The 55,723-nt window shown below is 59.2% G+C and carries 58 protein-coding genes, 2 tRNA genes and 1 pseudogene (2 of these 61 cut by a window edge); 28 read left to right on the plus strand and 33 right to left on the minus strand.

Features of this window, described 5'->3' with window-relative positions; genetic code table 11:
• Positions 1–594, minus strand: partial view of a cytochrome c biogenesis CcdA family protein gene (locus Z945_RS0115955; RefSeq protein WP_025053101.1) — the 5' portion only. Its footprint begins 159 nt before the window's first position; the window shows 594 of its 753 coding nt (coding positions 1–594); it begins with the start codon at positions 592–594; the stop codon falls past the left edge of the window.
• A 92-nt stretch (positions 595–686) separates the two neighbouring features.
• Here Z945_RS0115955 and Z945_RS0115960 point away from each other — a divergent pair, with 92 nt between their 5' ends.
• Entirely contained in the window at positions 687–914 is a 228-nt protein-coding gene (locus Z945_RS0115960) for a sulfurtransferase TusA family protein (protein WP_025053102.1), read from the plus strand.
• 63 nt (positions 915–977) lie between these two features.
• Here Z945_RS0115960 and Z945_RS0115965 read toward each other — a convergent pair whose 3' ends face one another.
• Positions 978–3,833, minus strand: a complete 2,856-nt coding sequence (locus Z945_RS0115965; protein ID WP_025053103.1) for an Rne/Rng family ribonuclease — start codon at positions 3,831–3,833, stop codon at positions 978–980.
• Positions 3,834–4,389: 556 nt separating this feature from the next.
• On the opposite strand from Z945_RS0115965, the gene Z945_RS0115970 reads away from it, so the two are divergent.
• Positions 4,390–4,686, plus strand: coding sequence for a hypothetical protein (locus Z945_RS0115970; RefSeq protein ID WP_025053104.1), 297 nt, complete (start codon positions 4,390–4,392; stop codon positions 4,684–4,686).
• Between the two features lie 107 nt (positions 4,687–4,793).
• Here the strand turns inward: Z945_RS0115970 and Z945_RS0115975 are convergent, their stop codons facing one another.
• From Z945_RS0115975 to purC, 5 genes are read right to left on the minus strand one after another with little or no spacing between them, the layout of a single operon-like run.
• A complete protein-coding gene (locus tag Z945_RS0115975; protein ID WP_025053105.1) occupies positions 4,794–6,128 on the minus strand; it encodes a sigma-54-dependent transcriptional regulator in 1,335 nt (444 codons plus the stop codon).
• 6 nt (positions 6,129–6,134) lie between these two features.
• Positions 6,135–7,892, minus strand: a complete 1,758-nt coding sequence (locus Z945_RS0115980) for a sensor histidine kinase (RefSeq protein ID WP_025053106.1) — start codon at positions 7,890–7,892, stop codon at positions 6,135–6,137.
• Between the two features lie 37 nt (positions 7,893–7,929).
• Positions 7,930–8,598, minus strand: a complete 669-nt coding sequence (purQ, locus tag Z945_RS0115985) for a phosphoribosylformylglycinamidine synthase subunit PurQ (protein ID WP_025053107.1) — start codon at positions 8,596–8,598, stop codon at positions 7,930–7,932.
• Positions 8,598–8,828, minus strand: a complete 231-nt coding sequence (gene purS, locus Z945_RS0115990; RefSeq protein WP_025053108.1) for a phosphoribosylformylglycinamidine synthase subunit PurS — start codon at positions 8,826–8,828, stop codon at positions 8,598–8,600. The genes purQ and purS overlap by 1 nt, the downstream gene beginning before the upstream one ends.
• Positions 8,829–8,870: 42 nt before the next feature.
• On the minus strand, positions 8,871–9,632 hold the full coding sequence (gene purC, locus Z945_RS0115995; RefSeq protein ID WP_025053109.1) for a phosphoribosylaminoimidazolesuccinocarboxamide synthase: 762 nt from the start codon (positions 9,630–9,632) through the stop codon (positions 8,871–8,873).
• Positions 9,633–9,793: 161 nt separating this feature from the next.
• Between purC and Z945_RS0116000 the strand changes: the two genes are divergently transcribed.
• The 4 genes from Z945_RS0116000 (at position 9,794) to Z945_RS0116015 (ending at position 14,878) form a co-directional block, all read left to right on the plus strand.
• A complete protein-coding gene (locus tag Z945_RS0116000; RefSeq protein ID WP_025053110.1) occupies positions 9,794–10,111 on the plus strand; it encodes a DUF1476 domain-containing protein in 318 nt (105 codons plus the stop codon).
• A gap of 148 nt (positions 10,112–10,259) precedes the next feature.
• Positions 10,260–12,143 (plus strand): phosphatidylglycerol lysyltransferase domain-containing protein, encoded by a 1,884-nt coding sequence (locus tag Z945_RS0116005; RefSeq protein WP_025053111.1) that lies wholly within the window; start codon positions 10,260–10,262, stop codon positions 12,141–12,143.
• Between the two features lie 42 nt (positions 12,144–12,185).
• On the plus strand, positions 12,186–13,199 hold the full coding sequence (gene bmt / locus Z945_RS0116010; protein ID WP_025053112.1) for a betaine--homocysteine S-methyltransferase: 1,014 nt from the start codon (positions 12,186–12,188) through the stop codon (positions 13,197–13,199).
• Positions 13,200–13,486: 287 nt separating this feature from the next.
• Positions 13,487–14,878 (plus strand): MATE family efflux transporter, encoded by a 1,392-nt coding sequence (locus tag Z945_RS0116015; RefSeq protein WP_025053113.1) that lies wholly within the window; start codon positions 13,487–13,489, stop codon positions 14,876–14,878.
• A gap of 69 nt (positions 14,879–14,947) precedes the next feature.
• On the opposite strand, the gene Z945_RS0116020 is transcribed toward Z945_RS0116015, so the two are convergent.
• Together Z945_RS0116020 and Z945_RS0116025 are read right to left on the minus strand one after the other, a co-directional pair.
• Positions 14,948–16,069 (minus strand): sensor histidine kinase, encoded by a 1,122-nt coding sequence (locus tag Z945_RS0116020; protein ID WP_037971112.1) that lies wholly within the window; start codon positions 16,067–16,069, stop codon positions 14,948–14,950.
• A gap of 226 nt (positions 16,070–16,295) precedes the next feature.
• Positions 16,296–17,372 carry a PA0069 family radical SAM protein gene (locus Z945_RS0116025; RefSeq protein ID WP_025053115.1) on the minus strand — a complete coding sequence of 359 codons (1,077 nt, stop codon included), beginning with the start codon at positions 17,370–17,372 and terminating at the stop codon, positions 16,296–16,298.
• A gap of 202 nt (positions 17,373–17,574) precedes the next feature.
• Here Z945_RS0116025 and Z945_RS0116030 point away from each other — a divergent pair, with 202 nt between their 5' ends.
• The 3 genes from Z945_RS0116030 to Z945_RS0116040 all read left to right on the plus strand — a co-directional run bounded on the left by Z945_RS0116030 (position 17,575) and on the right by Z945_RS0116040 (position 19,162).
• A complete protein-coding gene (locus Z945_RS0116030; protein ID WP_025053116.1) occupies positions 17,575–18,276 on the plus strand; it encodes a corrinoid protein in 702 nt (233 codons plus the stop codon).
• A gap of 98 nt (positions 18,277–18,374) precedes the next feature.
• Entirely contained in the window at positions 18,375–18,530 is a 156-nt protein-coding gene (locus tag Z945_RS20720; protein WP_169736952.1) for a hypothetical protein, read from the plus strand.
• Positions 18,527–19,162, plus strand: a complete 636-nt coding sequence (locus Z945_RS0116040; RefSeq protein WP_025053117.1) for a DUF1638 domain-containing protein — start codon at positions 18,527–18,529, stop codon at positions 19,160–19,162. Before Z945_RS20720 ends, Z945_RS0116040 begins: the two co-directional genes overlap by 4 nt.
• Positions 19,163–19,319: 157 nt before the next feature.
• Here Z945_RS0116040 and Z945_RS20535 read toward each other — a convergent pair whose 3' ends face one another.
• Positions 19,320–19,775 (minus strand): hypothetical protein, encoded by a 456-nt coding sequence (locus Z945_RS20535; RefSeq protein ID WP_152541140.1) that lies wholly within the window; start codon positions 19,773–19,775, stop codon positions 19,320–19,322.
• 187 nt (positions 19,776–19,962) lie between these two features.
• A complete protein-coding gene (locus Z945_RS0116045) occupies positions 19,963–20,376 on the minus strand; it encodes a SufE family protein (protein ID WP_025053118.1) in 414 nt (137 codons plus the stop codon).
• 126 nt (positions 20,377–20,502) lie between these two features.
• On the opposite strand from Z945_RS0116045, the gene Z945_RS0116050 reads away from it, so the two are divergent.
• Positions 20,503–21,021, plus strand: coding sequence for a hypothetical protein (locus Z945_RS0116050; RefSeq protein ID WP_025053119.1), 519 nt, complete (start codon positions 20,503–20,505; stop codon positions 21,019–21,021).
• A gap of 10 nt (positions 21,022–21,031) precedes the next feature.
• On the opposite strand, the gene Z945_RS0116055 is transcribed toward Z945_RS0116050, so the two are convergent.
• The 4 genes from Z945_RS0116055 to purM form a co-directional block, all read right to left on the minus strand.
• The gene (locus tag Z945_RS0116055; RefSeq protein WP_025053120.1) at positions 21,032–21,379 is read right to left on the minus strand and encodes a RidA family protein; all 348 of its coding nucleotides are present in this window, start codon (positions 21,377–21,379) and stop codon (positions 21,032–21,034) included.
• A 43-nt stretch (positions 21,380–21,422) separates the two neighbouring features.
• A complete protein-coding gene (gene rnd / locus Z945_RS0116060; RefSeq protein WP_025053121.1) occupies positions 21,423–22,580 on the minus strand; it encodes a ribonuclease D in 1,158 nt (385 codons plus the stop codon).
• A gap of 71 nt (positions 22,581–22,651) precedes the next feature.
• Positions 22,652–23,248 carry a phosphoribosylglycinamide formyltransferase gene (gene purN / locus Z945_RS0116065; protein WP_025053122.1) on the minus strand — a complete coding sequence of 199 codons (597 nt, stop codon included), beginning with the start codon at positions 23,246–23,248 and terminating at the stop codon, positions 22,652–22,654.
• Positions 23,245–24,288 (minus strand): phosphoribosylformylglycinamidine cyclo-ligase, encoded by a 1,044-nt coding sequence (gene purM / locus Z945_RS0116070; protein ID WP_037971410.1) that lies wholly within the window; start codon positions 24,286–24,288, stop codon positions 23,245–23,247. The genes purN and purM overlap by 4 nt, the downstream gene beginning before the upstream one ends.
• A 292-nt stretch (positions 24,289–24,580) precedes the next feature.
• On the opposite strand from purM, the gene Z945_RS0116075 reads away from it, so the two are divergent.
• Positions 24,581–24,657, plus strand: a tRNA-Ile gene (locus Z945_RS0116075).
• 189 nt (positions 24,658–24,846) lie between these two features.
• Positions 24,847–25,269, plus strand: a complete 423-nt coding sequence (locus Z945_RS0116080) for a response regulator (protein WP_025053124.1) — start codon at positions 24,847–24,849, stop codon at positions 25,267–25,269.
• A 24-nt stretch (positions 25,270–25,293) separates the two neighbouring features.
• Here the strand turns inward: Z945_RS0116080 and Z945_RS0116085 are convergent, their stop codons facing one another.
• Complete coding sequence (locus tag Z945_RS0116085) at positions 25,294–26,619, minus strand: ATP-binding protein (protein ID WP_025053125.1); 1,326 nt, start codon at positions 26,617–26,619, stop codon at positions 25,294–25,296.
• A 45-nt stretch (positions 26,620–26,664) separates the two neighbouring features.
• Between Z945_RS0116085 and Z945_RS0116090 the strand changes: the two genes are divergently transcribed.
• The 3 genes from Z945_RS0116090 to Z945_RS20725 all read left to right on the plus strand — a co-directional run bounded on the left by Z945_RS0116090 (position 26,665) and on the right by Z945_RS20725 (position 28,150).
• Positions 26,665–27,582 carry an MBL fold metallo-hydrolase gene (locus tag Z945_RS0116090; RefSeq protein WP_025053126.1) on the plus strand — a complete coding sequence of 306 codons (918 nt, stop codon included), beginning with the start codon at positions 26,665–26,667 and terminating at the stop codon, positions 27,580–27,582.
• Between the two features lie 74 nt (positions 27,583–27,656).
• Positions 27,657–27,731: transfer RNA gene (locus Z945_RS0116095), tRNA-Asn, on the plus strand.
• A gap of 161 nt (positions 27,732–27,892) precedes the next feature.
• Positions 27,893–28,150, plus strand: coding sequence for a DUF6538 domain-containing protein (locus Z945_RS20725; RefSeq protein WP_025053127.1), 258 nt, complete (start codon positions 27,893–27,895; stop codon positions 28,148–28,150).
• On the opposite strand, the pseudogene Z945_RS20380 reads toward Z945_RS20725, so the two are convergent.
• The 9 genes and pseudogenes from Z945_RS20380 to Z945_RS20640 all read right to left on the minus strand — a co-directional run.
• Positions 28,124–28,300 (minus strand): annotated as a pseudogene (locus Z945_RS20380) (helix-turn-helix domain-containing protein); the annotation flags it as partial. The gene Z945_RS20725 and the pseudogene Z945_RS20380 sit on opposite strands and share 27 nt — an antisense overlap.
• Positions 28,301–29,058: 758 nt before the next feature.
• The gene (locus Z945_RS0116115) at positions 29,059–30,132 is read right to left on the minus strand and encodes a DUF1513 domain-containing protein (RefSeq protein ID WP_025053129.1); all 1,074 of its coding nucleotides are present in this window, start codon (positions 30,130–30,132) and stop codon (positions 29,059–29,061) included.
• Position 30,133: 1 nt separating this feature from the next.
• Positions 30,134–31,141: an imelysin family protein gene (locus Z945_RS0116120; RefSeq protein WP_025053130.1), complete on the minus strand. Its 1,008-nt coding sequence runs from the start codon at positions 31,139–31,141 to the stop codon at positions 30,134–30,136.
• Positions 31,138–32,691 (minus strand): di-heme oxidoreductase family protein, encoded by a 1,554-nt coding sequence (locus Z945_RS0116125; RefSeq protein WP_241434516.1) that lies wholly within the window; start codon positions 32,689–32,691, stop codon positions 31,138–31,140. The genes Z945_RS0116120 and Z945_RS0116125 overlap by 4 nt, the downstream gene beginning before the upstream one ends.
• Before the next feature lie 250 nt (positions 32,692–32,941).
• Entirely contained in the window at positions 32,942–33,940 is a 999-nt protein-coding gene (locus Z945_RS0116130; protein WP_025053132.1) for a porin, read from the minus strand.
• Between the two features lie 48 nt (positions 33,941–33,988).
• On the minus strand, positions 33,989–35,248 hold the full coding sequence (locus Z945_RS0116135) for an imelysin family protein (RefSeq protein ID WP_025053133.1): 1,260 nt from the start codon (positions 35,246–35,248) through the stop codon (positions 33,989–33,991).
• Between the two features lie 11 nt (positions 35,249–35,259).
• Positions 35,260–35,745 (minus strand): hypothetical protein, encoded by a 486-nt coding sequence (locus Z945_RS0116140; protein ID WP_025053134.1) that lies wholly within the window; start codon positions 35,743–35,745, stop codon positions 35,260–35,262.
• Positions 35,742–35,906 (minus strand): hemin uptake protein HemP, encoded by a 165-nt coding sequence (gene hemP / locus Z945_RS20385; RefSeq protein WP_081781014.1) that lies wholly within the window; start codon positions 35,904–35,906, stop codon positions 35,742–35,744. Before hemP ends, Z945_RS0116140 begins: the two co-directional genes overlap by 4 nt.
• A complete protein-coding gene (locus Z945_RS20640; protein ID WP_161634100.1) occupies positions 35,903–36,079 on the minus strand; it encodes a hypothetical protein in 177 nt (58 codons plus the stop codon). Before Z945_RS20640 ends, hemP begins: the two co-directional genes overlap by 4 nt.
• A gap of 498 nt (positions 36,080–36,577) precedes the next feature.
• On the opposite strand from Z945_RS20640, the gene Z945_RS0116160 reads away from it, so the two are divergent.
• Positions 36,578–36,997: a DUF4112 domain-containing protein gene (locus tag Z945_RS0116160; RefSeq protein ID WP_025053135.1), complete on the plus strand. Its 420-nt coding sequence runs from the start codon at positions 36,578–36,580 to the stop codon at positions 36,995–36,997.
• Positions 36,998–37,007: 10 nt separating this feature from the next.
• Here the strand turns inward: Z945_RS0116160 and ndk are convergent, their stop codons facing one another.
• The gene (gene ndk, locus Z945_RS0116165; RefSeq protein WP_025053136.1) at positions 37,008–37,430 is read right to left on the minus strand and encodes a nucleoside-diphosphate kinase; all 423 of its coding nucleotides are present in this window, start codon (positions 37,428–37,430) and stop codon (positions 37,008–37,010) included.
• Positions 37,431–37,605: 175 nt separating this feature from the next.
• Here ndk and Z945_RS0116170 point away from each other — a divergent pair, with 175 nt between their 5' ends.
• The 4 genes from Z945_RS0116170 (at position 37,606) to Z945_RS0116185 (ending at position 41,363) form a co-directional block, all read left to right on the plus strand.
• Positions 37,606–38,022: a hypothetical protein gene (locus Z945_RS0116170; protein WP_025053137.1), complete on the plus strand. Its 417-nt coding sequence runs from the start codon at positions 37,606–37,608 to the stop codon at positions 38,020–38,022.
• 75 nt (positions 38,023–38,097) lie between these two features.
• The gene (locus Z945_RS0116175) at positions 38,098–39,957 is read left to right on the plus strand and encodes an ABC-F family ATP-binding cassette domain-containing protein (protein WP_025053138.1); all 1,860 of its coding nucleotides are present in this window, start codon (positions 38,098–38,100) and stop codon (positions 39,955–39,957) included.
• Between the two features lie 135 nt (positions 39,958–40,092).
• Complete coding sequence (locus tag Z945_RS0116180; protein WP_037971113.1) at positions 40,093–40,731, plus strand: MarC family protein; 639 nt, start codon at positions 40,093–40,095, stop codon at positions 40,729–40,731.
• Positions 40,732–40,781: 50 nt separating this feature from the next.
• On the plus strand, positions 40,782–41,363 hold the full coding sequence (locus Z945_RS0116185; protein ID WP_025053140.1) for a retropepsin-like aspartic protease family protein: 582 nt from the start codon (positions 40,782–40,784) through the stop codon (positions 41,361–41,363).
• 22 nt (positions 41,364–41,385) lie between these two features.
• On the opposite strand, the gene Z945_RS0116190 is transcribed toward Z945_RS0116185, so the two are convergent.
• The gene (locus Z945_RS0116190; protein WP_025053141.1) at positions 41,386–41,844 is read right to left on the minus strand and encodes a DNA polymerase III subunit chi; all 459 of its coding nucleotides are present in this window, start codon (positions 41,842–41,844) and stop codon (positions 41,386–41,388) included.
• Between the two features lie 6 nt (positions 41,845–41,850).
• Entirely contained in the window at positions 41,851–43,323 is a 1,473-nt protein-coding gene (locus Z945_RS0116195) for a leucyl aminopeptidase (protein WP_025053142.1), read from the minus strand.
• 137 nt (positions 43,324–43,460) lie between these two features.
• Between Z945_RS0116195 and lptF the strand changes: the two genes are divergently transcribed.
• The 7 genes from lptF to Z945_RS0116230 are packed head-to-tail and all read left to right on the plus strand — an operon-like array spanning position 43,461 to position 51,461.
• Positions 43,461–44,591 (plus strand): LPS export ABC transporter permease LptF, encoded by a 1,131-nt coding sequence (lptF, locus tag Z945_RS0116200; RefSeq protein WP_025053143.1) that lies wholly within the window; start codon positions 43,461–43,463, stop codon positions 44,589–44,591.
• A complete protein-coding gene (gene lptG, locus Z945_RS0116205) occupies positions 44,588–45,685 on the plus strand; it encodes an LPS export ABC transporter permease LptG (RefSeq protein ID WP_025053144.1) in 1,098 nt (365 codons plus the stop codon). Before lptF ends, lptG begins: the two co-directional genes overlap by 4 nt.
• Entirely contained in the window at positions 45,685–47,838 is a 2,154-nt protein-coding gene (locus Z945_RS0116210) for an LPS-assembly protein LptD (RefSeq protein ID WP_025053145.1), read from the plus strand. Before lptG ends, Z945_RS0116210 begins: the two co-directional genes overlap by 1 nt.
• Before the next feature lie 5 nt (positions 47,839–47,843).
• The gene (locus Z945_RS0116215) at positions 47,844–49,067 is read left to right on the plus strand and encodes a peptidylprolyl isomerase (RefSeq protein WP_081781016.1); all 1,224 of its coding nucleotides are present in this window, start codon (positions 47,844–47,846) and stop codon (positions 49,065–49,067) included.
• Entirely contained in the window at positions 49,064–50,038 is a 975-nt protein-coding gene (gene pdxA / locus Z945_RS0116220) for a 4-hydroxythreonine-4-phosphate dehydrogenase PdxA (RefSeq protein WP_025053147.1), read from the plus strand. The genes Z945_RS0116215 and pdxA overlap by 4 nt, the downstream gene beginning before the upstream one ends.
• Complete coding sequence (gene rsmA, locus Z945_RS0116225) at positions 50,035–50,877, plus strand: 16S rRNA (adenine(1518)-N(6)/adenine(1519)-N(6))-dimethyltransferase RsmA (protein WP_025053148.1); 843 nt, start codon at positions 50,035–50,037, stop codon at positions 50,875–50,877. The genes pdxA and rsmA overlap by 4 nt, the downstream gene beginning before the upstream one ends.
• Positions 50,874–51,461, plus strand: a complete 588-nt coding sequence (locus Z945_RS0116230) for a hypothetical protein (RefSeq protein ID WP_025053149.1) — start codon at positions 50,874–50,876, stop codon at positions 51,459–51,461. Before rsmA ends, Z945_RS0116230 begins: the two co-directional genes overlap by 4 nt.
• 37 nt (positions 51,462–51,498) lie before the next feature.
• On the opposite strand, the gene Z945_RS0116235 is transcribed toward Z945_RS0116230, so the two are convergent.
• From Z945_RS0116235 to prfA, 3 genes are all read right to left on the minus strand, one after another.
• A complete protein-coding gene (locus Z945_RS0116235) occupies positions 51,499–52,152 on the minus strand; it encodes a DUF4167 domain-containing protein (RefSeq protein ID WP_025053150.1) in 654 nt (217 codons plus the stop codon).
• A gap of 211 nt (positions 52,153–52,363) precedes the next feature.
• A complete protein-coding gene (prmC, locus tag Z945_RS0116240; protein WP_025053151.1) occupies positions 52,364–53,179 on the minus strand; it encodes a peptide chain release factor N(5)-glutamine methyltransferase in 816 nt (271 codons plus the stop codon).
• A 17-nt stretch (positions 53,180–53,196) separates the two neighbouring features.
• The gene (gene prfA / locus Z945_RS0116245; protein ID WP_025053152.1) at positions 53,197–54,252 is read right to left on the minus strand and encodes a peptide chain release factor 1; all 1,056 of its coding nucleotides are present in this window, start codon (positions 54,250–54,252) and stop codon (positions 53,197–53,199) included.
• A 61-nt stretch (positions 54,253–54,313) separates the two neighbouring features.
• On the opposite strand from prfA, the gene Z945_RS20390 reads away from it, so the two are divergent.
• Positions 54,314–54,601, plus strand: coding sequence for a hypothetical protein (locus Z945_RS20390; RefSeq protein ID WP_081781017.1), 288 nt, complete (start codon positions 54,314–54,316; stop codon positions 54,599–54,601).
• Here the strand turns inward: Z945_RS20390 and Z945_RS0116250 are convergent.
• Complete coding sequence (locus Z945_RS0116250) at positions 54,539–54,979, minus strand: DUF1499 domain-containing protein (RefSeq protein ID WP_037971115.1); 441 nt, start codon at positions 54,977–54,979, stop codon at positions 54,539–54,541. The genes Z945_RS20390 and Z945_RS0116250 overlap by 63 nt on opposite strands.
• Before the next feature lie 33 nt (positions 54,980–55,012).
• On the minus strand, positions 55,013–55,723 hold the 3' portion of the coding sequence (speB, locus tag Z945_RS0116255) for an agmatinase (protein ID WP_025053154.1). The gene runs 237 nt beyond the window's last position; only the last 711 of its 948 coding nucleotides appear in the window; its start codon lies beyond the right edge, outside the window; its stop codon occupies positions 55,013–55,015.

Consider the following 55,723-nt stretch of genomic DNA (forward strand, 5'->3'; position numbering starts at 1 on the left):
GGCGCGGGTGATGAACATCGCGACCAGCAGGAACGGGATGCCCAGACCGGCGGCGTAAATGCCGAGCAGCAACGTCCCCTTCGCGACCGATGCCTCTGACGCGGCAATCGACAGGATGGCCCCCAACTGCGGCCCGATACAGGGCGTCCACCCGAAAGCGAAGGCAAGGCCAAGGACGTAAGCCCCAAAGCTGGACCCGCCCTTGTCGCCCGCGTCCAACCGAGCTTCCTGGTCAAGGAAGGGAATGCGGAAGACGCCGAGAAAATGCAGGCCGAAAATAACAATCACAACGCCTGAGACACGGGCGAAAAGCACTTGATTTTGCAAGAAAAACGCGCCGAACGCGGAGGCAGTGAAACCGAGGATCAGGAAGACCGTGCTGAGCCCCATTACAAAGAACAGCGCTGCGATCACTGCCTTGCGACGCGCCGAAGCGACGGAGGACATATCATTCAGGGTGACACCGCTCATATAGGCCAAATAGGGTGGCACGATGGGCAACACGCAGGGCGATAAAAAGCTGATAACGCCTGCTACCAGAGCGATCAACATAGCAGGCATCAGGCCAGCGTCGATGAGTTCAATTCCAAACATGCGGCATACCTAATCCGCTTCGCGTCCCGCGTCACGCGCCCAATAGTCACAAGCCTGTGGACGCGGTGTAACAACTGCCTTATTTGCCGCCTATGACCATTCACGATCTAGATGCCACGGGGCTTCTGTGCCCCCTGCCCGTGCTGAAACTGCGTAAACGGTTGGCCGGGATCGACACCGGTGATTGCATGCGCCTGCGGGCCGATGATCCGGCGGCAATAGTCGATGTGCCGCATTTTTGTACCGAGGCCGGTCACGCGCTGGTCGAGACGTTGGATGAAGGCGATGCCCAGGTCTATCTTGTGCGCAAGGGCGGCTAGGGCTGCAAACGCAAAAGGCAGACCCCGAAGGGCCTGCCTTTGATACCTGACCGATCCTGAACCTTAGCGGCCCAAAGACCACCAGCCCTTTTTCTTGGGCTTCTTGGCCACTTCTTCCTTCACCACGTCTTCGGTTTTGACCGGTGCAGGCTCTTCTGATGCGGCGGCTGGTGCCGGTGTGGGCACCTGCGTTGCTGCCTCAGCGGCCGGGGCCTCTGCAATAGGTGCAGGTGCTTCAGCCTCAGCCTTGGGCGCGGCTTTTGGCTTGCGTGTGGTCTTGGGCTTGGGCTTCGCTTTCGGCTTTTCCTCTGCGGCAACCTCACCCTCAGCCGTCTCCGCCTTCGGCTTTGGCTTGGCCCGACTGCGGGTGGTTTTAGGCTTCTCGGCCTTGGCTTCCTCCGCCTGCGGCGCGGCATCCGCCGGCGCATCATCAGCTTTGGCCTCTTCTGCCTTTTTCGCCTTGGTCGAGCGTGAGCGCGTAGTCTTGGGTTTGGCTTTGGGTGCCTCCTCCTCAACCGCTTCGGTCACAGGCTCTGCCGTCTTGGCATCTGCATCAACGGATGTTTCCGCCTCGACTTTTGCTTTCGACTTCGACGTGCTCGAGCGGCTACGGCTGCGGGTTGTCGGCTTCTTCGGCGCGTCTTCGTCCTTTGCGCCCTCACCAGACTTGGCGTCTACCGGTTCTTTCTCTGCATCAGAAGTGTCATCACCGTTCTGAGCTTCCGAAGACCGGTTTTCGTTGTTCTGGTTATCGTCCCCGTTATCGCCATTGCCGTTGCGGCCACGGCCCCCACGGCTGCGACGCCGACGACGGCGGCGCTTGGGCTTGCCCTCGCCATCCCCGTCATCGTGATTGTCCGACCGGTTGTTGTCGCGCTGCCCGTTGTCATTGTTTTTGGCAGTCTCCGCCTCTTCTGCTGCATTCTCTGCAGCTTCGGCAGCGGCGGCGGCCTGGGCATCATCCTCGTCGATCTTGTCCATCAGCGAGGTGTCTACCGACACCACATGATCGCCTGCCACAGGAACGTTGCGGGTGGCCGTCTTGAACTTCTCCATCGAGAAATCCGGGCTAACCAGATGCGGATCCCCTTCGATGCGCACGGCCATGCCGTAGCGTGCCTCGATCTGGGCCACGTGCTCGCGTTTGGAATTCATCAGGAAGTTGGCGATGCCCACAGGTGCCTTGATCAACACCTCGCGGGTACGGCGGCGGGTGCCTTCTTCTTCCATCTGGCGGATGATCGACAGCGCAAGACTGTCATCGGACCGGATAAGACCCGTACCGTGGCAAGCATGACAGGGCTGCGTTGTCGCCTCGATCATGCCGGGACGCAGACGCTGGCGTGACATTTCCATCAAACCAAAGCCCGAGATGCGGCCTACCTGGATGCGCGCGCGGTCGGTCTTGAGCTTGTCCTTCATCATCTTTTCGACGGCGGTGTTGTTGCGCCGCTCATCCATGTCGATGAAGTCAATCACAATCAGACCCGCAAGGTCGCGCAGGCGCAACTGGCGTGCCACTTCGGCGGCGGCCTCGAGGTTGGTCTTGGTCGCCGTCTGCTCGATGCTGCCTTCCTTGGTCGCCCGGCCCGAGTTCACGTCGATGGCGACCAGTGCTTCGGTCACACCGATCACGATGTAGCCACCCGACGGCAGCTGCACCGTTGGATTAAACATGCCCGCCAGATAACCTTCGACCTGATAGCGCGCAAAGAGCGGCAGGCCTTCTTCATAGCGTTTCACGTTTTTGGCGTGGGACGGCATGATCATTTTCATGAAGTCCTTGGCGATGCGGTAGCCGCGCTCGCCTTCGACAAACACTTCGTCAATCTCGCGGTTATAAAGGTCGCGGATCGAGCGTTTGATCAAATCGCCTTCTTCGTAGATTTTCGCGGGTGCGATCGACTTCAACGTCAGCTCTCGAATCTGCTCCCACAGGCGCTGAAGGTACTCATAGTCGCGCTTGATCTCGGCACGGGTGCGCTTGGCCCCGGCGGTGCGTACGATCAGGCCCGCCCCACGGGGCACGGTGATCTCGTTCGCGATTTCCTTGAGCTTCTTGCGATCGGCGGCATTGGTGATCTTGCGGCTAATGCCACCGCCACGCGCCGTGTTGGGCATCAGGACGCAGTAGCGACCGGCCAGTGACAGATAGGTGGTCAGTGCGGCACCCTTGTTGCCGCGCTCTTCCTTGACGACCTGCACCAGCAGGATCTGGCGGACCTTGATGACTTCTTGAATCTTGTACCGCTTGGGCCGGGGCTTGCGCACCGGGCGGATGTCTTCGCTGTCGTCCTCATCCGCTACGGATTCGATGCTCTCGTCTTTCGAGGTCGCATCGGACCCCTTCTTGTCGCTGTCGTCATCGTTCTCGTCGCCGTCATCGTCTTCACCGGACTGGGGAGTCTCGACCGGTGATTCCGGCACCCGCTCCATCGGAGAGGATGCCTCGTCATCGCGGACTTCAACTTCGTCGTCATCGCCCAGATCAACGGTTTCCATGCCTTCGATGTCAGTGGAGGTCTTGGCGTCATCCGACACGGCATCCTCTGCCTTGGGCTTGGCACGGCTGCGCGAACGCGAGCGTTTCTTGGGCTTGGGCTCTTCATCGTCCTTGGCCTGCTGTTCGGCATAGGCGCGTTCTTCTTCCAGCAGCGCCTGACGGTCGGCCACGGGGATCTGGTAATAATCAGGATGAATTTCCGAGAAAGCGAGGAAACCGTGGCGGTTGCCGCCATAGTCCACAAAGGCCGCCTGCAAGGACGGCTCTACGCGCGTCACTTTGGCGAGGTATATGTTGCCAGCTAGCTGGCGTTTGTTCTCTGATTCAAAATCGAATTCCTCGACCTTGTTTCCGTCAACCACCACAACGCGGGTTTCTTCCGCGTGGGTGGCATCGATAAGCATTTTCTTAGGCATAATTCCACTATGCACAGCGCATGCGCCAGCCTGCGCCCCGGTGGGGCGAGCGACGTTGCGGTGTGACTTGTCAGGGCGATGGGTGACGGCGCAAAAACAGCTTGTAGCAGATCGTGGCCCGGAAGGGCCTGCCGTTTTCTGCTCAATACGTCTGCGCGCGTCATCGCGGTTCTTCTCCGACACGGACCATGCCATCGGCATGCCGCATCCATTATATACTGCATCCTTTTCAGGGGCTTACCCTGTCAGGTGTCAGCGGTTCTCTGGCCGTTTCCGGCCCAATCGGTCTGCCTGCGTGCCCATCGAAGGGGCGGCCACCGGCAGCGAAACTGTCAACAGATGCGCCTTTTACGCCAAAGCGCGGCATCATCCGTACAACCTAGATAAGGGCTTTGGACTGCCAAAGACAATGGTCAATCTGAGTAGACTGCCGCAAAACCGTTACATCTGCTGCTTTACTTGACAAAATCGATCACTTCAGGCTCATCTGGCGCAAATTAAACGTATCGTATGCACCGGCGCGACCAGCCCCGGATCAAGACCCAAAGGACCACATATGAACCACACACTGCGCGCCGCCCTTGCTTTTTCCGTGTTGGCCCTTGCCGCCTGTGACGAGTTGGCCCTCGCCAATGATCCGGTCGCTCTGGCCGATCTGCGCGGTCAGAAAAGCTGTATCGCAGCAGTGGCGGGCGAAACCGGTGCCAGCGGTGTGGCGATCAACACCACCATCCCAGTGGTCGAACTGAACCGGTTTATCGTCGATGTGCCAGGGGCGAAACCCAGCCGCTGGACCTGTGTCACTGATGCCAATGGCAAGGCGACCGAGATCGTGCAGCGCCGCAACGGCTAGTCTCCGGTCTACAGCGACGGGAGGTGCCCGTCGCCGATCTTTCTAGAATGGTTTGTTACGAGGCATTCTTGCGCGGTCATTCGCAACAACTACACCCTCAACAGTCGTTAAAGATAATCGGACCGATGAAGCCCGTACTTCGCCATCTTTTCGTTCAACGTCCGGCGCGGCAGGCATAGCTCGTCCATGACGCTGGCAATCGAGCCTTTGTGACGGCGCATGGTGTTGTCGATCAGCATCCGTTCGAATGCCTCGACATATTCCTTCAAAGGCTTGCCTTCGGTCGTCATCACTGGCTGCATCTCTTCGTGATCAGACATCAACAAAGACGCGATGGTGCCCGAACCGCGCCGCGATTGCAGCACGGCGCGTTCAGCGACATTGATCAACTGACGCACATTGCCGGGCCACGGGGCCTGCAACAATTGCGCGGCTTCCTGTGCGCTGACCTGCGGTGCCTCGCAGCCGTATTCTTCGGCGAATTGATCCGACAAACGCGTGAACAGCGTCAGAATATCCTCACCGCGCTGGCGCAGCGGCGGCACGGTAATGCGCAACGCAGCCAACCGGTAGAAGAGATCGGACCGCAGCGCATCCTCCGACGTGCGACCCGCTTCCTGCAGGTTCGAAATCGCGACAATCCGCGTTTCTGCCGGCGTGCCCTGCTCGTTAATCACGCTCAAGAGACGTGCTTGCAGCGTCTCTGACAACGCTTCGACATCTTCCAGCACCAAGGTCCCGCCACGGGCCTCTTCGATTGCGGGCAACTGCGCATCTTCTGGCTGCATCGGGCCGAACAAACGCTTGCTCAGCGCGTCTTCCTCGAACGCCCCACAGGAGACCAACACAAATTTCTTGCCCGCACGGCTGCCCACGGCGTGCAGCGCATGGGCGACCAATGTCTTGCCGGTGCCGGTTTCCCCGTCGATCAGCACATGACCGTCCGCCTGCCCCAGATCGAGGATATCCTCGCGCAACCGCTCCATCACCGGCGATTGCCCGATCAACTTTTTCATCAGCTGGCCGCCATCGCTCAACTCGCGACGCAGGGCGCGGTTGTCCATCACCAGACGGCGGGCATTGGTGGCCTTTTTCGCCAGCTCGCTCATCCGGTCGGGGTTGAACGGCTTTTCCAGAAAATCAAAGGCACCGACGCGCATAGCCTCAACCGCCATCGGCACATCGCCGTGACCGGTGATCATGATCACTGGCAGGGCGCTGTCATTGCCCATCAGTTTTTTCAGGAATTGCATCCCGTCCATGCCCGGCATCTTGATGTCGGAAATCACGATGCCCGGATAGTCGGGCCCCAGTGTTTTCAACGCGTCCTCGGCCGAGCCGAATGTTTCGGTGTCATACCCCGAGAGGGCCAGCCATTGGCTGATCGACTGACGCATGTCCTGTTCGTCGTCGACAATCGCGATCTTCATTGCCTGAGCCATTGAGGTCTACTCCGCTGCTTCAATCGTGTTCTGTTCGCCCAAGAGAGGCAATTGCATTTCAAATACCGCGCCACCCGCCTGTCCGTTGCGGGCCGTCAGCCGTCCGCCAAGGTCGTTTACGATCCCCGAAGAGATGGCAAGCCCCAAGCCCACCCCGTCACCGGGCTGCTTGGTGGTGTAGAACGGCTCGAACAGCGCATCGAGGTCTTCGATGCCGGGGCCATTGTCGCGCACAGTAAGCGAGGCAATCTCTCCGGCGGTCAGAATGATCTCGACCGTTGGGTTCCGTGTCGATTTGGTGGCATCGAGGGCATTGCGCAAGAGATTGACCATCACTTGTTCGATGCGCATCCGGTCGCCCATAACGATCACAGGCTCATCCGGCAGGATCCGTGCAATCTGGACCTGCCGCTGGCGCAGCTGCGGTTCCATCATCGACAGGCTGGAGGCCAGGGCTGCGCCCATATCTACAGGGGAAAACGCCTCTTGCCCCTTGCGGGCATAGGACTTGAGCTGGCGTGTGATCGCGCCCATCCGCTCAATCAGGTCGTCAATACGGCCAAAGGAGGAGAGCGCCTCGTCAGGGCGGTTGCGACGCAAGAGCAATCGCGCGCCGGCCAGATAGGTTTTCATCGCTGCCAAAGGTTGGTTCAACTCGTGACTGACGGCCGCGGACATCTCGCCCAAAGCGGCCAGTTTGCTGGATTGCTCCAGCGTCTGTTCCGCCACGGCCAGCGTCTCTTGCACGCGCTTGCGTTCAGCGATTTCCCGCTGCAAAGCCTGGTTCAATGCGCGAAGTTTGGCCGACTCCCGCTGGAAGATCGCCAGCCTGCCCGCTGTGCGGCGGCTGAGAAAATAGAATGTCAGGGCCAGCAGAATCGCAAAACCCATCACTTCCAGCGCCAGCACCCCGTTCACCCTTTCGCGCACGGATTCGTAGGTGGTGAAACTCGTCATCCGCCAGCCCCGGAAAGGGATCCGACTTTCCAAGCGCATGACAGCCTCACCTTGCAGATAGGCATCGGGTGGCAGCGCGGTCCAATCGGCTGTCGCCTTGATCGCGCGTTCAATGGCGTTTTGCGGCGGGACATTGGCCAGAGCTTCGACTTCGGTCAGACCCCGCCAGCGTGGCGAGGTGGCCAGAATGATCTCACCAGTGCTGTCCGTGACAATCACCGCGTCCGAAATACCGGCCCAAGCCCGTTCAAACTTTTGCAGGTCTACTTCGACGGCAATCACACCAAGCGTATCACCCCCGCTCACGATGCGGCGCGAATAGGTGAATTTATAGCCGGAGCCATCCAGTTTGATCGTACTGAAAATCGTGGCATTGGCGCGGATAGCATCGACGAAATAGGCTGCCGACCGGTGGGAGGACCCAAGCCTGTTGCGGTCGGTGGCCGCAACCGTGCGCCCATCGGTATCAAACAACATCAGCGAGGCCGCGCCGATTTCCTCGACAAAAGAAATCAACCGCTGTGTGGAAAGGGTATAATCAGCCGACCCCAGCGCCGAGATCAGCGTTGGATCGCGGGCCAAGAGCTGCGGCACAATGGCGTTTTGGCGCAATTCGGAGAGCAGGTTGCCGCTGTACAGCGCGATCCGCAGTTCGGCGCGGTTGCGGGTGCTTTCTGTGAAACGGTCCGTCAGCAGCTTGTTGGTGACCGAAATCACCACCACGGCGACCAGCATCAACACCCCCACGGCAAGGCGCAGACGCCAGGAGTTGTTCAGCCCCGAAGGAAGGTCGCCGGTCTGTGTCATACGCGCGACTCTAGCGGTCGCGGGCAGCGCACTCAAGTCACGCGGTTGTCAGCGCCGCCGCCAATGCGCGGAAGAGCGCCACCCCGTCCGTGCCGCCATGCCCTGCATCCGCTGCGCGTTCGGGATGCGGCATCATGCCCAACACACGGCGGTTGTCAGACAGGATGCCTGCAATGTCATACTGCGCCCCGTTCGGGTTCTCGGTGTAGGTAAAGGCGATGCGATCCTCGTCCTTCAACCGGGCCAGCGTCGCGTCATCTGCAAAGTAGTTGCCGTCATGGTGCGCAATCGGAATATCAATCACATCGCCCGCGTTGTAGCCTTCGGTAAAAGCACTGTTCGATGTCTCGACCCGCAGGCCGACAGTCTTGCAGATGTATTTCAGGCCCGCATTACGCAGCAGCGCTCCGGGCAGGATGCCCGTCTCGGTCAGTACCTGAAACCCGTTGCAGATGCCCAGGACATAGCCGCCCCGATCCGCATGGGCCTTGACCGATTGAACGATGGGCGATTGTGCAGCGATGGCCCCGCAGCGCAGGTAATCGCCATAGGAAAACCCGCCCGGCACCCCAACGATATCAACGCCTTGCGGCAATTCGCTGTCCTTGTGCCATACCATATCGACCTGCATGCCCGCCGCCTTGAAGGCGACAGCAAGATCGCGGTCACAATTGGACCCGGGAAAGACGATGACAGCTGCACGCATCAGGCCATTTCCACCGAATAGGATTCGATCACCGTGTTCGCCAACAGCTTTTCGCACATGGCGGTCACATCGTCTTCCGTTGCGTCCTCGGCCAGATCAAGTTCGATCACCTTGCCCTGCCGGACGCCGTTGACGCCTTCAAACCCAAGCGCGCCCAGCGCGTGGCGCACCGCCTCGCCCTGGGGGTCGAGGACTCCGTTTTTGAGCATCACGTGAACCCGTGCTTTCATGGTAGATTTCCCCGTGTTGGTGCCCCGCCCAAGTGGCAGGCGTCAGTTGATCAAGGTCGGTTTGGTTATCGGCGTCGAGGTCTTGGGCATCACGCCCAGCCGCTTGGCCACTTCGGTATAGGCGTCCGTCAGCGAGCCCAGATCGCGGCGGAACACATCCTTGTCGAGCTTCTGGCCCGTTTCGATGTCCCACAAACGGCAGCTGTCGGGGCTGATCTCGTCCGCGATGATCAGGCGCATGAAATCTCCGTCATAGACACGGCCCACTTCGATCTTGAAGTCGACCAGTTTAATTCCGACGGCCATCATCACGCCCGACAAGAAATCATTCACCCGCAGTGCAAGGCTCAGGATATCATCCATGTCCTGCTGGCTGGCCCAACCAAAGGCGGCGATATGCTCTTCGGTGACCAGCGGGTCACCAAGGCTGTCGTCCTTGTAGCAATATTCGACAATCGGGCGCGGCAGCTGTGTGCCTTCCTCGATCCCGAGCCGTTTGGACATGGTGCCCGCCGCATAATTGCGCACGATCACTTCCAACGGGACAATCTCGACCTGGCGCACCAGCTGTTCGCGCATGTTCAGACGTTTGATGAAATGCGTCGGTACGCCGATCTGATTCAGCCCGCTCATAAAATACTCGGACAGACGGTTGTTCAGCACACCTTTGCCTTCGATCACGTCCTTTTTCTCGGCGTTAAAGGCGGTTGCATCATCCTTGAAGTATTGCACTATCGTGCCCGGTTCGGGGCCTTCATAGAGGATCTTTGCCTTGCCTTCGTAGATTTTCTTGCGCCGTGCCATTGGCTTCCTTTCAGAATGAGGGCTCGGGCGGGCTCCGCAAGCCGGTTGACGGTCTCTTAGTCTATGGTCATGCATGCTGCAAGCGTGGCGCCACATCTTGTTTGGGCGTGGGCGTGTATACATTTAATACACCACAGTAATCACAACCAGAAGGACAAGCCATGAGCACGATGAAAGACCGCGAGAACGCATTCGAGAACAAATTTGCCCATGACGCGGAAATGCAATTCAAAGCCGAGGCGCGGCGCAACAAGCTTTTGGGACTATGGGCCGCTGATCTGATGGGCAAAACGGGCGATGATGCCGCTGACTATGCCAAAGAGGTTGTGAAGTCCGATTTTGAAGAAGCCGGGGACGAGGATGTGTACCGCAAGGTGGCGGGCGATCTGGGCGGCAAGGCGGACGAGGCCACGATCCGCAGCCAGATGGTCGCGCTGATGGCACAGGCCAAAGCGCAGATCATGGAAGAATCGGCCTAACTCCCTTTCCTGCAAACACCGTAAAATTTGATGCGCCTTTCTGTCAGAAGAGAGGCGCATTTGTCGTTCGCAGGCAGCTGCGTTAACGATTTGCAGTGGTTCTTGCATCACCTGTGTGTCCGGGGCGCAAGATTGGGGAAGGTCGGGCATGAAGCAGGTATTGAACGCGCTGTCGTGGACAGCGTGGGGACGGGCGAGCCTGCCCTTCTTGATTATGGGCATTAGCCTTTGGGTCCTGGGTGGCGTTCTGGACGCCGGGGTGGTCGCAACACTCCCCGCCTCGATCCGCTCCTTGCCTGTACCGCTCTTGGTGCTGGCCACCGCGTTTTGCGCAGTCAGCCTTTGGGCCGTCGCCGCCTATGACGGGTTGGCGCATCGTCACTTTCAAACCGGCACCAATTCCAAGCTGGCCCGCACCAGCGGTTTCGCAGCCATTGCGATTGCCCAGACCGTTGGGTTCGGCATCGTAACCGGCGCGGCGGTACGTTGGCGGATGGTGCCCGCTTTGGGGTTGGCAGGTGCCATGCGCATGTCGGTCTTTGTCTCGCTTACCTTCCTCACCGCCCTTGGAGTTCTGACCGCCCTTGCCTGCCTGATACTGCCTGCCCCCGACTGGACCACCCTGCCCGCGCTTGTGTTCCTCGTTGTCCTTCCATTGGCTTTTCTCATCCTCAGCTTTGCCCCGGTCTGCACCGTGATGCGAAACCGCGCTCCGCTCCCCAGCCTTCGCGCGGTTTGCGCGATCCTTGGATGGACGACACTGGACGTCATGGCAGCGGCACTGGCGCTTTTTGTGCTGATCCCGACGCCCGAACTCCATCTGGCGTCGTTCCTACCGGTCTTCTTACTGGCCTTGGGTGCCGCCATGCTCTCGGGTGCGCCGGGCGGTGTTGGCCCGTTTGAGTTGACGTTGATCGGCTTGCTGCCACAGGTGCCCGCAGCCGACCTGATCACCGGCATCGTGGTCTTTCGCACGCTCTACTACGCGGTCCCGGCACTGCTGGCTGTCGCACTGGCGTTCACCGCCCGCAAGCCCGCGCAGCAGCCTGTTTCGACCAACGATCCCACGCCGGACTTTCCCCTGACTGCCGAGCTGGGCATTCTGGCACAAAACAATGGGCATGTGCACACTCACGAGGCAGGCAACTTTGCACTGTGGAACACAAGACAAACCTCGGTGCTGCTGTTTGATCCGGTGACAGGTGGCGCAGTGCCCGCCCTGACCGAGCTTAAAGCGCAAGCCCACAGCCGCGTCCGTACGGCTTGTCTTTACAAGTGCGGGGCACGACAAGCCCTGGCCGCCCGCATGCGAGGCTGGGCCGTGATGCGGATCGCGCAGGACTGTATCGTCGATCTGTCGGCGTATAATGTTTCCCAGCCCGCGTTTTCCGGCTTACGGCGCAAACTGCGTAAAGCGGAAAAGGCGGGTATAACCGTCCATCGCCCTCAATACCTGCCTTTGGATGAAATGACCGCCATCGACGCCGCTTGGCAAGCTGCCCACGGCAGAGCGCGGGGCGGTACCATGGGTCGGTTCTGCCCGGACTATCTGGCCACACAAGACGTGTATCTGGCTTACCGTGCAGATGTGCTCGTTGGCTATGTCAGCCTTCACCGGCATGCGAACAGGCCCTGTCTTGATCTGGTACGCCACCTGCCGGATCTGCCTGATGGCACCATGCATTTGCTGATCCACAGCGCGATCATGGCGGCGCAGGCAGAGGGGGCGACGCATCTCAGCCTCGCTGCCCTACCGTACTTTCCAGACTGGATCGGCCGCTTCGGCAGGCTCAGCCGCCCGTTTCACAACCCCGGCTTGCGGCAGTTCAAATCAAGCTTCGGGCCCGGCCTCCTGCCCCGCTATGCCGCTGCCCCCACCCCCCTAGGACTGGCCATTGCGCTCGCCGATATTGCAAGTGAAGTGCACCATCCGCCGCCCCTTGCCAAACGCCTGCCGATCAGCGGGCCTGTTCGCCACACACGCGGAGTTCATAAACAAGATGAAGAATATGACATTGCTTTGCCCGCCTGAGCATGGAAGGAGAAAATCGACCTTAACCGACAGGCGCATCTCATGAGCAATCCATTCACCGATCTTCTGGCCGAAAAGGGCTTTCTTCTGGCCGATGGCGCGACAGGTACCAATCTGTTCAACATGGGGCTGATGTCAGGCGAGCCACCGGAGTTCTGGAACACGGATGAGCCGCAAAAGATCGTCACCCTGTACAAAGGGGCCGTGAACGCAGGCAGCGACATTTTTCTGACCAACAGTTTCGGGGCCAATGCCTCGCGCCTGAAGCTGCACAATGCTGCCAACCGCGCCAATGAACTGAGCCGCGTCGCCGCCGAGATTGCACGCGAAGTCGCCGATACCGCGGGCCGTCCCGTGATCGTCGCAGGCTCTGTCGGCCCGACCGGAGAGATTATGGAGCCTGTTGGCACCCTGAGCCACGCCACCGCCGTCGAGATGTTTCACGAAACTGCGGATGGGCTGAAAGCGGGTGGTGCCGATATCGGCTGGCTGGAGACGATCAGCGCCCCCGAGGAATACAAAGCCGCCGCCGAAGGCTTTGCACTGGCCGGTCTGCCCTGGTGCGGCACAATGAGTTTCGACACTGCGGGCCGCACGATGATGGGTCTGACATCTGAAGGGATGGTCGATATGGTCGAAGGGCTGGACAATGCGCCCTTGGCCTACGGGGCCAACTGCGGCACCGGCGCGTCGGACCTGTTACGCACGGTACTGGGATTTGCGGGCAAAGGCAGCACGCGCCCCATTATCGCCAAGGGCAATGCCGGCATCCCGAAATACGTCGAAGGCCACATCCACTATGACGGGACGCCCGAACTGATGGCGGAGTATGCGGTGATGGCGCGCAATTGCGGTGCCACGATCATCGGAGGTTGTTGCGGTACAATGCCCAACCATCTTGAAGCCATGCGCGAAGCACTCGACAGCCGGCCGAAAGGTGCACCGCCCGAGCTGGACGAGATCAAAGCCGCGCTGGGCGATTTTTCGTCTGCCAGCGATGGCACAGATGGCGAAGGCCCCGTTCGAGCCCCGCGTCGCGGACGCCGCCGCGGGTAAGAAAGCCGCCTACTGGATCAGCGGAAGGAAAACCGCGGCTTATCGCTTTACCGCGCTTTTGCGGCAACATGAGGGTCAGCACCCACAAGATCGGGGACTATTGCCGACTTGACCGCATAAACTTTTCGGACTAGCCAGTTCGAAGGCTGTAGACGCCCGCCTCCCGCTGACATTTGTCTTGGTTAAGATCTACGAAGATATCTCTACCTACCTCTTTCCGCATATCGCGCGGATGGTAACGCGGGCCCCATCTCGAACTGCGCGATCAGGCAAGAGAGATACGGGATATGACTGATACCCCCACAAATACATTCACCGATGGGCCGCTTGGCACCATCTACCTCAAGACCGCGCTGCCGATCATTTTCGTGATGGGCATGAACGGGTTGCTATCCGTTGCAGATGCGCTATTTCTGGGCATCTACGTTGGCCCTGATGCGCTAGCTGCGGTCACCCTCATGTTCCCGATCTACATGCTGATCGTGGCGCTTTCCACGCTTGTAGCCAACGGCATGTCGAGCCTTCTGGCCCGGTCCCTTGGTGCGGGCGACGTGGACAGCGCGCGTGCGACGTTTGCAGGTGCACACGGGCTAGCCGTTGCATTGGGCGCGGTCCTGATCGTCTTGTTCGTTCTATTGGGCCAACCCGTTGCATTGCTTGCCGCTGGCGGGTCCGAAGCTTTGGCCGAGATGGGACTGATCTATCTACGGATCACGGTATTTTTCTCACCGCTGTTGTTCGTATTGTCAGTCAATTCTGACGCCCTGCGCAACGAAGGGCGCGTAGGCTTTATGGCCGCGATGAGCCTGCTGGTGTCGATTGCGAACATCGGGTTCAATTACCTGCTCATTGCACTCTTGGACATGGGCGTCGCCGGGTCCGCCTATGGGACAGCCGCAGCACAGGCGCTTGCCTTCGGGATCATTCTTGCGTTCCGCTTGTTTGGTGAAACGTCACTGCACCCCGCGACCCTCCTGTCCCATTCCCTGCGCAGCAAATGGGGACGGATCCTCGCGCTGGGCGCACCACAAAGCCTGAACTTTATCGGATTGGCCCTTGGATCAGCGGCGATCATCACGGCGCTGCAGTGGGTTGGCCGACCGGGCTATGCCGATACCATCACGGCATACGGCATCATCACGCGGGTCATCACATTTGCCTTTCTGCCGCTCCTGGGCCTGTCCTTTGCCATGCAGACGATCACAGGCAACAACTACGGTGCAGCCCTTTGGAACAGGTCGGACGCCAGCCTGCGCATCGCGCTTTGGATCGCCTTTGTCTATTGCGCCTTGGTACAGGCGATCGTGCTGAGCATGCCAAGCCGGATCGCCGGTGCATTTGTGGATGATATCGCAGTCATCGACGAGGTCGCTCGTATCCTTCCCATCATGACAAGCGTCTTCTTTATGATGGGGCCGCTGATGATGATGGCGAGCTACTTTCAGGCAATCGGCGCTGCGGGGAAGGCGGCTCTCCTCGGGCTCACAAAACCATATGCCTTTGCGATCCCGCTGACGTTCCTATTGCCGGTCTGGTTGGGAGAGATTGGCATCTGGTTAGCCGGTCCCTTGGCCGAAGTGATGCTGCTGGGTCTGACGTTTTTAGTGCTCAGGGTCGCAGGTCGAGAGCAAAACCTGAAATGGGGCATCTTCCACCCAGAAGGGAGACAAGCGGTATGAACGCACAGCGGAGGTTCGCTACGCACCTCATTGGCCAAGCGTAAAGGTGCCCAAGTCGTTTCGGAATTGTCAGGCGGATGATGCATCCGGTTTTGACGCCATGCTTTCGAACTCGAAAGTCACGTTCAACCCGTTCGATTTGGTATCGACATCAAGCTTGGCATTCAACTCCGCCGAGATCACCGCTGCGATCTGCATGCCCAGCCCCCCGGTGGACAGAGTAGCATTCTCGGACAATCCGACGCCGTTGTCCCGGCAATTGACGCGGATGCGATTGTCATCCGCGTTTCGGGTCACGAGCACATCAATCTGCCCGGTGCGATCATCGGGGAAAGCATGTTTGATGGCGTTCGCTACAAATTCGTTGATCAACGTGCCAACAGCAACGGCCTCATTCGACGACACCTTCGTTTCAATCAATTCGCAGTTGAGGGTCACATTCTCCGGCGCGATCTTTCGGAAATAGGACATCAGGTTTTCGACGTACCGGCCCAGCTCGATAATGCGCCCCGCATCGGTCCGGTAGAGTTCCTGATGCAGCATGGCGACGGCGTCAATCCGCGACCCGATCGTCGCCAGCGCTTCGGTGGTTTCTTCCTCTTTTGCGTTCCGCCCTGCAAGCCGTACAAGCGATCCCAAGGACTGCAGCGAGTTTTTCACCCGGTGATCCACCTCCTTGCGCAACATCTCGGTGTGTTTCAACGTCTTTCGAAGCTCAAGCTGCGCCATAACCTGTCTGGCGAGCACGCGGATCGTGTCGCGTTGCAAGGGTGTCAACGTCTTCGGCTGATGATCAAGCACGCAGAGCGTTCCCAAAGGCAGCCCGTCCGCAGTCTTTAAAAGGGCACCGGCGTAAAACCGCAGTCCTTCATCGCCGCAACACAAAGGGTTGTCTGCCATTCTCGTATCCAGCAGCGTGTCGTGTATTTCGACAAACTCCTCCTCGAGGATGACATGCGAGCAAAGCGAAGTCGCCAAAGGCGTTTCGCGCACGCCAAGGCCGGTTTCAGCCTTGAACCACTGTCGTTCGGCATCAATGAAATTGATCACGGAAATTGCGGTGCCACAGGCAGCAGCGGCCAGCTGTACGATTTCGTCGAATTCAGTCTCCCGCTCGGTTTCGAGGATCTCATAAGCGTAAAGGGCCGACAGGCGTTCTGCTTGCTTAGGATGCAAAGGGGCAATTGGCATTTTCAGGATGCTTCGGTAAGGGACAGACTAGATAAAATATTACATTACAGCGCCATGAAAACAAGCAGATGCGCGCTGTGGCTCATTCCACTGGTATTTGTTCGTTTTTAAATGGCCAGTGGCAACCTTGGCAGCGACCCTGCCCATGAGCAGAAGCGTGGCCGCCGAAAGCCGGCTTATTCTGCATTCATTGCTTTCTCTCCCTCTGAAAGCTGCTTTCTACCTTCTAAAACAAAGACATCTGCGCCCCCGGCAGGACTGGCGGACGAAACAGATCACAGCGCATGGGCGGCGCATTTGTTTTCAGACCCAACCGCTTGATTGCCAGGTTGAACCGCCCTGCCACCATCTCCGCGTAAGGCCCCTCCCCGCGCATCCTGCGGTGCCATGTGGCGTCATATTCCTTGCCTCCGTGCATCTCGCGCAAACGCTGCATGATGCGTTCGGCACGGTCCGGATAATGCTCGGCCAGCCACTCCTGCACCAGCGGAGACACCTCGGCAGGCAGACGCAGCATGATCCAGCTGGCGTGCCGCGCACCGGCATCGCGACCAGAAGACAGGATCGCTTCCAATTCGGGATCTGTCAGCGCCGGGATCATAGGCGATGCCATGATGCGCACCGGAATCCCCGCTTCGGCCAGACGCCGGATCATCTGCAACCGCCGCTTTGGTGCAGGCGCACGGGGTTCCATCAAGCGACTAAGCTTTGCATCCAATGTCGTGACAGAGATACCCACCCGCACCAATCCGCGCCGCGCCATCGGACCCAGAATATCGATGTCGCGTTCAATCAGCGTCCCTTTGGTGACAATTGCCACCGGATGACCCGCATCCGACAAGACCTGCAAACAGGCCCGCATTATTTCGTGATCCCGCTCAATAGGCTGATAGGGATCGGTATTCGTGCCAATGGCAATCGGGGCCACGCGGTACCGCTTGGCCGCCAGCTCGCGGCGCAGCACTTCGGGCGCATTGAGCCGTGCGATCAACTGCGTCTCAAAATCCAGCCCCGGTGACAGACCCAGATAGGCGTGGCTGGGCCGTGCAAAGCAATAGACACAGCCATGTTCGCACCCCCGGTAAGGATTGATCGAACGGTCAAAGGGCATGTCGGGCGAACGGTTATAGGTGATCAGGCTGCGCGCCACCTCTGGCCTCGTGACCGTGCGCAAGACCGGTAGATCGGTTTCCTGCGCCCAACCGTCATCGACCGCCTCGCGCACATGTCGCTCGAACCTGCCCGCATGGTTGCTGCCAGCCGCACGGCCCTTGACGGTGTAATTCCGGTTCTCGATGTCCATACACAAAAATAGAACAAAAAGCGAACAAGCGCAATTCCCCAACTGCACGAAGCCCGTGTCCATGCAAGTAATTCATAATCATCTAGAGAAAAATGCGTCGCTCAATTGGCCGCCGATGTCGCAATTTGCGTACCAATTCCAAGCGGTTCGTGACAAAAAGATGTAACGTACACACCTGCGCCACATGCAGAAGGAATACCTCATGTCCGATGACGACGAAATCATCCTGTCCGAACTCGACGACGAAGAGCTTGTCCAACAGATGTTCGACGACCTCTACGATGGCCTTAAAGAGGAGATCGAAGAGGGTGTTAATATCCTGCTGGAACGTGGCTGGGAACCCTATGATATCCTGACTAAGGCGCTTGTGGGCGGTATGACAATCGTTGGCGCTGACTTCCGCGACGGTATCCTGTTCGTTCCCGAAGTGCTGCTGGCCGCCAATGCGATGAAGGGCGGCATGGCCATCCTCAAGCCGCTTCTGGCAGAAACCGGCGCACCGCGTGTGGGCAAGATGGTCATCGGCACGGTTAAGGGCGACATCCACGACATCGGCAAGAACCTTGTCGGCATGATGATGGAAGGCGCAGGCTTTGAGGTGGTCGACCTTGGTATCAACAACCCGGTTGAGAAATACCTTGAGGCACTGGACGCTGAAGGAGCTGATATTCTTGGCATGTCGGCCCTGCTGACCACCACGATGCCCTATATGAAGGTCGTGATCGACACGATGGTCGAACAGGGTATCCGCGATGATTTCATTGTGTTGGTGGGCGGTGCGCCGTTGAACGAGGAATTCGGCAAGGCCATCGGGGCCGACGCCTATTGCCGCGATGCTGCTGTGGCGGTGGAGACGGCGAAGGAATGGATGTCCCGCAAGCACAACTCGGCTAAATCAGCCTGAGCAGATACCCAGTGTTGCATGACATGAAGGCTCTGCCATGTGGCGGGGCCTTTTTTGTATCCGCTCCGCCCCCTATCTTAGAGGTGAAAGGAGAACGCATGCCCCTAACCTTCTTCGCCTCATTGCTTCTGGCTGTGATCCTCGCCGGTGGCCTAACCGTTTGGCTGATCTCTCTTGGTGGCCCGACCCTCATGGCCTTCGCCCTGCCCGCGCTGCTGATCGCCGCCGTGGTTTTGCACCGTTCAAGCCGGTGATCCCCAGCGATAACACCTTGACCGAACAAGGTCTGCCACTGGCCGCAAGCAAGGGCCGGGTTTTGCTGATCGCCTGCGGCGCACTTGCGCGGGAGATCCTCGATCTCAAGGCGATGAACCGCTGGACGCATCTCGACCTGACCTGCCTGCCCGCCAAACTGCATCTCTACCCCGAAAAGATCACCGCCGAAGTCCGCGCCGCCGTCGCCAAGGACAAGGATGCCTACGATGATATTTTCATCGTCTATGCAGACTGCGGCACCGGTGGATTGCTACAGGCAGCCTGCGACGAGATGGGCGTCCAGATGATCGCCGGGCCGCATTGCTACAGCTTCTTCGAAGGCAACGCCGCCTTTGCCGCCAAAGCCGAGGACGAGTTCACCAGCTTCTATCTCACCGATTTTCTGGTCCGTCAGTTCGACGCATTCGTCTGGAAACCCATGGGATTAGACCGCCATCCTGATCTACGTGATATGTATTTCGGCAACTATGAAAAGCTGATCTATCAGGCCCAGACGGATGATCCAGCGCTGACGGCTAAGGCCGAAGCTTGCGCCGCACGGCTGGGATTGGCGTTCGAGCGACGGTTTACGGGGTACGGGGATTTAGGGACTGTTCTTGGGTCTATTTGATGGGCGCTTTGGCAATTTAATGGAGGGCCGCAACGCGGACTTACCAAACCTTCACTGTGACTGCGACAATGGCCTGTTTGGCGAACCATTCTTCAAACGGCCGTATTAAAATGTTTTTCACATGGACATGGTGCCTGCACATGTGGAAAAAGTGCTTTTATTTCACTGTAATACGAACAGAATCGCCGTGAATTTTAACGGTTTCTTTCCCCGGTCTATCTGCCACAAATATTGTCTCGTAAACTGGGGTCCAACCTTTGCAGCTACTACTTCTCCTCACCCCTGGTTTGCCAAAGGCGATATGGCCTGTTTCTAATGTTAGATCTAAATTTCTCTTACTTTTCGCAAGATGAGCCTTGCTGGGTAATTGACCGCATTCTCCACGGGCACCATGCACTATAGCGGCTTGACCAACTTTTAGCGTAATACTTTTTCTAAACTTCACTTTGTTTGATTTATCCGCCTGCGCAACTGGAGCGAAGGCCAGGGTCGAAATACCAAAAAATAATGCAACTGATGCATTTTTTAAAAAAGTCATAGAAACCAATCCCTTATGATTACGCTCTAACAATACACAAGAAACGGCGACAATATATAAAAAAATGCGTTTCACCAAACGCGTCAAGAAAGATCATATTTGCACGACCGCATGACACTTCGCCGGATGCCCGACAAACCCCGTTTCAAAACCAGATGTGTTGTTGAAGGTTTTGCTACAAACATAATAGCGACATTAGCCGCGATGCAGAAAACACGGTGACTTCGGGCTCAAACCGGCCATTCACCTGTCACGCGACCCGTCACCCCACCGCCGCCGCCGCGGTTTCGCGCACGCGCTCTATCATTGCGGTCAATCCGTTGGAGCGTTGGGCCGACAGGTGATCATTCAAGCCCAGACGCCCCATCTCGGCGCGGGCGTCCACGGCCAGCACCTCGGCCGGGGTCAACCCGTTGTAAAGCGTGCGCAACACCGCGATCAGGCCCGAGACGATCATCGCATCACTCGCCCCGTCGAAATGCAGCTTACCCTTCTCAAACTGCGCATGCAGCCAGACCTGTGACGCACAGCCATCGACCTTGGTCGCAGGCACGCGCAGCGCCTCTTCCAGCGCGTCCATCGCCTTGCCTTGGTCAATCACATGGCGATACCGGTCCTCCCAGTCCTCCAAAAACTCGAAATCCTCAACAAGCTCTTCAAATGCGGGCGTGGCCATGGCGGTGCGGTCCTTTGTCTGCGTTGCCACTGAGGTAGGAGAGCCATTGCCAAAGGTCCAGCCCCTTCCCAAGTCCGCGACAATAGGCTACTCAAATCCCGAGCAGAAATTCCCAAGGCAGGCCCCATGCGCAAGACACTTCCCCTTCTTCTCGCGGCAACCCTCGCGGTCGGCGCCTGCGCCACGGTGCGCGACAGCCGGGTCAACCCGTTCAACTGGTTCGGGCAAAGCAGGTCCGTGCCGGTGACACAGGCCGCGCCCACCAATCCACTGATCCCGCAGGGTGGCGGGCTTTTTGCAAATCGCAGGGCGGAAGAAGCGGTGTATATCGGGCGCCCGTTCGAGCAGGTGACCGACCTGACCATCGAGCGCATTCCCGGCGGCGCGATCATCCGCGCCACGGGGCTTGCCGCGCGACAGGGCATTTACGAGGTTCAGCTAACGCCAAACAATGAGGCGGAGGAGCCCGAAGACGGTGTTCTGATCTACCGGTTGGAAGGTGTGCGGCCCAGTGGCCCCACAGCCGTAGGTACGGTCCCGACCCGCGAAGTCATTGCAGCGCGCCGGGTCACTGACCAGCAATTGCGCGGGGTCAGCCGGATCCGTGTCGAAGGTCAGCTGAACGCGCAGGTGGCCCGGCGTTAGGGGCGAGCCGTTAAGCGGCTGCTGTCACAATAATCTCGACAGTCAGGTCCGGTCTGGCCAGTTTAGCCTCACCGCAGGCGCGTGCGGGCGCATGGCCTTCAGCCACCCAGGCATCCCAGACACCGTTCATCTCTTCAAAATCGGCCATGTCCGCCAGCCAGATCACCGCTTGCAGAATACACGTCTTGTCTGACCCGGCCTCGGCCAGAAGTGCATTGATCTTGTCCAGACAATCCTGCGTTTGCTGCGCCACGCTGGCACCTGCTGTGCCCACCTGCCCGGCCAGATAGATCGTGCCGTTGTGGGTCACAATTTGGCTCATGCGCTGGTTCGTATGATGGCGTTTGATCTCGGTCATCGGAAGGTCCTTTTGTTCGATTTGGTACGTGTTTCTGACAGGGTCAGGCATCAACTACGATCACATCATTGCCTTTGACAGTGAGGGCGATTTCACCTTTGCACAGCCGCAGCGCGTCAACACCAAAGACCTCGTGCCGCCAGCCCTGCAGCGCAGGCACATCGCGCAAGCCTGCGGCGATTCCATCAAGATCGGCGGCAGGCGCGATCAGTTTGGCCGCGACGCCGGCCTTTTCCGTTTTGGCCTTCAGAAGCACACGCAGCAGATCGGCCAACGCAGGATTGACCTGAAGCTTTTCGCGGCTGCGGTCGGGTTTTGGCAAATCAGCGGAGGGGCAAGCAATCCCCGCTGCAATCGCCTTGAGAATCCCATCTGCAATCTCGCCTTTGCGCGCTTCGCGCAGGATCAAACGTGCACGGCCCAATTCTTCGTGATTCGAAGGCTTTAGGCTTGCAAGCTCAACCAGTGCATCATCTTTGTAGACACGGTTGCGCGGTACGTTGCGCTCTTGGGCATAGGCCTCGCGGAAAGCTGCCAGCTCGCGCACGATGCCCAGAAACTTCGGCGAGTTCGTGCGCGTCTTGACCCGCTTCCAAGCATCCTGCGGCTGGGTCACATAAGTGTCGGGAGACGTCAGGATCGTCAACTCTTCCTTGACCCAGCGCGCACGCCCGCTTTCTTCCAATTTCTCGGCCAGAAACTCGTAAATCTGGCGCAGATAGGTGACATCGGCCAGCGCGTATTTCTTCTGCGCATCCGACAGCGGCCTGCGCGACCAATCGGTGAACCGCGAGGATTTATCGACACCTGCATTGCAAATCTTGCGCACCAGGGTCTCATAGCCGACCTGTTCGCCAAACCCGCAGACCATCGCCGCGACCTGTGTATCAAACAGCGGCTCGGGAAAGACCTGCGCATCGACAAAGAAGATCTCGAGATCCTGACGTGCAGCATGGAACACCTTAACCACCGACGTATCGCGGAAGAGGTCGTAAAGTGGTTCCAGCGAGATACCATCGGCCAGAGGATCAACCAGAACGCCACTGCTGTCATCGGTGCCGGGCATGGCCAATTGCACCAGGCAAAGCTTTGAATAATAAGTCCGCTCGCGCAAAAACTCTGTGTCTACAGTCACATAAGGATGGTTGGCGGCTTCGGTGCAAAATTCGGCGAGGTCGGCAGTGGTTGTAATCGTTTTCATGGTCTCACTTCGTGCAGACGGGGCGGTCCCTTTGGACATTACAGCTACAGCAGGCAAAGACCTTTGACCAGTCAGCCTTGCAGCATCAGCGGTCGGCGGTCCCCGGCTGCGAAACGACGCAGACAGGCGGGATAGAGCTGGTGTTCGAGTTCGAGCACGCGTGCGGCAAGCGTGTCCGCCGTGTCACCGGGGTCGACAGTCAACTGCGCCTGCCCGAGGATCGGGCCATCGTCCAGCGCTGCGGTCACTTCATGAACCGTGCAGCCGTGCAGTGCATCCCCTTCGTCCAATGCACGCGCATGGGTGTGCAAGCCTTTGTACTTAGGCAGTAATGAGGGGTGGATATTGATCATGCGCCCGGCCCATTGGTCGGTAAAACTGCCTGTCAGCTGCCGCATGAACCCTGCAAGGCAAATGATATCAGGCGCATGGGGTGCCAGCGCGTCCGAGAGAGCAGCCTCGAATGCAGGTCGATCGCCCTTGAACGGGCGGTGATCCACCACTTCGGTGGCAATGCCCTGTTCCCGCGCCCATGCGATCCCCCCGGCCTCTGCCTTGTTTGACAGCACCACTACAGGTCGCGCAGGATGATCCCCCGTCATGTCCTCGACCAAGGCGCGCATATTGGAGCCGCCCCCGGACAGGAAAATCGCGACTCGTTTGGTCAAAGCAGGCTGCCCGAATACTGCACACCTGGCGCGTCGGTGATACGGCCGATCTCTGCCACGGCATGCCCTTCGCCTTCAAAGCATGCACGGACGACTGCGGCCTTGTCTGCAGGCACCACAGCAACCATGCCGATGCCGCAGTTGAAGGTCTTGAGCATTTCGGCCTCGACCAAACCACCTTGCGCCGCGAGCCAGCCAAAGACCGGCGGCAGCTCCCAGCTTTGCAGATCTATGGTGGCACCCAACCCTTCGGGCAGCACGCGCGGCAGGTTCTCTGTCAGTCCGCCACCGGTGATATGGGCCAGCGCATGCACGGCACCCTCCTCCGCAATGGCGGCCACTGCGCCTTTGACATAAAGCGTCGTGGGCGCCAGCAAAGCTGCGCCCAGGGTGCCTTCGTCCCAAGGGCAATCCGCATCCCAGCCCAACCCGCTGACCTCAACAATCTTGCGCACCAGCGAATAACCGTTGGAATGGACACCGTTGCTGGCAATCCCCAAAAGCACATCGCCCTGTGCCACGTCACGCGGCAAAGTTGCGCCACGTTCCATGGCACCCACAGAAAAACCGGCCAGGTCAAAGTCGCCTGCATCATACATACCCGGCATCTCGGCGGTCTCACCACCGATCAACGCGCAGCCCGATTGCGCACAACCTTCTGCGATGCCTTCTATGATACGGGTCGCCTGGTCCAGTTCCAGCTTGCCGGTAGCAAAATAGTCGAGGAAAAACAAAGGCTCCGCCCCTTGGCAGATCAGGTCGTTCACACACATCGCCACCAGATCAATGCCGATGCCATCCACGTTGCCTGTGTCAATCGCGATCCGCAGTTTGGTGCCAACGCCATCTGTCGCCGCCACCAGAACCGGATCGACAAAACCAGCAGCCTTAAGATCAAAAAGCGCACCAAAGCCGCCCAACCCCGACATGGTTCCGGGCCGTGCAGTGCGCTTGGCCGCAGGCTTGATCCGTTCTACAAGCGCATTGCCCGCGTCAATATCGACGCCCGCGTCCGCATAGGTGATGCCGTTTTTTGTCATGGTGTTTTCCGATTGCTGGACTTTGACGCTGCGATACCCGATCAAGCGTGACCTCGCAAGCACCGGTGCTTTGAACCGGTTCGGACCACGGCAGCAAACCGATGTGCCCCTGCGCATTGCGGTCAGGTGAACTATGATCGCAACCAGTCGTTCGAGGGTCATCCGTACCTCAACTCTCGCCGGTTTCCAAGGGACGCCTCAGACACGGCCCGCCCTCGCCAATACGAACAGATCCCTCAAATAGCCTGCCACTTGACGCCAGCGATCCAGCGCCATAATCACCCTGTGTGGCGGGCCTGTAGCTCAACTGGTTAGAGCAGAGCGCTCATAACGCTTTGGTTGCGGGTTCAAGTCCTGCCGGGCCTACCATACCCCCGCCTTTCTCTCTTTGTTGCATAACTTGTTAATCTTTGAGGGCTAGTGCTGGCCGCGGGGCGAATAGCGTGGCTAAAGGGATAGATATGAACATCACAAACAGGAATTGGGTACGAAAACACGACAGGCGGCCCTTGGCCGTCACATACTGCACGTTCAAACCACTACATGGAGAGGCGTGATATGGCCGCTTCAAAGATCTTGATCGTAGATGATTCGACCGTTGACCGCATGATCATGCGTCGCGCCTTCGACAAGGCCGAGATCACCGAGGTTGAACTAGAAGAGGCACCGGATGCGATGGCCGCACTGACATGCCTTTCCGAAACCGACTTTGACGCTGTTTTTCTGGACATCAACATGCCCGGAGAGAACGGTTTTCATGTTTTGCGTTCTGTCCGGGAAAACCGCGAGACCAGTTGGCCACTGGTCTTCATGTATTCATCTTCCGAGCATCCGGATGATGTCGCGCGGGCCTATGCCGAAAATGCAACGGGGTACCTGTGCAAACCAACCGAATTTGAACAGATCAAAAAACAGTTGGTGGATTGTATCGGTCTGCTCAAGAACGTGATGAAACCGGCAGGTGTTGTACAACCCGCCTGATACGGAAAGGGAGGGGCACAAGGTCTAACGCGCGATGACAATGTCAGCGCGCAGCCCCCCCAACCGCGTAGATTCGCCCAAACGCAGAACACCGCCGTGCGCGCGCGCTATGTCTGTGGCGATCGCCAGCCCCAGTCCAACCCCGCCGCCCATATCCTGGTTTCGCGCCGGATCTAGCCGGACAAAGGGCCGCGCCGCATCCACACGACGATCCTCCGGAATGCCCGGACCATCATCCTCCACACGAATGCGCAGCGTTCTGTCGCTGAGCATGACCTCCACCTCGGCCCGCGCACCATACCGCACGGCGTTCGAGATCAGATTGTCTACCGCCCGACGGATGGCCGTGATGCGCAGCAATACCGTGCCACTACCGTCGCCAGCACGGTCCAGCATTTTTATGTTGCGCCCGACGCGCTGCGCCTGCTCCACGAGATCGGAGACCATTTCAAATGGATCGACGGGCTCCGGCGCACCCTCGGCCGCCCCTTTCGCAAAGTCGAGAAACTCATCCAGCATCCGCTGCATATCATCAACGTCCTGACGCAGCGGTTCTGCATCATCTTCGTCTAGCATCGACAAGGACAGACGCATGCGCGTCAGCGGCGTGCGCAGATCATGGCTGACCCCGGACAGCATCAAGGTCCGCTGCTCGATCTGGCGCTCGATCCGGTTGCGCATGTCGATGAAAGCATTGCCCGCGCTGCGCACCTCGGCGGCCCCTGCGGGTGAATAGGGCTCATGTCGTCCCCGACCGAAAGCTTCGGCCACCCGCGCCAAACGGGTGATCGGGCGCAGCTGATTGCGCAAATAGATCGAAGCGATCAGCGTCATGACCACCCCGAAAAAGATCGTATAGACAAAGAGCTGATGCGGATTCTTGGCCGAAATACGCGCCCGGTCAAAGCGAAGCTCGAATAGCCCTTTTTGCGTTTCAAGAAACAACCGAACCCCGATGTCCGACGTCAGATCCAAGGCGCGGAACCCCTCAAGCCGTTGCATGAACCGTTCCCGCGCAACGCGACCTGAATAATCGTACCAGACCATCCGGCTTGTCCGTGGCACCTGCGATGGAGTGACCGGCACGACGGTATATTCAAGCGCCCCCAGCTGATCCGCCACAGCCCGCGGGACAGCGTCACGGCTTGATGCGGCCGCAACGACCTCCTGCACCAGCGCCATTTCCATCGCCGCCGCATCCGTCATCTGCTGGGTCACCCCCTCGAAATGCCGCTGAGCAAAAAGCACCACGACAACCAGTTGCACAAAGACCACCGGCAGAAGCAGGATCAGCGTGGCCCGCCCGTAGATGCCGCGCGGCATATAGTGTTTGAGCCAGAGAAATGACATGAGTAAGACCTTAGCCAGCCCCTGCCCCATGCGAAAGGTCTAACCATGCTGCCGCCAGACGACTTTGATCCCCCCATCGGTACGCCGCAAGAACTGGAACCTGGCCTGCGCCGGATCGTGGCTCCGAACCCCTCGCCGATGACATATCGCGGGACCAACACCTATCTGCTGGGCACCAAAGGTCTGGCCGTCATAGACCCCGGTCCTGAAAGCGCCGCACATCTCGACGCTATCCTCGGCGCGGTTGGCCCGGACCAGCATATTTCGCATATCATTGTGACCCACAGCCATGTTGACCATTCTCCCCTCTCCCGGCCCCTCGCCGCTGCCACAGGCGCGCCTGTACTGGCCTTTGGCGATGCGACGGCGGGACGGTCCGCTGTGATGCAGGAATTAAGCCGGAACGGAGAGATCGGCGGCGGTGAAGGAATCGATCTGGCTTTTGCCCCGGACCAAACCCTCGCAGATGGTGCATGGATCCATGGTGACGGCTGGCAGCTGGAAGCCTTGCATACGCCGGGCCACATCGGCAATCATCTTTGCCTTGCCTGGGGGGACGCATGTCTGACTGCAGACCACGTCATGGGCTGGGCCTCCTCCCTCGTGTCGCCGCCAGATGGTGATCTGACAGATTTCATGGCCTCCTGTGCCAAACTGGCCCAACGCGATTGGCGGGTCTTCTATCCCGGCCATGGCGGTGCGATCGACGCGCCCGCGCAACGCCTCGACTGGTTGATCCAGCACCGGAAAGGCCGCGAATCCGACATCATCGCAGCGCTTCGCCACGGCCCCGCTACCGCCAGCACAATCGCGGCCGGCATCTACACCGAAACACCCGCTGCCCTGCTGGGTGCCGCCACCCGAAACGTGCTCGCCCATCTGGTTGATCTGACAGTAAATTCCCGCGTGCGCGCAGACGGCCCTCTCCACGCCAAAGCCATCTTTGCGCTTGAACCCGACTGACCCAGAAAAACTTCATTTTTCGCCCCAAACCCTCTGGACGCGCCAAAACGCCATTGCTATAGGGTGCGAACCGTTCCGACGTAGCTCAGCGGTAGAGCAGTTGACTGTTAATCAATTGGTCGTAGGTTCGATCCCTACCGTCGGAGCCATTTTACCCTTAAGTGCATGAATTTATTTAAGATAATTGTTTAACTCCGATGGTATTCGGCTGATATGTGCAAAAGTTGCACACGGGGTTACACGGGAAGTTACACAAAGCCTTCTGCCCTTTGTTTTCCAGCGATGATCGTCCCCAAGCCAAGGACGACTCATGGTCCATCCAAAATATCTGTTTAAGAAGGGTGAAAACTTCTACTTCAGACGCCGCATTCCGGGTTTATCAAAAATTCTTTCACCCGTTTTCCTGTCTTTAGTGACGAAAAGCGAATTCTTTGCGCATACATGCTTGTCGAAGCTCACCACGGAATTCGACGATATGCTTGAAGCCTTTGTATTTGCGTTAGATGAACTGCCTAAAGGTTTGATCGCACGGTACATGACCGTCCGCGTAAGGATCCAGCTTGCTTGAACGCTTGGGCGTCCTGAACTGCGGTTCCACCGCACCTTCACGCAGATACTTCTTGATCGTGTTCCGAGACAAACCCGTACGCCGGGCAATCTCCCTAATTGGCATTTTGCCACGTAATGCCCAGCGTCGAATGACACTCAAAAATCCCATGTCGATCACTCCAAATCCCCCCAACCAAAACCGTCGGGGAAGTGTGTTCACATGGGTCAATTCTCAGTGACAATTTATGGGGCTACCAGGTCAGTTCTCAGTGACAATCAACATGACAGCCCCTATAGCGATGCCGAAATTTCCGCCTGCCTTGACCTGCTGAGCGATATTGCAAACAGCCAATACATACGTGAGCAGCCAAAGCCGAATGAGGTCGAGATTTTGCGGCTCATGTCGCAGGGGTACTCATTGGAAGAGATTTCAGTATCGCAGTAGATAGCCATCTCAACCGTGAAAAAACGTTTAAGCAGGGCGTGCGCCACGTTGGGCGCAAGAACATCGGTGCAAGCCGTGGCTGAAGCGGTCCGTCGGCAGGTGATTTAAGTGTGGTTTTCCAACACTCTGATCGCTGTTTTATACTCAAAGGTTATCATCTGAAACGCATTCTCTGCGGTTTCGGAATCTACCGTGCTTGCATCCACTGCTCGCTCTTCAGGCGGCCAATCTCGCATTCTGCGTGGCCCCGCCGGTCAGGGGCGTACACCAACTTTCTGCCGCCTGCGCTTTGCTGACATTCATGACGGGCAGCACTTGGAGAAGGGCATTTTTGCAGCTTGAATGGCGGCTGGCGTTTTTTGCATGACTGAACATGAACGGCGAATGTAGGCAATCAGCCACCTTCACTCAGAACGATGATGCACGGTAGTTTCGTCAGAACATAATCAACTTGCCGGAAACCTGCTCCAGTGCAGACCACCTCAAAGCGGGATGAGATGATTGTCCCAGCTGGCAGATTCGGTCCTGGATACGGTCTGCTGGCCACCGGTCATGAAAGATAGTGCACCTGTGCCAGATGTCAGCAGAATGCCATCTGCCGATGCGGCAGCGCCGCAGACGTCCGGGAGAGGCCGGCTCTTTTTCAACTGGCCTGAACGGGCGTCGTAAAACTGGATGATGCCGCCTCTCGGGGAGGTCACGGCGATGGTGTCATCATGGTCGGCATAGCAGATACTACCAACGTATCCGCGCATATCACGCAAGTGATCAAGAGGTGTGTCGAGCAGGACCATCTCTTGGCCACGTACATGGGTTCCGACCAGCATGGGGGCAGCGCCGTCGCCTTGCCATTGCATGCCAAAGGCCACCTGCCCCTCCGCATTGACCGCAAGATGTCGGATCGAGTTTTTGTGCATCGGCGGCGTTGGTTCAGCCACTTCGACGATTGCGCCGGCCTCGATATAAGTCAGGTTTGGTCGCATCGTCGGGATGTTCAGCGTCGTGCGGCCGGAATCCGGATGCGTGTCAATGCCACCATTGGCGACAACCAGTGTCTCGGTGTTCGGCAAACGCTTTATATCGTGAGGACCAACGCCGCCGCTGTCCCATTCGTCGATGCGGCGGTATCCCGCGCGGGTATCCCAAACGCCGATACGGCCACGGCCGGCCTCAAAATCGTTTTCCGTTGTGAAAAGCAGATGGCCGTCAGAGGAAAACGCGCCATGACCGTAGAAATGCCGCCCGCCGGGCACCTGCAGCAGAGCTGTTTGCGATCCTGTTACGCAGTCGATGACGACAGCGTATGTGCCCGGGCGTCTTGCAAAAGCAACGGCTTCCGGCCGAGATGGATGGGCGGCAGCTGCATGTCCTCGCGCCGGCAGCGAAAGCTGAAACGTGACCTTAAGCGCGGCATCGATCCCGCACAGTACATAAGTGCCATCCACCAGTGCTGCAGCAGATAGAAAAGACGGCGATCCCGCATCAGCCCATGAGGGCTTGGGGACCAGCCCGGTTGCCAGCAAACCCGCGATAAATTGGCGACGGCCAGCTTGCATTTCAGTCCCCGTCCAAGGAATTGAATCCCGCCGCAACACCCAATGTCGGCCCGAGTTCGGTTTGGACCGTTGTGCGAATCGTATCGACGGCCTGTTGCACCACCTCGATTTTCAAACGGGATTGTGGCTTTGCCACGCTGGCAAATACCGGATCATTAACAGCCTCAAGCTTGTCCAGCGCATCGTTAAATTCGCGGGTCAACTGCTCTGCCACTTGAGGATCGGTCACAGCCAGTCTGGACGCCAGATCTTGTAAGGATTCGAGGCTCAGTTTGACGTCCGACGCCGATCGCCCCGATCGCCAGGCCTCTGCCCGCTTTGGTCGGGGCCGATCAAAGGTGCCAAGGGGCCGCCCGAGACGGCTGTCGCTGGTGAATTGCAAGCCTGCTGTCAGCGCTCTCAGCATCTCTTGCAGCACTTCTTCTTCGCTGCGGTAGGTGGCAGTTGGCCCCGGAGACAGCAAAACATCGGCATGTCCGCCTGTCCAATCGTCGTAGATTGCAGTGGCAGTCGCGGCGATGTCACCAGCGACTGTTCGTACCAAAGTGCAATGGTAGTCCGAAGTGCCTTCTTGCATCAGGGTTGCGTCATAGAGCAGGAACTCGAGAGCATAAAAGCCGCGCGCCGCGATGGACACATCGCTGTAAGTTTCGACGTTGGCGGCTATCGGATCTTGATCCGCGATCAGGGTTGCCAAACTGCGCGGCGTGGCCCCGCGGCTGTCTGGCCAAAAGGCCAATGCAAAAGCGCGGTCGTCGACTTCAGTCGGCCCGAACCGCAGATGACTGGCCGAAATCCAGGCGTCGAAAGCAGCACCGTATGCAGCGCGAAGGTCCGTCGAGGTCGGATCGCAGTCCTGCTGGGCCGTCTGTGCCAAATCTTGGGATGTGGACGCCAGGGCGTCGAACCGGGGCAGGATGTGCCCGTCAATGATATCTGACACAGATGGATCTGCAGCAGCTGCCACGGGCGCACAGATCAAGGCGGCGGCAAAGAGATAACGTTTCATAGGCTTTCCAAATATCTGATCAGCGCATCGCGGTCTTCGGTGGGCATCGCCTTGACCGCATCCCGTTGGGCTTCTGCTTCGCCACCATGCCACAAGACCGCCTCAAGAAGCGACCGTGCACGCCCGTCGTGTAGAAAATAGCTGTGGCCACTGACCTGCTCGGTCAGGCCGATCCCCCAAAGCGGCGGTGTGCGCCATTCCTGTCCCGTGGCCCGCGCTTCGGGCCGGTTATCCGCAAGACCCGGCCCCATGTCGTGCAACAGCATATCGGTATAGGGCCAAATCAGCTGAAAGCTCTGCTCAGGCTGGTTTTCAAGGCGGTGGGTGACAAAGCTGGGTGTATGACAAGAGTTGCAGCCGGTCGCATAAAACACCTCCTTGCCACGCAAGACCCGAGGATCATTCACATCGCGGCGCGCCGGAACACCAAGGTTGCGACTGTAAAAAGCGACAAGCTCCATGCCCTCCGCATCTATCTCTGTGAGGCGGGCGTCCTTGTCGCCGTGGATGGCGGCCAGGCAATCGGCCTGAAGGTCCGTGCATTCGCCACTGCCCGCAGTGAACAGGGGGTTCGATATGCCAATGTCGCCGACGAATGCGCTCGCCGATTGCTCCATGATTGTCGGATTGCCTGCTTTAAGGCCAAAGCGGCCCAACATGGGCTTGTCATATTCAACAGACCAGACGATGTTCGGGCGACCGGATATGCCATCATTGTCGCGGTCGTCCGGATCGGCACCTGCGAGAATATCAGCGGCGGGAATGGCTTCGAGCAGCCCAAGACCGATCATCTGGGGGGCCACGCGGGGGGACAACATGGCACCCTCTGCCAAGGGGCCGTAGCTGAGGTTTTCAGCAGTATAGGTTGGCGCGCGCAGCGACACTTCCAAGCCGTCAGCCAAGGTCACGGTTTCCTCGACATAGCTCAGACCAAGGCTGAATTCCGATGCATGGCCCTGCACGGCAAAATCCTGCAACTGCGATCCGTAGGTCGGCTCGGGCACGGTTGCGATGTAGTCGGCAATTTCGGCAATCCTTACGTCATCCGGCATGCCGTCGGGATCCATGACAGACACCCGCATCAGCATAGAGATCGCGTTGTCCTCCGGACCTTCCGGCGGGTGCCCGCGCCCATCCTTGATGTGGCACCGCTGGCAGGATCGTGCGTTGAAAAGCGGCCCCAACCCGTCCGAGGCCAATGTCGACGAGGGGGACGACACCCAAAGCTTGCGGAACAGCCCGTTGCCGAGTTTGAACTCAAGCTCGTCTTCAAACGAGATGTTGGCTGAGGGCTGCGAAAATGCGTCCGCATCACCCCGAGCACGCACGGTTGCCGCACCAGCAGAGCGTTCCTCGAACTTCTGCGCTGCGGTGAAATCTGTGGTCGGGGCGGTGACCTTGGCAATGCGCACTGCTTCCGCGTTGGTGCGGGGCACAACATTCAAATGCGGATCGTCCAGACCGAAGTAAAAGTCTGGGTACGTCGATGCGGTTTGGTCCTGTGTTTCGGCGATGGCAATGGATCCCGCCGCCAGCATGACGATCAACATAAAACCCGGCTTTGTCCATTTTCGACTCATCAAGCAGCGCATATGTTTCTTTACCAAGTTTGTCATCGTCCAGTTGGGGTGCAGGAAAGTCGATACGACCTATTTCACCTCTCAGCCTTGGCTCAGAGGTATTCATCAGTAAAATGCTACCGGCGACAGCACTAAGTCTGCGGGACGCGATACATGGAATATCGCGCCCCAACTTCTGCAACCGGATCGCCTTCGTGACGATCAGGCTGAGGGTGCCGCTTTAAAACGCATAGATGCCAGACAACCCGACGGCTGTGGACTTTTCCCCACCAACGTCGAACCGTGCGACCCCGAAGCTCATGTCGAGATTTTCCGAAATGTTCCGGTCGATGCCAAGCGAGACCAGGCTGTCGGTGGCTGCCGCGTCATTGTCGATGACCGTGCCCGTGGCAGAGAATGTCCAAGCATCGATAACGTAAGATCCGCCGAGCGTGAGATAGGTCGCATCCTCGTCTGTGCCGCCTGCCCCGTCAAAGTGCGCAACCTCGCCGATCATGGCCATGCCGCCACCGAAATCATGGGCCGCGCCAAGCACGATGCCCGTTTCATCCGACGGATCGCCCTGCCCCGCAGACAAGAACCGCGCCCCGACCCATGCAGTCGTATCGCCGAAGGCCTGATCGTACTGCAGCGCGACGTTGTTCAGCTTTCCGGTGTTGCCCGCACCGCCACCGGCGACCGATACCCGACCCCGCTTAGTCCCGATACTGTCACTCAGGGCCGTATCGTCCACGTAGAAGGCCGCGATGGACAGGGTACCGGGGCCAACGGGGGTTTCCACGGACGCCCCGATCATCTCGCTCAGCTCGTAATCCTCTGCAAGAGCGGAGCCATAGAACCCCGGTGCCTCATCCCAGGCCTTAGCAAAGACCGGGCTGATCTTACCAAAGGAGACGGCAGTTTTGCCAAGGCTATAGCGCAACCCGAGTTCGCTGAAATACAGGCCCAGATCGTCAAAGGCTCTATCGTCTTCAGCGTCCAGAACAGATTCCAGAACCAATCCGCCAAAGAACGTCAGGTTCTGCGTGATTGTCGCCTCGAAGGACAGTTCCGCCGAGACAAACCCGTCTGTGATCTCTGCCGCCGGATCGTCGGCGCTGATCGTACTGTCGACCCCGATTTCCACCTCGCCTTCATAGGTGAAACCGGCATCCTGAGCCTGTACCGCATAGGCGCTTGCAACGGACCAGACCGTCGCCAAAAGTATCGTCTTCTTCATTGTTACTGCTCTTTCTGTGATGGTGCCCATACCGGCACGCGCATTTGTTTATTGGAAAACGGCATCAGGATCGTCGAGGCTGTCAGAACCTTCGATCGCGCTTCCGTCTACGCCCAAGACGGTAATGACCCGCTCGATGGAGCGCGTCTGGTCGATCAGACCGTTCACGCCGTCCATGATCAGCGCCTCACCCGCAGCGTTCCCACGCTCCAGCATCTGGTCATAAGCAAAGCCTGCTTCGGCGGCATGTTTGATCCGGCTCAAAGCCATGACGGCAGCGCTCAGCTTGCTTTGCATCTCGGTATCCAGGGCTGTGTCCTGTTCCGCAACCAGATCAGACAAAGATGCGCCCGAAACAAGAGTGCCATCAGTGCGGACATAGGCACCGAGATAGACGTTCTGGATGCCAACGCCGTTGTAGTAGTGATCGTTATGGGTGTTATCGGCAAAGCAGGAATGTTCTTCTTCCGGGTCGTTCAGCATCACGCCAAGGCGCATCCGCTCACCTGCGGTTTCACCATAAGACAGCGAGCCCATGCCTGTCAGAATGGCCGAGATGCCGGCATCCGAATCCTCCATCAACGCGGTGCGTGCGGCACCGTCATCGGCCCAGGCCTCAGCCATGTATTTCAGGTCTGAAATGAGCAGTTCGGTGGCGGCAGTCAGGTATTGCCCGCGCCGGTCACAATTGCCGTTCGTGCAGGCCTCTTCGGTGGCGTAGTCTGTCCAAGGCCGGTCCCCCGCACCCGTGCCATGACCGTTCAGATCCTGCCCCCAAAGGAGAAACTCGATGGCGTGATAACCTGTCGCCACATTGGCCTCGACCCCGTCTGCCTCTTGCAGGGTTTCTTCCAACAACGCCGGGGTGATGGTCGTGGCGTCGATCTCGGTGCCGGACAGGGTGAAGGTCGGGTTTGCAATTACGTTGAGCGCCGCAAATTCGTTTTCGTCGGACGGCCCGCCATAGGACGCATCCACATAGTCGATCAGCCCTTCATCCAGCGGCCAGGCATTCACCTTGCCTTCCCAGTCATCGACGATTGCATTGCCGAAACGAAAGACCTCGGTCTGCTGGTATGGCACGCGGGCCGCCAGCCACGCCGCACGGGCGGCGGTCAAGGTTTCGGCAGAGGGGTTCGTCACCAAGGCGGTGATGGATGTCTGCAGGCGCTGCGCAGTGATCAGGCTGTCGCCATAGTTCGCAGCGGCGATATCGGCATAGGTGTCCAGCACATCTGTCGTCTCGACCGCCAAAGCGGGTGCGGCAAGGCCAAGGGCGACAGCGGTGGAAAGAAGATAGCGTTTCATGGGGTGTCCCTTTAGTGGAGTGTTCTGTGTTTCTGAGCAGGTGAAGCTTCGGCGAGATCTCTGGGGGCCTGAAGACGCATCCGCATGAACGCCAGCCCCACATCAGCCGCTAGAGAAGCAATCAGGGGAGCCATATCGGGCCGCACCAGAAGCGTGGCCATCAGCACCGCATCTTCCCGTTCTCCGGTGGCGGCAGCTGCGATAAAGTTGGCAAAGCAGGATTCGTCCGCCCCCAGACATTTGCAGGCAACCGCGTGGCGCATCAGCGGCCTGCGGCCATGCTGCATGCACATCGCACACAAATCCTCGAAGGATTTCATGGCCGCGCGACCATGCTTGGCACCAAGGCTGCTCGCAAAATCATTCCACATCTGTGCCTGCGCGGCCGGCCCATCGCACCAGAGACGCAGATAGATAACCGACGCAGCTTCGATGCTGTCGAGTTCGGTGATGAAGCCCACGGGTGCGCCGCCGCGGTTGCGTGATTGAAGGCTCATTTGGTCAAGATCAACTTGCCAGCCCGCGTGATCCGCAGGGTGTAGGTTTGATCATCCAGCACGATCTGCGCCAGATCGCCGCCGGCCGTCAGATCGCGGGCCGCATAAGAGGGCAAAGCAGGTGCCGGAGATTGCTTGGGCGGCGCTGAATGAAAGTTCATGCTGGCACCCCTTCTCTTTCACCAAAGCGCTCGGACACCCAAACCGGACAAACGGTATCCGCCTCGGAAGCCGCCTCGAGAAGATCCAGCCGCTCGATCTGCTGGAGGCGCAAAGACAGCCTGCGCGCCTGTGGGTCTTCGATCTGGATCAGGGCGTTTTCAACAGGCTGCATGGGTCAATCCTCGCTTTGTCTGGTGTCCGGCTTCCCTACCTAGACTCGGGTGGCTCGACGTGCGCTAAACCTGAGCGAATGAGTCGGGATAGTCAACCTGACAAATTTAGTCGGAAATAGATTGCACCTCAGCAGCCGTCACAGTTCTGCAACAATTACATGGCGCCTTAATGTTGCCTTATTCCCGCCGCTTCCGCGCCGCCGTTGCCGCGCAGCATTCCGGGATGGCCGCGCGATTGCCACGGCCACCCCTGAACAGGAGCAGCCCGATGGCCCGTCCCGCACCACAGCCCCCGCAAAAGCCGCCCGCCGAGGCGCAAGCGCCAAAACCCGCGCCGCAGGCACCGGTTTTTACGGACTACGCGAGCCTTTAGCTACAAACGAGAGCCGATAGTCTGAATGACCGTCGCTCTAAAAACCAACCGTATGTCCGACGTGACCTCTGTGCTAATATCCGAACATCCGGGAACCTCTACGCGGCACTGGTGTTCTCTTTTCATGAACGCTCAACACACACCCGACCAAACCGCCCATCCGCATCAAGTCGATCTCGCCCGCCTGCGCAAACTGGCGACCCGAATGGACAATGCATATCGCCTGCCGATCGTCGGCGTCAGAATTGGCTGGGATGCGATCCTTGGCCTTGTGCCGGGTATCGGCGACGCTCTGGCGTTGGCCCCTTCCGTTTACATCATCAGCGAAGCGCGCCGCATGGGAACACCGGGGCCTACGCTATTTCGCATGGGCGCAAACGCGGCTGTTGACCTCGTGATTGGTGCGGTGCCGCTGGTGGGTGACTTGTTTGACATCGGCTGGCGATCCAAGACACGCAATGTCGACTTGCTTGAAGCGCATCTGCAACGGCAGGCACCAGACACGAAAAAGGCCGCATCGCTGCGGCCCTTCCCAAAAGCTTGATCGGTCGGGTTTAGCCGACGAGTTCGAGACCGGAGAAGAAATATGCAATCTCTTCTTTCGCAGTCTCTGGCGCGTCTGAGCCGTGAACAGAGTTTTCGCCGACACTTTCGGCAAATTCGGCGCGGATTGTGCCCGCAGCGGCATCCGCAGGGTTTGTAGCACCCATTACTTCGCGGTTCTTGGCAATGGCGTCTTCGCCTTCCAGAACCTGAGCCACGATTGGCGCGGACGCCATGAATTCGCACAATTCGTCATAGAACGGACGCTCAGCGTGCACTTTGTAAAACTCGCCTGCCTGCGCTTTGGTCAGGTGAATGCGCTTTGACGCAACGATGCGCAGACCGGCATCCTCAAATTTCTTGGCAATCGCACCGGTCAGGTTACGCTTGGTTGCATCGGGCTTGATGATCGAAAATGTACGCTCAAGGGCCATGTGGCTTGCTCCTATGGGGTGTTGATTTGCGCGGGCTTTAACATGAGGGTTTGGGGTTGGAAAGGTTGGAATGTTTGCAAACCTCTATCCACTCAATGAATATCTCCGATATGACTAGCCTGCGGTCGGGTGCTACCGATCCGGCTTCGACCTGAGATCTAAGCGAGGCACCTTCATGCACTTTCGGCTGACCAAAAACGACAGCGCTGATATAGGGTTTGCCCTCCATTGCCTGAAAAGTTCAGCCATTCACTTTGGCGAGTTCAAAGAATGGATATACCACGTCATCACAGATGCAGACGATCCTCCGCACTACCTGTTTGATATGCTGGAGGTTGCACAATTGATCGACTTCAAACCGATGCGGATCATGGGGTGGCACAGCAGCTTCACATTAAGCGACGATGAAGCCGCAGCGCTGAGCGGCATCGCCCTTCTGCGCGGAATCTCCACGATGCAGGACAGCATCTCGAAGAAAGAGGCGCTGGAGAGGTTGCAAGACAACGGCGCTTTCTTTGATAGAGTGAAAGCTTTTTTCCCTTTTCTCGATCTTGAACAGGCCGTTGGCCCCGACCCGGATCGAGGCAAATGAGCGTTTGCGACCGATCTACCGCAGCGGTTCAAACCATACATTGACCCCATCCGCCGCTTGGTCCAAACCCCGTCCATGTTACGCATCTCAGAAATCAATTACTCCATCGAAGGCCGTCCTCTGTTCGAGGAAGCCTCTGCTGTCATCCCAGAAGGCCACAAAGTGGGGCTTGTGGGCCGCAACGGCGCGGGAAAGACTACGCTTTTCAAGATCATACGCGGCGAACTTGGTCTGGACGCGGGCGACATTTCGCTCCCCTCACGCGCCAGGATCGGCGGCGTCGCACAGGAAGTGCCCTCCTCTGACACGTCGCTGATAGACACGGTATTGCAGGCTGATACCGAACGCGCGGCCTTGATGCTCGAATCCGAGAGTGCAACCGATCCGGCCCGCATCGCGGACATTCAGGCGCGATTAGCGGATATTGACGCATGGTCCGCCGAAGGCCGCGCTGCTTCGATCCTCAAAGGTCTAGGGTTTGAGGCCGAAGAACAATTGATGCCCTGCTCCGCCTTCTCTGGCGGATGGCGCATGCGTGTAGCGCTGGCGGGTGTGCTCTTTGCCCAACCCGATTTGCTGCTGTTGGACGAACCGACCAACTATCTCGACCTCGAAGGGTCGATCTGGCTGGAACAATACCTCGCCAAATATCCCCATACGGTGATCATCATCAGCCACGACCGTGGCCTGCTGAACCGCGCCGTCAATGGAATCCTCCATCTCGAAGAGCGCAAGCTGACCTTCTACCAAGGCCCCTATGACCAGTTCGCCCGTCAGCGTGCTGAACAACGCGCCGTGCAGGCGGCGATGGCCAAGAAGCAGCAGGCGCGCCGCGATCACATGCAGGCCTTCGTTGACCGCTTCAAGGCCAAGGCATCCAAAGCCAAGCAAGCGCAATCGCGCCTCAAGATGATCGAGAAGATGGACATGATTTCATCGCCCGAACAGGCGGCGAAACGCGTCTTTACCTTCCCCGAACCCGAAGAGCTTTCCCCGCCGATCATCCAGATCGAAGGCGGTGCGGTGGGTTATACCGAGGATGTGCCGGTCCTGTCGCGCCTCAACCTACGCATTGATCAGGACGACCGCATCGCGCTTTTGGGTAAGAACGGTCAGGGCAAATCCACCCTGTCGAAACTACTGTCGGACAGGCTGATCCTGATGGGCGGCAAAGCGGTCAAAGCCAACAAACTGCGCATCGGCTTTTTCGCGCAGCATCAGGTGGATGAACTTGTCGTCAAAGAAACCCCGCTCCAGCACATGATCACGGCCCGCCCTGGTGTGATGCAGTCGAAACTGCGCGCCCAACTTGCGGGCTTTGGCCTTGGCCCCGATCAGGCCGAGACCGAAGTCGGCCGCCTTTCTGGCGGTCAGAAGGCCCGCCTGTCGCTGCTGCTGGCCACACTGGACGCGCCGCATCTGTTGATCCTCGACGAGCCGACAAACCACCTTGATATCGAAAGCCGTGAGGCGCTTGTAGAAGCGTTGACGCAGTATTCCGGTGCCGTGATCCTCGTCAGCCACGACATGCACCTGCTGTCGATGGTCGCTGACCGCCTTTGGTTGGTGTCGGACGGGACAGTAACGCCCTATGAGGATGATCTGGAATCCTACCGAAAAATGCTGCTGACGCCGACCAAACCGGTCAGCAAGAACCAGAAGCCCAAGGAAGCGCCGAAACCCAAACGGGCCAGCCGCGACGAGATCCTCGCGCTCCGCTCTGAGGTGCGCAAATCCGAAGCCCGCCTGAGCAAAATCAACGAGATGCGCGACAAACTGGCCAAGAAACTGGCCGATCCGGCACTTTATGAAGACGGCAAGGTCGGTGAGTTGGAAGTATGGAACAAGAAATACGCCGAGGTGATGAACGCCCTCGAACGCGCTGAAGCCCTGTGGATGCAGGCCGAAGAGAAACTGGAAAAAGCCAGCGCCTGATGGTTAAGCGCTGTCAGTTCTGTATAGTAAGGGGAACAGTCGGCTTATTGACGTCTCCCTTCAGACAAGGCCCGCGTGGCACCAGACAACTTGTCTATGGATTATTAAAAGTGCACGGCACGCGAAGACATAAATATGATTGATATTGATACCGCCTATACGATCACCGCTTTCGCCACCATGCTGGTCGTGATCGACCCTGTCGCGATTGCGCCGCTCTTTCTTGCGCTCACACAAGGTATGCGGCCCGAACAGCGCCGCCGCATCGCGGTCCGTGCCACGCTGACAGCGGCCTTTGTGCTCGCGATTTTTGCCTTTTTTGGGGAGGCGGTGCTGGGGTTTATCGGCATCTCCATGCCCGCTTTCCGCATTGCAGGCGGCGTGCTGCTGTTTCTAACCGCGCTCGACATGCTGTTTGATCGCCGCACCAAGCGCCGCGAGGACCGTGCCCATCATGAGGATGACGACCACGACCCTTCTGTCTTTCCGCTGGCCATTCCGCTGATCGCCGGCCCCGGTGCCATCGCTTCGATCATCCTGCTGATCGGCGAAAAGCCGGGCGGCGAAGGTCTGATCACCATTCTGGGCATCACCGCTTTAACCCTTGTATTGATGCTGGTGGTGCTGATCCTCAGCCCGCGTCTGGACCAGATGATCGGCAAAACCGGGATTGATGTAATCACCCGCATCCTCGGCATGTTGCTGGCCGCCCTTTCAGTGCAATTCGTACTCGATGGTCTATCTGCCTATGGTTTCGGGCCCGGCACAGGCTGACAGACGCCTATCGTGTTCCTATATAACAGGGACAGCCGATAGGAGCGCCAATGGCCAATCTCGACACCGGAAACCTGATTTACCTTATTGTGCTGCTGGCCATGGTCGGCGGTTGGTTTCTCATGCAAAGCCGTGATGGGCTGAACAAAACCCTGCAATATGCCGCCGTTTGGGGCATGATCTTTGTCGGTGGTGCCGCTGCCGTGGGCCTGTGGCAAGACATCAGCCGCGACGCCCGCAGCCCTCAGATCAGCGTGAACGGGAGCGACCAGGTGATCGTCCCCCGCGCACGGGATGGGCATTACTATCTTGATCTGCGCATCAATGACGTGCCTTTGCGCTTTGTCGTCGATACGGGTGCGACCGATATGGTACTGACCACCGCCGACGCCGCGCGCGCCGGTGTCGACACTGAAAACCTGTCCTATCTGGGCCGTGCGAATACCGCCAATGGCGAGGTCCGCACCGCTTTCGTCCGTCTTGACGCGGTGCAACTGGGCAATGTGACGGACCGCAATGTACCCGCCGTTGTCAACGAAGGCGAAATGCGGCAAAGCCTTCTGGGCATGGGCTATCTGCAACGCTGGGGCCGGATCGAGATTGCGGGTGGTGAACTGATCCTGACGCGATAGAGACGGGTTGCCTACGGCTCCGTCAGGTCTCCGCTTTCTTTTCCCACCGGCCTGATTCCTCGGACCAGTACTGCGCCTTTGCACTTGCGTTTTTCAACGCCTTCCATTGGCTCCGCGCTGTATCGAGTGCCATTGGGTCGTTTCCATCGAACAGCACACAAACACGTTCCAAACGCCCGACTTCCTCTGACGAGACCTGCGCGCCGTCCACAGACATCACGCAATGCGGGTCGTTCGCCGCCGCCGTGTCCAGGGTAAGAAGGACAGGCTGCTCCGCATCCGCAGGTCCACCCGCGATACCATGAGGCAAGAACCCGTCCTCCGGCCCCAGCCACAGCGCACGGTCGAGAGCCTCAAGCGCGGCACCCTCCGTGCCGCGCACCGCAACGCGCCAGCCGTTCTCCAGTGATTTGCCCAAGAGCATCCGCAGGGTATCCGCCTGTGAGCGTTGCGTCAGGTGGTAGAAATAGGCAGCGCCCATGGGGTCTTAGTCCTTTTCAAACATATCGGCCACCAAGCGGTTCAGCGAAGCCACACCCCATCCCGTGGCACCCACCGGTGCCAGCGCGGTTTCGGACTTAACCGAGGCCACGCCGGCGATATCGAGGTGGATCCAGGGTGTACCGTCCTTTACAAACCGCTGCAGGAACTGCGCGGCGGTAATCGACCCGGCAGCGCGGCCACCGATGTTCTTCATATCCGCAATCCGGCTTTTGAGCAGTTTGTCATAGGCGTCACCCAGCGGCATCCGCCACGCGCCTTCACCCTCTGCACCGGCGGCCTTCAAGAAAGCGTTGCAGAGCGTATCGTCATTTGAAAACACACCTGCGTTTTCATGTCCGAGCCCTACGATGATCGCGCCCGTCAATGTCGCCAGATCAATCATCGCGGCGGGCTGGAACCGGTCCTGCGCGTACCACATCACATCGCACAGCACCAAGCGTCCTTCGGCATCGGTGTTGATCACCTCAACCGTGTCGCCCTTCATCGAGGTGATCACATCACCGGGGCGCACCGCATTGCCCGATGGCATATTTTCAACCAGACCAACCAGTCCCACGACGTTGGCCTGCGCCTTGCGCAGCGCAAGCGCGCGCATCACGCCCGCGACCACGCCGGCACCGCCCATGTCCATTGTCATATCTTCCATACCGGCGCCGGGTTTCAGACTGATGCCGCCGGTGTCAAAGACCACGCCCTTACCGACCAGTGCCAGCGGTGCGTCGTCCTTGTCGCCGCCCTCCCAACGCATGACCACTACTTTGGACGGGCTGTCAGAGCCTTGTCCGACACACAAAAGTGTGCGCATGCCGAGGCTTGAAAGCTCCTTCTCATCCAGCACTTCAACCTTGAGCCCCAGCTTTTCCATCGCGGCCAACTGATCCGCGAATTCTGTCGTCGTCAGCACATTGGCAGGCGCATTGGTCAGATCGCGCGTCATAAAGGCCCCTTCGGCCACGGCCATCAGGGGCGCGGCGGCGGCCTGCGCTTCTTCGGGTTTGTTGGACATGACGGTGACACTGCCTGCCCGTTCTGCCGGTTTGCTTTTGTGATCCTCGAACCCGTAATCGCGCATGGCAATGCCAAAGGCGACCTCGGCCACATGCCGCGTGGACCCCGCCAGCACCAGCAGGTCATCGCGCGCACGCACTTTGGCTAATGCGGCCCCCGCCTTGCGGGCCTCATGCACCGAGGCTGTGCGCGGCAGGCAAATGACATCGACGGCCTCTGCCGCCATGCCAACAGGATAGGCCAAAACGCTCCGGTCACCGGGTTTCAATTTGCCAAAGCTTTCGCTCTCCGTCAGGCGTGCAACCGCCCCGCGGGTCAGCTTGTTGACCCGCCGCGCACCGGTATCCAGTCGCCCCTCAGGGTCGACAAAAATCGCGACGCGCCCCGCATGCTCTGCAATACGGTCGATATCGGTCTCTTCAAAGGAAATGGGTGTCACTGTTGTCATGGCTTGGGCCCCTGCATCTGATTTCCTACCAGACCTAGCGCGGCTAGGTGCCGGTGACCAGTTAGCAGTTTTCCTGAACCGGATAATGCTTTAGACATCCTTAAAACAGCTCAACCGGGCATCTTCGAGGAACGCGAGTGGCCAGATTAGACCGCTATATGCTGTCGCAGCTTTTGTTGCTTTTCGGCTTCTTCGCTTTGGTCCTGGTGGCGTTGTTCTGGATCAATCGGGCTGTGGTGCTGTTTGACCGGCTGATCGGAGACGGGCAATCCGCCCTTGTTTTCCTTGAGTTCACAGCCCTTGGCCTGCCCCGCCTGATCACCACGGTCTTGCCCATCGCGACCTTTGCGGGGGCCGTCTATGTCACCAACCGCATGTCGCAGGAATCAGAAATGACGGTCCTGCAATCCACTGGCTCCAGCCCCTGGCGGCTGGCGCGACCCGTGCTGGTCTACGGTCTGTGCGTGGCATTGATGATGAGCTTGCTGAGCCATTTTCTGGTGCCGATGGCGCAATCGCAGCTGACCCAGCGCGAAAGCGAAATCTCGCAGAACGTGACCGCAGGCTTGCTACGCGAAGGCCGGTTCCTGCACCCGACAGAGAAAGTCACCTTCTACACCCGCGTCATTGATGCGGACGGTGTTCTGCGCGATGTCTTCCTGTCGGACCGGCGCAACGCCGCCGAAGGTGTTATCTATACCGCAGCCGAAGCCTATCTGGTACGCAACGGCACCGGCACGACGCTGATCATGGTGGACGGTTTGGCGCAAAGGCTGAACCAGACGGACAAACGGTTGGCTACCGCCAAGTTTCGCGACTTTTCATTTGATATTTCGACCCTCGTCAGCAGTGATGCGCCCGGCAGCACCGCGATACCTGATCTGACCACACCGCAGTTGATTACGGGTTGGCAAGCATTGACCAAGCGCGGCGAAGTCGCAGCGGGCGTGATCGCAGAGGAGCTAAATTCGCGCTTCGCACAGTCGCTTTTCTGTATCATCGCTGCTTTGGTCGGCTTTTCCACACTTTTGACGGCCGGGTTCTCGCGGTTCGGGGTCTGGCGCGAGATCGCCATCGCTTTTGCACTGCTGATCGCCATCGACGGCTTTCGCGGCACGCTGGTTGAAAGTGTGCGCAGCGACGCTGGCCTCTGGCCTCTGCTATACCTGCCCTCGCTCGTCGGGGCTGTGCTGGTAACACTGATGCTGGCCCATGCGGCGCACCCGGGCTGGCTGGCCCGGCTGAAACGCAAGAGGGCAGTCGCATGATCTTGCATGTCTATTTTGCACGCCGCTTTGCCATGGCATTTGTGGGGATTACGGCGGTGCTGTTCGCCTTGGTCGTCTTGATTGACGCCGTGGAACAGGCCCGCAAGTTCGGCGGTCTGGGCATCGGCTGGCAAGAGATACTGGGTCTGACCCTGCTTAGCGCCCCGCAGACCATCAATCTGATCCTGCCGCTGATTGTTATTCTGGCAACGATCACTTTGTTCATTTCGCTGTCACGGTCATCCGAGCTTGTGGTGACCCGGGCGGCGGGGCGCTCTGCCATCCGGGCGCTAATCGCGCCGGTTTTTGTAGCTTTGGTAATCGGTGTGCTGGCGGTCAGCATGCTGAACCCGATCGTGGCGGCCACTGGCAACCGTTATTTGCAACTGTCCGAAAGCTACCGCGCCGGCGGTGCATCGGCGCTGTCAGTGAGTGATGAGGGCCTCTGGCTGCGCCAAGGCACCGCTGAGGGGCAAACGGTGATCCGCGCCTGGCGCTCGAATGCCGATGCTTCTGTGCTGTATGACGTGACTTTCATCTCGTATGACAGCCAGAACGGCCCCGTGCGCCGGATCGAGGCAGGCAGTGCCGCGCTTCAGGACGGTGCATGGTCACTGCGCAACGCCAAAGCCTGGCCCTTGCGCGCGGGTCTAAACGCCGAAGCCAACGCTGAGATGTTTGAAACGCTTGAAATCCCGTCGACCCTGACGCTGGAGCGCATACGCGAAAGCATCGGCAAACCGGCAGCGGTGTCGATCTATGAATTGCCCACCTTCATCCGCCAGCTGGAGCAGGCCGGATTCAGCACGCGGCGTCATTCGGTCTGGCTGCAAACCGAATTCGCGCGGCCCCTGTTCCTCATCGCAATGGTCCTTGTCGCCAGCGCCTTTACCATGCGCCATGCGCGGGGGGGCGGCACCGGCGTGGCTGTTCTCAGTGCTGTGCTGCTGGGCTTTGGTCTCTATTTCATCCGCAGCTTTGCGCAGATCCTCGGCGAGAACGGCCAGATCCCCGTTCTTCTGGCGGCCTGGGCCCCGCCGGTGGCAGCCATTTTGCTTGCCATAGGCCTGTTGCTGCATATGGAGGACGGCTGATGCGACGTCTGATCCTTGTTCTCACATTCGTCTTTACCCTGCCCGGCCTGTTGTATGCTCAGCAAATTGACGCATCCGGTGCCGCGATGCTGATCGCGGATGAAGTCTTTATCACCGCAGAGCGCGAGCTGGTTGCCGAGGGCAACGTCGAGGCATTCCAAAACGGGGCCCGTCTACAGGCCAGCGCCGTGCGCTACCGGCAGGATGATGGCCGCTTGATCATCGAAGGACCGATCACGCTGACACAAGGCGACCAGACGCTGATCTTTGCCGATGCAGGGGAACTGGACGCGGACCTGCGCAATGGCATCCTGACGGGTGCGCGGCTGATCCTGAACCGCCAATTGCAGATCGCGGCGGCACAGGTGGACCGTGTCGAAGGTCGCTATGACCAACTGTCCAAAGCCTCTGTCACCTCGTGCAAAGTCTGTGAAGACGGGCGTGCGCCCCTTTGGCAGATCCGCGCCCGGCGCGTGATCCATGATCGGGTAGACCAGCAGCTTTATTTTGACGAGGCGCAGTTTCGTATTCTGGACGTGCCGGTATTCTATCTGCCGCGGCTGCGCCTGCCCGGGCCCGGCCTGGCCCGCTCCAGCGGCTTTCTGGTGCCGAAAATCCGCACCACATCGCAGCTGGGCACGGGCGTCAAAATTCCTTACTTCATCAAACTGGGCGATCACCGCGACCTTACCGTCACCCCCTATCTGTCGGGTGTAACCCGCACGCTGGAACTGCGTTACCGGCAGGCATTCCAGCGCGGGCGCATCACCGTAGACACCGCCGTCACCCGCGATGACCAGCGCCCCGACAAGACCCGGGGATACCTTTTTGCCAATGGGGCTTTCGAACTGAACCGCGGTTACCGCCTGACATTTGACATCGAGGCGACAACAGATCGCGGCTATCTCACTGAGTACGACTATTCCGACAAGGACCGACTGGAAAGCAACATCAGCGTCAGCCGCGCCCAGCGTGATCAGTTTGTGCGCGGCACGTTCTACAACTTTGAAAGCCTGCGCGCGGACGACATCAACGACAACCTGCCCACCGTGGTGCTGGACGGCGAATACGAGCGCCGGTTCTTCCCTTCCGCACTGGGCGGTGAACTGCGCTTGCGGCTTGAGGCGCACAGCCACCGGCGCAATTCGGACAGCGATATCGACGGACCCGATGATGATCTGGTGACCGACGGGCGCGATGTAGCCCGTCTGAATGGCCGGGCAGATTGGCTGCGTCGTTTTACCTATGGCAACGGTCTGGTTGCGGATGTGCAGGCAGGCGTCAGCTTCAACTTCTTTGATATCACGCAAGACGCCAGCTTCGACCAGAACCACGCCGATATCGCACCCCAAGCTGCTGTCGCCTTGCGCTATCCGATGGTGCGGCGCGACGCGGATGGTGTGACCCAGGTGCTTGAGCCTGTGGCGCAGATCGGCTGGGTGCGTGGCAGCAGGCTTGATATCCCGAACGACGAAAGCACGCGGGTTGAGTTTGACGAGGGCAATCTGCTGGCGCTGTCCCGCTTTCCGCGGCCCGACAGACGCGAGCGGGGTGTCATCGCGGCGATCGGGGTGAACTGGGCGCGCACCAATCCGACTGGGTTCGACACGCAACTGACATTTGGTCAGGTTTTTCGGGACGAAGCTGACCCCGATTTCTCACTATCCTCCGGGCTGACGGGCAAATCCTCCAACTATCTGGTTGCGGCCCAGATCAAGACCACGAACGGGCTGACGCTTAGCGGACGCACCCTGTTTGACAAACAATTCGAGCTTGCCAAAGCCGAGCTGCGCGGAAACTGGGGTTTTGCCAAGGGGGGCATCGGCGGCTCTTATGTCTGGCTTGACGCAGATGAAGCCGAAGAACGCGATGCGGCGGTCTCCGAAATTTTTCTGGCGGGCAACTACGACATCAACACCCATTGGCGGGTGAATGCAGATTGGCGTTTCAACTTGGCCGATGACCGTGCAGCGACGGCTGGTATCGGCCTGAACTACACCAATGAATGTGTCGACGTGGATATGCGCGTTGCGCGAAGCTATTCTTCCTCTACAGCGGTTGAGCCTACGACCAATTTCGGCTTTAACATCGGTCTCAGAGGCTTTGCCGCCTCATCGGGCGACCAACAATTCATCCGCTCTTGCAAAAGGTGATCCAGATGACGTTTTTTACTCAGTTTCGCGGTCTCGCGCTGGCCGGTGTGCTTGCCTTTGGCGGCACTGCGACGCTGGCTCAGAATCTTTTTGCCCCGGCAGCAAGGGTCGATAATGCGGTTGTCACCGAATTCGAAGTACAGCAGCGCCAACGCTTTTTGCAGCTCTTGAACGCACCGGGCACCGACCGCGACAGCGCGCTGCAAAGCCTGATAGACGACCGCCTGCGCGCACGGGTTGTCGCCGCTGCGGGCCTTGTGCTGACCCCTGAAGGACTGGCTGAAGGGGTGACCGAATTCGCCGCCCGCGCCAACCTGAGCCGCGAGGAATTCATCACCGCTCTGGGGCGTGCCGGCGTCGATGAGGAAACGCTGAACGACTTTGTATCAAACTCGCTCAGCTGGCGCGAACTGATCCGTGCGCGTTACCTCAGCCGTGTGGACATCTCAGAAGACGAGATTGATCGCGCGCTTGGCAACACACGCTCGAACGGCGACGGCATCCGTGTCCTTCTGTCCGAGATCATCATCCCCGCGCCGCCGCAAAACGCCGCCCGTGTGGCAGCACTTGCCGAACGCATCGCCCAGTCCCAGACCGAGGCAGAGTTTTCGCGCTTTGCCAGCCAGTACTCCGCCACCGCGTCGCGCGGTCGCGGCGGGCGCATGCCTTGGACACCGCTGGAAAAGCTGCCGCCCGCCTTGAAGCCCATTCTGCTGGCGCTTGGCCCCGGTGACGTGACAGCGCCATTGCCCATCACCAATGCGGTTGCCCTGTTCCAACTGCGCGGGATCGAAGAAACCGGCGTTCCTGCGCAGGTCTATTCCAGGATCGAATATGCCGCCTATTACATGGCGGGAGGCCGCAGCCCCGAAACACTGGCCCAAGCGGCCAAGCTGCGCACCCAAGTCGATACCTGTGACGACCTATACGGCGTGGCGAAAGGCCAGCCCGAAGAGGTGCTGGACCGTGCCACCCAAGCGCCCGGCGAAATCAGCCAGGACTTTGCCATCGAACTGGCCAAGCTAGATCCGGGTGAGGTGTCGACCGCACTGACCCGTGCGGACGGTCAAACGCTGGTGTTCCTGATGCTGTGCAAACGCACCGCCGAGGCCAATGCAACTGCGAGCCGCGAGCAGGTCATCACCGCCCTGCGCCAGCGCAAACTGCAAGGCTATGCCGATGTGCTGATGGCCGAGTTGCGTGCGAACGCCCGTATCTCGCGGCCATGAAGCCACCAACCGTTCCGGTCGTTATATCCTGCGGTGAACCTGCCGGGATCGGCCCCGAAGTCGCAGCCCGCGCTTGGGCCGCCCTTGCGGGCGAAGTGCCGATGGTCTGGCTGGGTGATCCGCACCACCTGCCGGAAGGCTTCGCGCATCAGGTGATTTCAAAACCGCAAGAGGCCGCAGATCTGAGCCCGGATGTCCTGCCGGTCATTGCGCGCGATTTTGGCTCTACCGCCGTTGCAGGCGTCCCCGACCCTGCCCATGCCGCGCATGTGATCGATATGATCGCCCTTGGGGTGTCACTTGTGCGCGACGGTGCGGCATCTGCGCTCTGCACGGCACCCATCCACAAGAAAGCGCTGAAAGAGGGTGCCGATTTCGCCTATCCCGGACATACAGAGTACCTTGCCGCCTTGGGCGGCGTGGATGATGTGGTGATGATGCTTGCCTCTGACCAGCTGCGCGTGGTGCCTGCCACGATCCATATCGCGCTGGACCAAGTGCCGCTGCAACTGACGCCTGACAGCCTGCGCCGGGTGATCGAGATCACCCATGCGGGCCTGCGCGACCGCTTTGGCATCGCCGCGCCCCGTCTGGCTATTGCGGGCCTGAACCCTCACGCGGGCGAAGGCGGTACGATGGGTCTGCAGGAACTCGCTTGGATGACCCCGTTGATTGAGAGCATGCGCGAGGAGGGATATGACCTGACCGGCCCCCTGCCCGCCGATACGATGTTCCACGCCGCCGCCCGCACCCGCTATGACGCGGCGGTGGCGATGTACCACGATCAGGCGCTGATCCCGATCAAGACGCTGGATTTCGATCAGGGCGTGAACGTCACGCTGGGCTTGCCTTTCATCCGCACCTCGCCCGATCACGGCACTGCCTTTGACATCGCCGGCAAGGGTCTCGCCAATCCCACCAGCATGATCTGCGCGATCCGCATGGCCCATCAGATGGCCAGCGCCGCGTGAGCGCCATCGACAGCCTGCCGCCCCTGCGTGACGTCATTGCGTCTCATGAACTGTCCGCGCGCAAATCATTGGGCCAGAACTTTCTGCTGGACTTGAACCTGACAGCCAAGATTGCCCGCCAAGCCGGTGATCTGAGCGGCTGCGATGTGCTTGAGATCGGCCCCGGCCCCGGCGGGCTGACGCGCGGATTGCTGTCCGAAGGGGCGCGGCATGTGTTGGCGATTGAAAAAGACCCCCGCTGCTTGCCTGCGTTGGCCGAAATTGCGGTGGCCTATCCCGGCCAGTTGACAGTGGTCGAAGGCGACGCGCTTGAGGTTGATCCGCTGGCGCATCTCACGCCTCCCATCCGTGTGGCCGCAAACCTGCCGTACAATGTCGGCACCGAATTGCTGGTGCGCTGGCTGACGCCGCGGGATTGGCCGCCTTTTTGGGAAAGCCTGACGCTGATGTTCCAGCGCGAGGTGGCTGAGCGCATCGTGGCGCAACCGGGTTCCAAGGCTTATGGGCGGTTGGCGCTGTTGGCGCAGTGGCGGGCTGATGCACGGATCGTCTTGCATCTGCCGCCCGAGGCTTTCACCCCGCCGCCCAAGGTTTCCTCTGCTGTTGTCCATCTGACCGCCCTGCCCGAACCGCGCTTTCCGGCGGATGCTGCCGTGTTGAACCGCGTGGTCGCCGCGGGCTTCAACCAGCGGCGCAAGATGCTGCGGGCCTCGCTGAAGGGCGTTGCCCCGAATATCGAAGACCGCCTGATCGCTGCCGGGATCAAACCCACTGACCGCGCAGAGCAAGTGCCACTTGAAGGGTTCTGTGCCTTGGCACGGGAAGTCGCGAAGGGATGATACGGACGGCCGTTCTACTGCTTGGTCTGTTGGCATTGACCGCCTGTGGCGTTCGCCCGCCGCCGCCCGGCGACCCGCGGGATGTAGCAGCCCTGGCCGCCGAAATACGAGGCCTTTCACCCAACATCGACCCCGCAGAGGCCGCCCGTGCGGCTCAGGTCGCCTATCGCGCCAGTTTCGACCTTTCACGGGCCTATGGCATCACCGACCCGCCGCTGGTGCATAATGCAAAAGTGAACGCCGGCACACGGCCACGCGGGCTGTGTTACCACTGGGCCGAAGACCTACAGGCTTTGCTGGATGCGGAGGGTTTTGCGACGTTGCAAACCGCGCGGGCTATTGCAAACTCTGACAGACGTTTCTTTATCGAACACAGTACTACTGTGATCACGCCCAAAGGCGCGCCGATGCAGGCTGGTATTGTTGTGGATCCCTGGCGTGATGGCGGCAGGTTGTTCTGGTCAAAAGTACCTGATGACCCCCGCTATGTTTGGGTGCCGCGAAAACAGGTGCTGAAAGAGACTGGCCGGATCAGATATGTACAGCGTACGGCGGGGTCGCTGGTGCCACTCCCGATCGAGTGACGCCAATTCTCTCTAAATAACAGGTGCTTACGCTGGTTTATTCAGCCGCTTCCGGCTGATCCCCATTGTTTTTACCAGCCGCGTCGCTGCTCTCCGCCTCGGGCTTGGGCTTTGGCTTGCGGCGGGGCGCACGCTTGGGCTTCGGTTTGCTTTCCGGTGTCTCAACCAACCCGCTGTCCGCCTCTTGCTGCGCAGGCTCTGCGATAAAGTCGGGCAGCGTGGTTTCTGCGGGATCAGACGCAGGCTGCTGCCCCCCATCGGCGTTGCCGCTCTGGTTGGACCGCTTTTGGTTGCCATCGTTCTGATCGTTGTTGTTTTGCTGGTTGCCGCCTTGGTTGTTGCCTTCGCGTTCCTGACGCTCGGCCCGTTCGCGATCGCGCTCGGCCTGACGTTCACGGTTCACGCGCTCTTGTTCCTCGCGGCGCTGGTCCTGTTCGCGCTGCGCTTCTGACAACATCCGCAGATAATGCTCTGCATGCTGCTGAAAGTTTTCCGCCGCAACGCGGTCATTGCTCAGTTGTGCATCCCGGGCAAGTTGGTTGTACTTTTCGATCACCTGACTCGGCGTCCCACGCACCTTGCCCTCGGGGCCGGAGCTGTCGAACACGCGGTTGACGACATTACCACCGCTGTTTTGTTGGTTGCGGTTACGATTATTCTTCGACCGGGACCGGGATCTCGTAGATTTCATGAGGGGATATCAGCCTTTGGTGCTGTTTTGCATGTTGGAACCGATATGCGCAAAGCGCGGGCAGCATCGGTTAATCAATCGTTTATCAATTGTTGGGCATAACGCCGCGCGGGACCGTCAAAGACATCCACCGCTGCAACACCCCTGAATAAGCACGGGCAAGCCGGTTGAGCAAGTCTAAAACCGCAATAATTGTTGGAAACTGGCCAAATTACGCAGGTTGCGCGGCGCAAACCACACGCGCACGTCCGTCAAGGTCTTGTGCAAGGTCGATTCCAGCCCAGCCTGCGGCGCGGAAGATATCGCACACGGCCTCGCCCTGTTGCCAGCCGATTTCGACCAACACACGACCTTCAGCGCTCAGATACCCCTGCGCCTGCGACGCGATGATGCGGTAGGCCGACAACCCGTCCAGCCCGTCGGTCAGGGCCATCTTGGGTTCATGGTCGCGCAGTTCAGGTGCGACATCAGCCATCTCTGTGGCGGCCAGATAGGGCGGGTTCGCGACGATCAGATCAAAGCGCCCCTCGACCCGGTTGAACCAGTCGGACTGGTGGATTTCGGCCCGCCCTGCCACACCATGCAACACGGCATTGGCGCTGGCCTGCAAACACGCCCCTTCGGACAGATCAACGCCCACACCGAGCGCCGCTTCGCGCTCGGCCAGCAAGGTCACAAGGATGCAGCCCGAACCGACACCAAGATCCAGCACCCTGTCGAAAGGCGCGCTCAAAGCCAGATCGATCAGCGTTTCGGTTTCAGGACGCGGGTCCAGCACCTCGCGGCTGATCTTGAAATCACGGCCATAGAAAGCGCGGCTACCCACGAGATGCGAGACCGGGACCCGCACGGCCCTGAGTGCGACAAGATGATCAAAACGCTCGGCAATCTCGGGTGCAATTTCTTCGGGCGCGATCAGCGTGACCCGCGCGGCATCGACCGACGCCGCATGGGCCAGCAAGAGCCGCGCATCGCGTGCCGGGTCCGGCACACCCGCAGCCCTCAGACGTGATGCGGCAGCGGCCATGGCTTGCGCTGCCGTGCTCACAGGTTCATCGCCGCCATCTGCTGCGCCTGCGCATCGGCAGTCAGCGCATCTACGATCTCGTCCAGATCGCCCTGCATGATCGCATCAAGACGATAGAGCGCCAGGTTGATCCGGTGATCCGTCATACGCCCCTGCGGGAAGTTATAGGTGCGAATCCGCTCCGACCGGTCGCCCGACCCCACCTGCGATGCCCGATCGGCAGAGCGTTCGCCATCAATGCGCGAGCGTTCCATGTCATAAAGCCGCGCCTTAAGCACCTGCATGGCCTTGTCGCGGTTGCGGTGCTGGGATTTCTCGGAGCTTGTCACCACGATGCCGGTGGGTAAATGCGTGATGCGCACAGCAGAATCAGTGGTGTTGACATGCTGACCACCTGCCCCCGAGGACCGCATCGTGTCGATGCGCAGATCATTCTGGTTGATCTCGATGTCCACATTCTCGGCCTCTGGCAGCACAGCCACCGTCGCGGCGGAGGTGTGAATGCGCCCTCCCGATTCCGTACTGGGCACGCGCTGCACCCGGTGCACACCGCTTTCGTACTTCAACCGGGCAAAGACATTCTGGCCAGTGATATGCGCCACGACTTCCTTGACGCCGCCCAATTCGGTCATCTGCTCTTCGATCAGGTCAAAGCCCCAGCCCCGCGCCTCGGCGTAGCGTTGGTACATGCGCAAAAGATCGGCGGCAAAAAGTGCTGCCTCATCTCCGCCGGTGCCGGGGCGAATTTCCAGCATGGCGGGTTTGGCATCCGCCGCATCACGCGGCAAAAGGGAGATCTGCAAAGCGGCCTCGACCTTGGGCAGCTCCGCTTTGAGCGTTGGCAGTTCCTCGCGGGCCAGTTCGGCCATCTCGGGATCGGTTAGCATGGCTTCGGCCTCGGCCACACCAGAGACCAATTGTTTATAAAGTGTGATCTGATCCACGACAGGCTTGAGGTCTGCGTATTCCTTGGCCAGGGCCGCAAAGTCAGCCCCATCCGAACCAGCAGACATCGACGCTTCCAGAAACTGAAATCGCTGCGAAATCTGCTCAAGGCGGTCCATTGGTATCATGCCCACCCTGTCGCCGATAGAAAGGCTTTGGTCAAGGGCCGCTGCATGCTATGGTGTCGTCATGAAACACGCTGTTTTACTGGCCAGCCTGTTGGCCCTGCCCGCCGCCGCCGATCAAACCTATCCGGGCGGCAAGACGGTTGACTGCTATTGCACCGACCGTAATCACAACCGGATCGAGTTGGGCGAGACGATATGCCTGAACGTGGACGGGCGGATGTTTATGGCGCAATGCCAGATGTCGCTGAACGTGCCAATGTGGCGCGAGGTCCAGAAGGGCTGCCTGTCATCCTCCCTCGACGCTCCCCAGCCAACGCTTGATCCGCTGGGTGTTTACCCCAAGATCTGAAGAGCCAAACCGCGCGCGGCCATAGACCTCAAGGTAGGTTTCGCCCTCGGCTGTCTGATAGATGCCCATTGTCGTGTAGTCGGGAAATCCGAAGAACGCAGAGCGCGTTACAAAGGTCAGTTGTTGCTCCTGTACCGATCCTGCCAAAAGAGAAGTGCGCGGTGCGGCCTCTGCTACATCGGCCAGGGCTTGCAACTTGGCGGTGGCATCGCCCTCAATTTCATCCCGCCAGATATAGCCGTTGGGCCGTGTCCGCGTGCCGGTGCCCACCGGCTCTGCACGCGTGTTCCATTGCGCCGGGTCACTTGGGGCAAGGCGGACATAGGCCATACCTGCCACCACCACGATCACAATCAGCCACAACAACATCCGCAACATGCTCCCTCATTTCATATCTCAGGCACTTTGACCTCAGCGATATGCCACACCCGGCAGGACGCACAACATCTCATACAGGATATTCGCCCCCGTCAGCGCAGTATTGCCACTGGTGTCATAGGGTGGGGAAACCTCGACCAGATCACCGCCTACGATGTTGAGGCCTTTGAATGCACGGATCAGCTCAAGCGCCTGTGGGGTGGTCAGCCCGCCAATTTCCGGCGTGCCGGTGCCGGGCGCATAGGCCGGGTCAAGGCTATCGATATCGAAGGTGATATATACAGGCGCATCCCCGATATCGCGGCGGATTTCGGCGCCCAGCGTCGACAGGCTGCGCCCCCAAAGCTCCTGCGCCAAAAACTGCTGAAAGCCCCAGCCCGCCGCTTCACTGAAGTCCTCTGACGAATAGCCGGTACCGCGCAGCCCGATCTGATAGGTCTTGGCCGGCTGGATCAGTTCTTCCTCATAGGCGCGGCGGAACACGGTGCCATGCGCCTCGCGTTCGCCGAACATCTCGTCGTTCACATCCGCATGGGCATCCACATGAACAAGCGCCATCGGGCCGTGCCGTTTGGCCATCGCCCGCAGGATCGGCAAGGTGATCGAATGATCCCCGCCAATCGCCAGCGGCATCGCATCCGACGTGAGGATCATGTCGTAACTCTCTGCTATAATGCGCAAACTATCGCTGAGAGAGAACGTATTGATCGCCAGATCGCCGATGTCCGCGACCTGCAGACTGTC

It is taken from the genome of Sulfitobacter noctilucae (genome assembly GCF_000622365.1).
GTDB classification, from domain to species: Bacteria; Pseudomonadota; Alphaproteobacteria; order Rhodobacterales; family Rhodobacteraceae; genus Sulfitobacter; species Sulfitobacter noctilucae.

Coding starts and splice junctions, on each gene's coding strand:
- Z945_RS0115960 (WP_025053102.1), top strand. CDS start 687: ATGACCATTCACGATCTAGATGCCACGGGGCTTCTGTGCCCCCTGCCC.
- Z945_RS0115965 (WP_025053103.1), bottom strand. CDS start 3,833: ATGCCTAAGAAAATGCTTATCGATGCCACCCACGCGGAAGAAACCCGC.
- Z945_RS0115970 (WP_025053104.1), top strand. CDS start 4,390: ATGAACCACACACTGCGCGCCGCCCTTGCTTTTTCCGTGTTGGCCCTT.
- Z945_RS0115975 (WP_025053105.1), bottom strand. CDS start 6,128: ATGGCTCAGGCAATGAAGATCGCGATTGTCGACGACGAACAGGACATG.
- Z945_RS0115980 (WP_025053106.1), bottom strand. CDS start 7,892: ATGACACAGACCGGCGACCTTCCTTCGGGGCTGAACAACTCCTGGCGT.
- purQ (WP_025053107.1), bottom strand. CDS start 8,598: ATGCGTGCAGCTGTCATCGTCTTTCCCGGGTCCAATTGTGACCGCGAT.
- purS (WP_025053108.1), bottom strand. CDS start 8,828: ATGAAAGCACGGGTTCACGTGATGCTCAAAAACGGAGTCCTCGACCCC.
- purC (WP_025053109.1), bottom strand. CDS start 9,632: ATGGCACGGCGCAAGAAAATCTACGAAGGCAAGGCAAAGATCCTCTAT.
- Z945_RS0116000 (WP_025053110.1), top strand. CDS start 9,794: ATGAGCACGATGAAAGACCGCGAGAACGCATTCGAGAACAAATTTGCC.
- Z945_RS0116005 (WP_025053111.1), top strand. CDS start 10,260: ATGAAGCAGGTATTGAACGCGCTGTCGTGGACAGCGTGGGGACGGGCG.
- bmt (WP_025053112.1), top strand. CDS start 12,186: ATGAGCAATCCATTCACCGATCTTCTGGCCGAAAAGGGCTTTCTTCTG.
- Z945_RS0116015 (WP_025053113.1), top strand. CDS start 13,487: ATGACTGATACCCCCACAAATACATTCACCGATGGGCCGCTTGGCACC.
- Z945_RS0116020 (WP_037971112.1), bottom strand. CDS start 16,069: ATGCCAATTGCCCCTTTGCATCCTAAGCAAGCAGAACGCCTGTCGGCC.
- Z945_RS0116025 (WP_025053115.1), bottom strand. CDS start 17,372: ATGGACATCGAGAACCGGAATTACACCGTCAAGGGCCGTGCGGCTGGC.
- Z945_RS0116030 (WP_025053116.1), top strand. CDS start 17,575: ATGTCCGATGACGACGAAATCATCCTGTCCGAACTCGACGACGAAGAG.
- Z945_RS20720 (WP_169736952.1), top strand. CDS start 18,375: ATGCCCCTAACCTTCTTCGCCTCATTGCTTCTGGCTGTGATCCTCGCC.
- Z945_RS0116045 (WP_025053118.1), bottom strand. CDS start 20,376: ATGGCCACGCCCGCATTTGAAGAGCTTGTTGAGGATTTCGAGTTTTTG.
- Z945_RS0116050 (WP_025053119.1), top strand. CDS start 20,503: ATGCGCAAGACACTTCCCCTTCTTCTCGCGGCAACCCTCGCGGTCGGC.
- Z945_RS0116055 (WP_025053120.1), bottom strand. CDS start 21,379: ATGACCGAGATCAAACGCCATCATACGAACCAGCGCATGAGCCAAATT.
- rnd (WP_025053121.1), bottom strand. CDS start 22,580: ATGAAAACGATTACAACCACTGCCGACCTCGCCGAATTTTGCACCGAA.
- purM (WP_037971410.1), bottom strand. CDS start 24,288: ATGACAAAAAACGGCATCACCTATGCGGACGCGGGCGTCGATATTGAC.
- Z945_RS0116080 (WP_025053124.1), top strand. CDS start 24,847: ATGGCCGCTTCAAAGATCTTGATCGTAGATGATTCGACCGTTGACCGC.
- Z945_RS0116085 (WP_025053125.1), bottom strand. CDS start 26,619: ATGTCATTTCTCTGGCTCAAACACTATATGCCGCGCGGCATCTACGGG.
- Z945_RS0116090 (WP_025053126.1), top strand. CDS start 26,665: ATGCTGCCGCCAGACGACTTTGATCCCCCCATCGGTACGCCGCAAGAA.
- Z945_RS20725 (WP_025053127.1), top strand. CDS start 27,893: ATGGTCCATCCAAAATATCTGTTTAAGAAGGGTGAAAACTTCTACTTC.
- Z945_RS0116115 (WP_025053129.1), bottom strand. CDS start 30,132: ATGCAAGCTGGCCGTCGCCAATTTATCGCGGGTTTGCTGGCAACCGGG.
- Z945_RS0116120 (WP_025053130.1), bottom strand. CDS start 31,141: ATGAAACGTTATCTCTTTGCCGCCGCCTTGATCTGTGCGCCCGTGGCA.
- Z945_RS0116125 (WP_241434516.1), bottom strand. CDS start 32,691: ATGTTGATCGTCATGCTGGCGGCGGGATCCATTGCCATCGCCGAAACA.
- Z945_RS0116130 (WP_025053132.1), bottom strand. CDS start 33,940: ATGAAGAAGACGATACTTTTGGCGACGGTCTGGTCCGTTGCAAGCGCC.
- Z945_RS0116135 (WP_025053133.1), bottom strand. CDS start 35,248: ATGAAACGCTATCTTCTTTCCACCGCTGTCGCCCTTGGCCTTGCCGCA.
- Z945_RS0116140 (WP_025053134.1), bottom strand. CDS start 35,745: ATGAGCCTTCAATCACGCAACCGCGGCGGCGCACCCGTGGGCTTCATC.
- hemP (WP_081781014.1), bottom strand. CDS start 35,906: ATGAACTTTCATTCAGCGCCGCCCAAGCAATCTCCGGCACCTGCTTTG.
- Z945_RS20640 (WP_161634100.1), bottom strand. CDS start 36,079: ATGCAGCCTGTTGAAAACGCCCTGATCCAGATCGAAGACCCACAGGCG.
- Z945_RS0116160 (WP_025053135.1), top strand. CDS start 36,578: ATGAACGCTCAACACACACCCGACCAAACCGCCCATCCGCATCAAGTC.
- ndk (WP_025053136.1), bottom strand. CDS start 37,430: ATGGCCCTTGAGCGTACATTTTCGATCATCAAGCCCGATGCAACCAAG.
- Z945_RS0116170 (WP_025053137.1), top strand. CDS start 37,606: ATGCACTTTCGGCTGACCAAAAACGACAGCGCTGATATAGGGTTTGCC.
- Z945_RS0116175 (WP_025053138.1), top strand. CDS start 38,098: ATGTTACGCATCTCAGAAATCAATTACTCCATCGAAGGCCGTCCTCTG.
- Z945_RS0116180 (WP_037971113.1), top strand. CDS start 40,093: ATGATTGATATTGATACCGCCTATACGATCACCGCTTTCGCCACCATG.
- Z945_RS0116185 (WP_025053140.1), top strand. CDS start 40,782: ATGGCCAATCTCGACACCGGAAACCTGATTTACCTTATTGTGCTGCTG.
- Z945_RS0116190 (WP_025053141.1), bottom strand. CDS start 41,844: ATGGGCGCTGCCTATTTCTACCACCTGACGCAACGCTCACAGGCGGAT.
- Z945_RS0116195 (WP_025053142.1), bottom strand. CDS start 43,323: ATGACAACAGTGACACCCATTTCCTTTGAAGAGACCGATATCGACCGT.
- lptG (WP_025053144.1), top strand. CDS start 44,588: ATGATCTTGCATGTCTATTTTGCACGCCGCTTTGCCATGGCATTTGTG.
- Z945_RS0116210 (WP_025053145.1), top strand. CDS start 45,685: ATGCGACGTCTGATCCTTGTTCTCACATTCGTCTTTACCCTGCCCGGC.
- Z945_RS0116215 (WP_081781016.1), top strand. CDS start 47,844: ATGACGTTTTTTACTCAGTTTCGCGGTCTCGCGCTGGCCGGTGTGCTT.
- pdxA (WP_025053147.1), top strand. CDS start 49,064: ATGAAGCCACCAACCGTTCCGGTCGTTATATCCTGCGGTGAACCTGCC.
- Z945_RS0116230 (WP_025053149.1), top strand. CDS start 50,874: ATGATACGGACGGCCGTTCTACTGCTTGGTCTGTTGGCATTGACCGCC.
- Z945_RS0116235 (WP_025053150.1), bottom strand. CDS start 52,152: ATGAAATCTACGAGATCCCGGTCCCGGTCGAAGAATAATCGTAACCGC.
- prmC (WP_025053151.1), bottom strand. CDS start 53,179: ATGGCCGCTGCCGCATCACGTCTGAGGGCTGCGGGTGTGCCGGACCCG.
- prfA (WP_025053152.1), bottom strand. CDS start 54,252: ATGATACCAATGGACCGCCTTGAGCAGATTTCGCAGCGATTTCAGTTT.
- Z945_RS20390 (WP_081781017.1), top strand. CDS start 54,314: ATGAAACACGCTGTTTTACTGGCCAGCCTGTTGGCCCTGCCCGCCGCC.
- Z945_RS0116250 (WP_037971115.1), bottom strand. CDS start 54,979: ATGTTGCGGATGTTGTTGTGGCTGATTGTGATCGTGGTGGTGGCAGGT.